Annotated in this window: 44 protein-coding genes and 1 other RNA gene (1 of these 45 cut by a window edge); 31 read left to right on the plus strand and 14 right to left on the minus strand. The window is 54.9% G+C overall.

Features of this window, described 5'->3' with window-relative positions; all coding sequences use genetic code 11:
* The 3 genes from K6123_RS20400 to smpB all read right to left on the minus strand — a co-directional run.
* Positions 1-1,286, minus strand: the 5' portion of a protein-coding gene (locus K6123_RS20400) for a cation-transporting P-type ATPase (RefSeq protein WP_221801126.1). It extends 1,435 nt beyond the left edge of the window; 1,286 of the gene's 2,721 nt are visible here — the first part of the coding sequence; the start codon lies at positions 1,284-1,286; the stop codon falls past the left edge of the window.
* 208 nt (positions 1,287-1,494) lie between these two features.
* Positions 1,495-1,854, minus strand: a transfer-messenger RNA (tmRNA) gene (gene ssrA, locus K6123_RS20405).
* A gap of 127 nt (positions 1,855-1,981) precedes the next feature.
* On the minus strand, positions 1,982-2,464 hold the full coding sequence (gene smpB, locus K6123_RS20410) for an SsrA-binding protein SmpB (RefSeq protein ID WP_221801128.1): 483 nt from the start codon (positions 2,462-2,464) through the stop codon (positions 1,982-1,984).
* A gap of 157 nt (positions 2,465-2,621) precedes the next feature.
* On the opposite strand from smpB, the gene K6123_RS20415 reads away from it, so the two are divergent.
* The 3 genes from K6123_RS20415 to K6123_RS20425 all read left to right on the plus strand — a co-directional run bounded on the left by K6123_RS20415 (position 2,622) and on the right by K6123_RS20425 (position 4,756).
* On the plus strand, positions 2,622-3,977 hold the full coding sequence (locus tag K6123_RS20415; RefSeq protein WP_221801130.1) for a sodium-dependent transporter: 1,356 nt from the start codon (positions 2,622-2,624) through the stop codon (positions 3,975-3,977).
* A gap of 67 nt (positions 3,978-4,044) precedes the next feature.
* Positions 4,045-4,476: a type II toxin-antitoxin system RatA family toxin gene (locus K6123_RS20420; protein ID WP_221801132.1), complete on the plus strand. Its 432-nt coding sequence runs from the start codon at positions 4,045-4,047 to the stop codon at positions 4,474-4,476.
* A complete protein-coding gene (locus tag K6123_RS20425) occupies positions 4,469-4,756 on the plus strand; it encodes an RnfH family protein (protein WP_221801134.1) in 288 nt (95 codons plus the stop codon). Before K6123_RS20420 ends, K6123_RS20425 begins: the two co-directional genes overlap by 8 nt.
* A 78-nt stretch (positions 4,757-4,834) precedes the next feature.
* Here K6123_RS20425 and K6123_RS20430 read toward each other — a convergent pair whose 3' ends face one another.
* Positions 4,835-5,245, minus strand: a complete 411-nt coding sequence (locus K6123_RS20430; RefSeq protein WP_246624928.1) for an outer membrane protein assembly factor BamE — start codon at positions 5,243-5,245, stop codon at positions 4,835-4,837.
* A gap of 95 nt (positions 5,246-5,340) precedes the next feature.
* Between K6123_RS20430 and fur the strand changes: the two genes are divergently transcribed.
* On the plus strand, positions 5,341-5,748 hold the full coding sequence (gene fur, locus K6123_RS20435) for a ferric iron uptake transcriptional regulator (protein ID WP_221801136.1): 408 nt from the start codon (positions 5,341-5,343) through the stop codon (positions 5,746-5,748).
* A 77-nt stretch (positions 5,749-5,825) separates the two neighbouring features.
* Here fur and recN read toward each other — a convergent pair whose 3' ends face one another.
* Positions 5,826-7,511 (minus strand): DNA repair protein RecN, encoded by a 1,686-nt coding sequence (recN, locus tag K6123_RS20440; protein WP_221801138.1) that lies wholly within the window; start codon positions 7,509-7,511, stop codon positions 5,826-5,828.
* 167 nt (positions 7,512-7,678) lie between these two features.
* Here recN and grpE point away from each other — a divergent pair, with 167 nt between their 5' ends.
* The 4 genes from grpE to dapB all read left to right on the plus strand — a co-directional run bounded on the left by grpE (position 7,679) and on the right by dapB (position 12,533).
* Positions 7,679-8,263 (plus strand): nucleotide exchange factor GrpE, encoded by a 585-nt coding sequence (gene grpE / locus K6123_RS20445; RefSeq protein WP_221801140.1) that lies wholly within the window; start codon positions 7,679-7,681, stop codon positions 8,261-8,263.
* A 172-nt stretch (positions 8,264-8,435) separates the two neighbouring features.
* A complete protein-coding gene (gene dnaK / locus K6123_RS20450; protein WP_221801142.1) occupies positions 8,436-10,355 on the plus strand; it encodes a molecular chaperone DnaK in 1,920 nt (639 codons plus the stop codon).
* A 141-nt stretch (positions 10,356-10,496) separates the two neighbouring features.
* Complete coding sequence (gene dnaJ / locus K6123_RS20455; protein ID WP_221801144.1) at positions 10,497-11,618, plus strand: molecular chaperone DnaJ; 1,122 nt, start codon at positions 10,497-10,499, stop codon at positions 11,616-11,618.
* A 111-nt stretch (positions 11,619-11,729) separates the two neighbouring features.
* The gene (dapB, locus tag K6123_RS20460) at positions 11,730-12,533 is read left to right on the plus strand and encodes a 4-hydroxy-tetrahydrodipicolinate reductase (RefSeq protein ID WP_221801146.1); all 804 of its coding nucleotides are present in this window, start codon (positions 11,730-11,732) and stop codon (positions 12,531-12,533) included.
* 69 nt (positions 12,534-12,602) lie between these two features.
* On the opposite strand, the gene K6123_RS20465 is transcribed toward dapB, so the two are convergent.
* A complete protein-coding gene (locus tag K6123_RS20465) occupies positions 12,603-13,208 on the minus strand; it encodes a TetR/AcrR family transcriptional regulator (RefSeq protein ID WP_221801148.1) in 606 nt (201 codons plus the stop codon).
* Positions 13,209-13,733: 525 nt separating this feature from the next.
* On the opposite strand from K6123_RS20465, the gene carA reads away from it, so the two are divergent.
* The 7 genes from carA to K6123_RS20500 all read left to right on the plus strand — a co-directional run bounded on the left by carA (position 13,734) and on the right by K6123_RS20500 (position 23,878).
* A complete protein-coding gene (gene carA, locus K6123_RS20470) occupies positions 13,734-14,876 on the plus strand; it encodes a glutamine-hydrolyzing carbamoyl-phosphate synthase small subunit (RefSeq protein WP_221801150.1) in 1,143 nt (380 codons plus the stop codon).
* A 17-nt stretch (positions 14,877-14,893) separates the two neighbouring features.
* Entirely contained in the window at positions 14,894-18,109 is a 3,216-nt protein-coding gene (gene carB / locus K6123_RS20475; protein WP_221801152.1) for a carbamoyl-phosphate synthase large subunit, read from the plus strand.
* 41 nt (positions 18,110-18,150) lie between these two features.
* Positions 18,151-18,627: a transcription elongation factor GreA gene (gene greA / locus K6123_RS20480; RefSeq protein WP_221801155.1), complete on the plus strand. Its 477-nt coding sequence runs from the start codon at positions 18,151-18,153 to the stop codon at positions 18,625-18,627.
* A 126-nt stretch (positions 18,628-18,753) separates the two neighbouring features.
* Positions 18,754-19,221 (plus strand): DUF4124 domain-containing protein, encoded by a 468-nt coding sequence (locus tag K6123_RS20485; RefSeq protein WP_221801157.1) that lies wholly within the window; start codon positions 18,754-18,756, stop codon positions 19,219-19,221.
* A 79-nt stretch (positions 19,222-19,300) separates the two neighbouring features.
* Positions 19,301-20,797 carry a glycerol kinase GlpK gene (glpK, locus tag K6123_RS20490; protein ID WP_221801158.1) on the plus strand — a complete coding sequence of 499 codons (1,497 nt, stop codon included), beginning with the start codon at positions 19,301-19,303 and terminating at the stop codon, positions 20,795-20,797.
* A 39-nt stretch (positions 20,798-20,836) separates the two neighbouring features.
* On the plus strand, positions 20,837-22,498 hold the full coding sequence (locus K6123_RS20495; RefSeq protein ID WP_221801159.1) for a glycerol-3-phosphate dehydrogenase/oxidase: 1,662 nt from the start codon (positions 20,837-20,839) through the stop codon (positions 22,496-22,498).
* 150 nt (positions 22,499-22,648) lie between these two features.
* Positions 22,649-23,878, plus strand: a complete 1,230-nt coding sequence (locus K6123_RS20500; RefSeq protein WP_221801160.1) for a glycosyltransferase — start codon at positions 22,649-22,651, stop codon at positions 23,876-23,878.
* Here K6123_RS20500 and K6123_RS20505 read toward each other — a convergent pair.
* From K6123_RS20505 to K6123_RS20525, 5 genes are all read right to left on the minus strand, one after another.
* Positions 23,846-25,618 carry an SLC13 family permease gene (locus K6123_RS20505; RefSeq protein WP_221801161.1) on the minus strand — a complete coding sequence of 591 codons (1,773 nt, stop codon included), beginning with the start codon at positions 25,616-25,618 and terminating at the stop codon, positions 23,846-23,848. The two genes, K6123_RS20500 and K6123_RS20505, sit on opposite strands and share 33 nt — an antisense overlap.
* A 106-nt stretch (positions 25,619-25,724) precedes the next feature.
* Positions 25,725-26,924, minus strand: coding sequence for a cation:proton antiporter (locus K6123_RS20510; protein ID WP_221801162.1), 1,200 nt, complete (start codon positions 26,922-26,924; stop codon positions 25,725-25,727).
* A 31-nt stretch (positions 26,925-26,955) separates the two neighbouring features.
* The gene (locus K6123_RS20515; RefSeq protein WP_221801163.1) at positions 26,956-27,288 is read right to left on the minus strand and encodes a hypothetical protein; all 333 of its coding nucleotides are present in this window, start codon (positions 27,286-27,288) and stop codon (positions 26,956-26,958) included.
* A 119-nt stretch (positions 27,289-27,407) separates the two neighbouring features.
* Complete coding sequence (locus K6123_RS20520; protein WP_221801164.1) at positions 27,408-28,427, minus strand: patatin-like phospholipase family protein; 1,020 nt, start codon at positions 28,425-28,427, stop codon at positions 27,408-27,410.
* 44 nt (positions 28,428-28,471) lie between these two features.
* Positions 28,472-29,329 (minus strand): TatD family hydrolase, encoded by an 858-nt coding sequence (locus K6123_RS20525; protein WP_221801165.1) that lies wholly within the window; start codon positions 29,327-29,329, stop codon positions 28,472-28,474.
* 291 nt (positions 29,330-29,620) lie between these two features.
* On the opposite strand from K6123_RS20525, the gene K6123_RS20530 reads away from it, so the two are divergent.
* The 3 genes from K6123_RS20530 to K6123_RS20540 all read left to right on the plus strand — a co-directional run bounded on the left by K6123_RS20530 (position 29,621) and on the right by K6123_RS20540 (position 32,440).
* Positions 29,621-30,343 carry a P-loop NTPase family protein gene (locus K6123_RS20530; RefSeq protein WP_221801166.1) on the plus strand — a complete coding sequence of 241 codons (723 nt, stop codon included), beginning with the start codon at positions 29,621-29,623 and terminating at the stop codon, positions 30,341-30,343.
* A gap of 109 nt (positions 30,344-30,452) precedes the next feature.
* The gene (locus tag K6123_RS20535; protein ID WP_221801168.1) at positions 30,453-31,085 is read left to right on the plus strand and encodes a YigZ family protein; all 633 of its coding nucleotides are present in this window, start codon (positions 30,453-30,455) and stop codon (positions 31,083-31,085) included.
* A 74-nt stretch (positions 31,086-31,159) separates the two neighbouring features.
* Complete coding sequence (locus K6123_RS20540; protein ID WP_221801170.1) at positions 31,160-32,440, plus strand: MgtC/SapB family protein; 1,281 nt, start codon at positions 31,160-31,162, stop codon at positions 32,438-32,440.
* Positions 32,441-32,504: 64 nt separating this feature from the next.
* Here K6123_RS20540 and K6123_RS20545 read toward each other — a convergent pair whose 3' ends face one another.
* A complete protein-coding gene (locus K6123_RS20545) occupies positions 32,505-34,634 on the minus strand; it encodes a methyl-accepting chemotaxis protein (protein ID WP_221801171.1) in 2,130 nt (709 codons plus the stop codon).
* Positions 34,635-35,395: 761 nt separating this feature from the next.
* Here K6123_RS20545 and K6123_RS20550 point away from each other — a divergent pair.
* The 7 genes from K6123_RS20550 (at position 35,396) to K6123_RS20580 (ending at position 40,110) form a co-directional block, all read left to right on the plus strand.
* Positions 35,396-35,920, plus strand: a complete 525-nt coding sequence (locus K6123_RS20550; protein WP_221801172.1) for a hypothetical protein — start codon at positions 35,396-35,398, stop codon at positions 35,918-35,920.
* Positions 35,921-35,924: 4 nt separating this feature from the next.
* On the plus strand, positions 35,925-36,452 hold the full coding sequence (locus K6123_RS20555; protein WP_221801173.1) for a GTP-binding protein: 528 nt from the start codon (positions 35,925-35,927) through the stop codon (positions 36,450-36,452).
* Positions 36,452-37,780 carry a phosphatase domain-containing putative toxin gene (locus K6123_RS20560; RefSeq protein WP_221801174.1) on the plus strand — a complete coding sequence of 443 codons (1,329 nt, stop codon included), beginning with the start codon at positions 36,452-36,454 and terminating at the stop codon, positions 37,778-37,780. The genes K6123_RS20555 and K6123_RS20560 overlap by 1 nt, the downstream gene beginning before the upstream one ends.
* A complete protein-coding gene (locus K6123_RS20565; RefSeq protein WP_221801175.1) occupies positions 37,770-38,471 on the plus strand; it encodes a hypothetical protein in 702 nt (233 codons plus the stop codon). Before K6123_RS20560 ends, K6123_RS20565 begins: the two co-directional genes overlap by 11 nt.
* 123 nt (positions 38,472-38,594) lie before the next feature.
* Positions 38,595-38,975 carry a roadblock/LC7 domain-containing protein gene (locus K6123_RS20570; protein ID WP_221801176.1) on the plus strand — a complete coding sequence of 127 codons (381 nt, stop codon included), beginning with the start codon at positions 38,595-38,597 and terminating at the stop codon, positions 38,973-38,975.
* Positions 38,976-39,004: 29 nt separating this feature from the next.
* On the plus strand, positions 39,005-39,361 hold the full coding sequence (locus K6123_RS20575; protein WP_221801177.1) for a roadblock/LC7 domain-containing protein: 357 nt from the start codon (positions 39,005-39,007) through the stop codon (positions 39,359-39,361).
* Positions 39,362-39,483: 122 nt separating this feature from the next.
* Complete coding sequence (locus K6123_RS20580; RefSeq protein ID WP_221801178.1) at positions 39,484-40,110, plus strand: LysE family translocator; 627 nt, start codon at positions 39,484-39,486, stop codon at positions 40,108-40,110.
* Positions 40,111-40,175: 65 nt separating this feature from the next.
* On the opposite strand, the gene K6123_RS20585 is transcribed toward K6123_RS20580, so the two are convergent.
* Complete coding sequence (locus tag K6123_RS20585) at positions 40,176-41,369, minus strand: 5-methyltetrahydropteroyltriglutamate--homocysteine S-methyltransferase (protein ID WP_221801179.1); 1,194 nt, start codon at positions 41,367-41,369, stop codon at positions 40,176-40,178.
* 534 nt (positions 41,370-41,903) lie between these two features.
* Here K6123_RS20585 and K6123_RS20590 point away from each other — a divergent pair.
* Both K6123_RS20590 and K6123_RS20595 read left to right on the plus strand, forming a co-directional pair.
* A complete protein-coding gene (locus tag K6123_RS20590) occupies positions 41,904-43,223 on the plus strand; it encodes an ammonium transporter (protein ID WP_246624929.1) in 1,320 nt (439 codons plus the stop codon).
* Between the two features lie 15 nt (positions 43,224-43,238).
* Entirely contained in the window at positions 43,239-43,895 is a 657-nt protein-coding gene (locus tag K6123_RS20595; RefSeq protein ID WP_221801181.1) for a hypothetical protein, read from the plus strand.
* 65 nt (positions 43,896-43,960) lie between these two features.
* Here K6123_RS20595 and K6123_RS20600 read toward each other — a convergent pair whose 3' ends face one another.
* Positions 43,961-44,980, minus strand: coding sequence for an AraC family transcriptional regulator (locus K6123_RS20600; protein ID WP_221801183.1), 1,020 nt, complete (start codon positions 44,978-44,980; stop codon positions 43,961-43,963).
* 193 nt (positions 44,981-45,173) lie between these two features.
* Between K6123_RS20600 and bktB the strand changes: the two genes are divergently transcribed.
* From bktB to K6123_RS23295, 4 genes are all read left to right on the plus strand, one after another.
* Positions 45,174-46,352 carry a beta-ketothiolase BktB gene (bktB, locus tag K6123_RS20605; RefSeq protein WP_221801184.1) on the plus strand — a complete coding sequence of 393 codons (1,179 nt, stop codon included), beginning with the start codon at positions 45,174-45,176 and terminating at the stop codon, positions 46,350-46,352.
* Positions 46,353-46,605: 253 nt separating this feature from the next.
* On the plus strand, positions 46,606-48,744 hold the full coding sequence (fadB, locus tag K6123_RS20610; RefSeq protein ID WP_221801186.1) for a fatty acid oxidation complex subunit alpha FadB: 2,139 nt from the start codon (positions 46,606-46,608) through the stop codon (positions 48,742-48,744).
* A 24-nt stretch (positions 48,745-48,768) separates the two neighbouring features.
* Positions 48,769-50,541: an acyl-CoA dehydrogenase family protein gene (locus K6123_RS20615; RefSeq protein ID WP_221801188.1), complete on the plus strand. Its 1,773-nt coding sequence runs from the start codon at positions 48,769-48,771 to the stop codon at positions 50,539-50,541.
* Between the two features lie 337 nt (positions 50,542-50,878).
* A partial coding sequence (locus K6123_RS23295) for an FAD/NAD(P)-binding protein (RefSeq protein ID WP_246624936.1) occupies positions 50,879-51,012 on the plus strand: 134 nt, incomplete at its 3' end.

Here is a 51,012-nt window from a genome sequence, read left to right on the forward strand (position 1 = left end):
GCCAGCTGGCTTTTATGGGCCAGAGTCACCAGCGCAATTTCGGTCGGGTCGCCCTGGCTGATCCAGTGATCATCCTGCGGATGCAAACTGGCGTCGTTACACAACAGTCCGGCGCGTAGCAAAGAAGACAGCTCTGCTTGCTGGGTTTGATCCGGTGGCAAGCCAGCAAAGGTAATCTGGCCATCCGGTTGATAACCGACACCAGACACCGCATAGCGACCATCGACAGTGGCAATGGTGGTGGCCGTCATTTCGTTACGAGTGAGGGTGCCGGTTTTGTCGGAGCAAATCACGGTGACTGAACCGAGGGTTTCGACTGCAGGCAAACGACGGACGATCGCGTGTTGTTGCACCATACGCTGGACTCCCAAGGCCAGCGTGATGGTCATGATGGCAGGCAGACCTTCCGGAATCGCGGCGACGGCCAGACCAACGGCAGCCAGAAACATATCGGCCAGCGAATAGTCCCGTACCAGCGCACCAAACAACATGGTTACCAACGCCATCACCACAATGCCGAAAGTCAGTTGTTGGCCAAACCGATCCATTTGCCGCAGTAGTGGGGTAGTGAGCGTTTCGACCTGACCCAGAATAGCGCTGATACGGCCAATTTCGGTGTTATCTCCGGTTTCAACCACCACGCCAGTGCCGGTTCCACTGGTGATCAGCGAACCTGAGTAGAGCAGGCAGCGGCGGTCACCCAGCACCGCTTCATTGGCGACGGCCTCGACGCTTTTGGACGCAGGCACGGCTTCACCAGTCAGCAAGGCTTCATCGGCTCGCAGGGCAGTAACCTGCAGCAAGCGAATATCCGCCGGTACCCGATCGCCCGGGTTGAGGTGGACAATATCACCCGGAACCAGCTGGTCAGCAGCGAGGTTTTGTTTGTGGCCATCACGGCTGACCAGTGCCTGTGGCGACAGCATCTGGCTAATTGCTTCGAGGGCGCGTTCGGCTTTGCCTTCCTGCAGAAACCCGATCACGGCATTCAGAATGACGACCACAGCAATCACTGCGGCATCGGTGTAATGCTGCAGCGCGACGGTCAGCGCAGCGGCGGCCAGCAACACATAAATCAGCACATTGTGAAACTGCAACAACAATCGCATCAGAGCACTGCGCTGCTTCGCCGGGGTTAGTCGGTTGGCACCATATTGTTGCTGGCGCTGGCTGGCTTGTTCGCTGCTCAGGCCGGTTGCCGTGGCTGAAAGCCGGGTGAGCGCTTCCGCTGGAGCCATGGCATGCCAGGCTGTTGGCTGGGCAGGAATGGGTTTCGGTTTGCTCATGATTGCGGCTCCCTGCAAGTGTCTCTGCATCCCAGCTTAACGCTGGCATCGTTGCCTGATAGCGAAGTTGGTCAATTTTTGGACGATAAACGTATTGTCGAGGGTGCCGCAGGGCTATGACAGCAATAAGACCAGCAGGAAAATGGTGGCGTGGGTGTATGGACCAGAAACAAAAAAGCCCCGTCCGACTGGACGAGGCTTTGTTGTTTGGTGGAGATGGCGGGAGTTGAACCCGCGTCCGCCAATCCTCCACTAGAAGATCTACATGTTTAGTCTTCTCTATTGATTTAGCCAGGCACGGCCCGAGAGACAGGGCATGACCAGCGAGCTCGATCAGGTTTTAGCCGTTCAGTTCCGAGCGAAACATCCAGGCGATCCTATGGGGCTCAGCCCTCGTCCCCCAGTCATAGGCACCTGAGTTCGGAGGTAGGCAGGGTTATTAAGCTGCCAGTGCGTAGTTTTCGTCGTTTGCGACTATAACTTTGTAAGACGTTTATTAACGAGATCACCTTACCCTCTCGACATGCACCGCTAGCTTTGTAATCAACGTCGAATCCGGATCATCCCCAGAAACTTGTCTACTGGCTGCTAACTCTGGCCAGTTTGGTTTGTGACCGCCATTTGCATAGCGAGTTCCAAACCAGAAGCGGAATGTTAAAGAACCCACCGGCGTTTGCCAAGTGGATTTGTAACATTCAGCGCACCGAGTGCTTCATGATGCGCTCTTTTTGCTTGGCCCAGTCGCGGTCTTTGCTGCTGTTACGCTTGTCGTGCAGCTGTTTACCCTTGGCCAGGGCGACTTCGCCCTTGATCATGTGACCTTTCCAGTAAATGGCGGTGCAGACGCAGGTGTAACCCTTGGCTTGTACCTTTTGCTGGAGGTTTTCGATCTGGCGACGATGCATCAGCAACTTGCGCTCACGGCGAGGTTCGCAGACCACGTGAGTTGATGCCTGGTTTAACGGGGTGATGAGGGCACCGTGCAACCAGGCTTCGCCTTTGTGAAATTCGACAAAGGAATCAACCAGCTGGCATTTGCCTTCACGCATGGCTTTTACTTCCCAGCCTTGTAGTTCAAGACCAACTTCCAGTTTGTCTTCGAGGAAGAAGTCGTGTCGCGCCTTTTTGTTGAGGGCGATGGTGGGGCTGGAGTTTTGGGTTTTTTTCTTGGCACTCATAAGGTCAGAAACAAGGTCCGAAAACGCTGACATGACATCGGATAGTGAATTTGCCCAGATAGTCTTGAAAATTGGGCCAAACCTGAACCGACATTGGCTTGAGGCGAAATGACAAATCTTTGACAATACAGCCACTAGTTAAGCGGGGAAGAATAACATGAATTCAGACAAAACCGGTATGCACGGTGTATGGGCCAATCGTTGGACATTTATCCTGGCTGCCACCGGTTCTGCCGTTGGATTGGGTAACATCTGGAAGTTCCCGTATATCACCGGGGAAAATGGTGGCGGTGCCTTTGTACTGGTGTATCTGGCGTGCATTTTGGCGGCCGGTATCCCGGTCATGATGGCTGAGGTGTTGCTGGGACGTCGTGGTCGGATGAGTCCGATTCACACCATGCAGACCTTGGCAAAACAGGAAAATGCCCCAGGTTTCTTTCGGGTCATTGGCTGGATGGGAGCTTTGTGCGGCTTTTTTATCCTGTCGTTCTATAGCGTGATTGCTGGCTGGACCTTGTCGTACATCGTCAAGATGGCAACCGGTGTGTTCAGTGGGGCAGGCAGCGATGTAGCCGGTGCCGAGTTTGGTGGGCTGCTGTCCGACCCGCTGCAGCTGACCATTCTGCATACCATCTTCATGGTGCTGGTGGGTGTTGTTATCTCTCGTGGTATTAACAAGGGCCTGGAAGATAGCCTGCGAGTATTGATGCCTTTGCTGTTTATCATGCTGGTGATGCTGTTTGGCTACGCCCTGACAACGCCTGGTTTTGGTGATGCGCTGGCCTTCCTGTTCAGTGTTGATTTCAGCAAGTTGAGCGGTGAAAGCGTGGTGGTGGCACTGGGTCATTCCTTCTTTACCCTGAGTCTGGGCATGGGCGCGATTATGGCTTATGGCTCTTACATGCCGGTGCAGGCGTCACTGGGCAAGACCGTTCTGGCGGTCGGGGTTCTTGATACCCTGGTGGCTCTGGTTGCCGGTATCGTGGTGTTCTCGGTGGTATTTTCCAATGGTCTGGAGCCGGGGGCGGGTCCGGGGCTGTTGTTCCAGACGCTGCCAATCGCCTTTGCCAATTTGCCGGCGGGTGATCTGATTGGTGCAGTATTCTTTATTCTGGTTGCCATTGCGGCCTGGAGCTCGGCCATTTCCATTGCTGAACCGGCAGTTGCCTGGGCCGTTGAAAAGGGCTTCTCGCGGGTTAAGGCGACAGTGTTTGTGTGTGCCTTTTCCTGGTTTCTGGGTATTGGCACTGTGCTGTCATTCAATGAATGGAGCAGCTACACACTGTTCGGCAAAACCTTCTTCGACACGCTGGATTTCCTGACCTCTAACATCATGCTGCCACTCGGTGGTATTCTCATCGCCGTTTTCGCAGGCTGGTTTGTCAGTCAGGAGACCATCAAGCACGAAGCCCGCATTCATTCACCGCTGCTCTATAAGCTGTGGATGTTTATGCTGAAGTTCGTCTCGCCGGTCGCTATCGGCTTTATCTTCCTGCATGGTCTGCCAATCTAATTGAGTATCAGGGCTCGCCTCCACAGCTTGCTGGGGGCGAGCTGCGTCAGCAAACCACAGAGGTATCATGACTTCCATTACCCGCAGTGCTCTGGTGATGTATAGCGCTGAACAGATGTTTGATCTGGTCAATGACGTACGTCGTTATCCCGAATTTCTGGATGGTTGTAAAAAGACCGAAGTAATTGATGAAGGTGATGATTTTATTGAAGCGCGCCTGACGATTTCCAAAGCGGGGATTGATCAGAGTTTCAGTACTCATAACCGTCTGGTCTGGCCGGAAAAAATGGAGATGCAATTGCTGGATGGCCCATTTACCCGTTTTCACGGCATCTGGCATTTCCACAAGCTGGCAGATGACGCCTGCAAGGTGTCGCTGGATATGGAGTTTGAAGTTGCCAACAAGATTACCGGTATGGCCTTGAGTGCGGTCTTCAAACAGGTCGCCAATATGATGGTGGATGCCTTTGTGAAACGAGCGAAGGAAATTTATGGCTGAGCAAATATCGGTAGAAGTGGCTTACGCGCTGCCGGAAAAACAGAAAGTAATGGCGGTCTCCGTGCCTGAAGGTTGCAGCGTGCTGGAAGCCGCAAGGCTGTCAGGCATTGTTGCGGAATTTCCCGGACTGGAGCTGGAAACGGCGAAAATGGGGATTTTTGGCAAGGCCGTTCGGAATCTGGACGAAGTTGTGCGTGATGGCGATCGGATTGAAATTTACCGGCCGTTGTTGATTGACCCCAAGCAGGCGCGGGCAAACCGGGCCGCCAAAGGCAAGTAAACGGGCCGCTTAAAAGGCAAGTCAAAAAGCAGATTGGCCTGATAGAAAAAGCCCTGCCAACCAGCAGGGCTTTTTGTTTTATTCTGCTATCTGAGCTGGCACTGTGCTGCCATTGGACTCTTCTTCCGGCAAGGCATCAGCCTGATTCTTTTCCGTGAAGTTGGCATCGGCAGGAACACTGCCGCTGTAGTGGTCGAAACGACGGTTGGCATCAAAGTACACCTGTATCAGGTACTGTTTGGTGATAACGTCTCTTTCTTCCAGAGTATAAAGATAATCCCAGCGTTGTTCGGCAAACGGGTTTTTCAGTACAGGCGTTCCCATGACAAACTCGACCTGGCTCTCGGTCATTCCGGGTTTAAGCTGGTCCAGCATGTCCTGGGTAACGATATTTCCTTGCTGGATGTTCAGTTTGTGAACGCCGGGAAAAACGCAGCCTGAAAGGGTTGCAATACCTAGTAAAAAAGTCAGAATTGTCGGTCGAATCATTCAGTTGTTGTCCCGTGTTCGATTTGCATGCAAATAGCGGTGGAGGTGGATGATACTGATGAATTTACCTGCTGTGAAATATTCGAGGGTTGTTAATGTCCGATCAAAACATCGAGCTGCGTAAAGCTGGCCTCAAGGTTACTTTGCCACGCATCAAGATTCTCAGCATCCTGGAGAGTAACCCTGAAGCTCACTTGAGTGCAGAAGACGTATATCGTTCCCTGATCGACGCCGGTGAAGATGTGGGTCTTGCAACGGTTTATCGTGTGCTGACCCAGTTTGAAAGTGCTGGCCTGGTGACCCGTCATAACTTTGATGGTGGCCATTCAGTATTTGAACTGGATCGTGGTGATCACCATGACCACATGGTGGATGTGGATGACGGTACCGTCATCGAATTCACCAATCAGGAAATTGAAAAGCTGCAACACCAGATCGCTGCAGACCATGGCTATGATCTGGTTGATCACTCGCTGGTTTTGTATATCCGCAAGAAAAAGTGAGCTTGGTTCATTAACAGCTTTAAACAAAAACAGCGCCTTGGGCGCTGTTTTTGTTTCTGTCGGGAATTGGCAACAAGCTAGATCGCCAGCTGTTTCGCCAGTGACAGCATTTCCTCGGCATGAGACAGGGTACTATTGGTGATATCAACACCACCCAGCATGCGTGCAACTTCCCGCACCCGCTGCTTGCCGGACAACTCCTGAATCCTGGTGTGGGTATAGTCATCACCGGCAATCTTGCTGACCATAAAATGCTGATGGGCCTGAGCGGCAACCTGCGGCTGGTGGGTCACACACATGACCTGGCCGCGTTCGCCCAGTGAGCGCATCAAGCGACCGACTCGCTCGGCAGTACCGCCGCCAATACCAACATCCACTTCGTCAAAGATCATGCAGGAAATATCACTGGTCGCTGCAGTAACAACCTGAATGGCCAGGCTGATGCGTGACAGTTCGCCGCCCGATGCCACCTTGCCCAGTGGGCCGGATGGCATGCCAGGGTTGGTTTGCACCATAAACTGGATATGATCGATACCGTGCTTGTTATGTTCGTGTTCTGCCAGAGGGTCAATACGGGTTTCAAAACGGGCGCGGCCGAGTGACATGGCTTCGAAATGGCTGCAGATATCTTCGTCCATGCGCTGTGCCGCGGCATGACGTTGCTGGCTTAACTGTTCAGCTTGCTGGCGATAGCTGAGTTGCAGTTCGCCAACTTCAAGCACCAGCTGCTCAATATCTTCGTCTGACATGCTCAGTTCGGCCAGTGCGGCCTCCTGCTGCTGCCAGTGTTCATACAGCAGATGCGGTTGAATCTGATGCTTGCGAGCCATACTGAAGATATCACTGAGGCGCTGCTCGACCTGCTGTAACCGATGCGGATTTATATCCACCTGTTCCAGATAACGGTTCAGTGAACTGCCTGCTTCTTCCAGCATGATGTTGGCCTGTTGCAGCAGCTCGCGGGCTTCCTGCAACACTGGATGGTCATCGTCAATACGATCCAGCTGTTGCAGTGCCGCATAGGCCAGCTGGGCAGCGCCATTGTCACTGTGATCACCACCGTTGGTGGCAGAGAGGGCATGTTGGCCGTCAAGCAACATGGATTCGGCGTTGGCCAGCCGTTTGTGCTCCAGCTCCAGTTCGTCGAGTTCGGTTTCAGCCAGTGCCAGCTCACGCAACTCTTCTACCTGATAGCTCAGTAATTGCCGCTGGGCCTGGATTTCACCGCTTTCCTCCTGCAACCGTTGCAGCCGTTTGCTGGCTTGCTGCCAGTTCTGGAACAGGCCAGCGGTAGTTTTGGCCAATGGCTGCAAACCGGCATAGCTGTCGAGAACCTGTCTTGGCGTATCTTTTTCCAGCAAGTGCTGATGGGCGTGCTGGGAATGCACTTCGATCAGGTGGCGGGAAATTTCCTTCAGGTCGTTGGCTGATGCCGGACGGCCGTTGATATAGCCACGGGAGCGGCCTTCGGATGACACCACCCGCCGCAGCAGAATCTGGTCTTCCTCGTCCGGCAGGTCGCGGCTGCGCAGCCAGTGGCGGGCATTCGGCGTCGGATAGAAGCTGGCACAAACCTCGGCCTTGTCAGCACCACGGCGCACCATGGCAGCGTCGGCACGCTGGCCCAGCGTCAGCCCAAGGGCGTCCAGCAGGATGGATTTACCAGCACCAGTTTCGCCAGTGATGACGGCCATGCCTTTGTTGAACTCAAGTTCCAGTTGCTCGACCAGAGCAAACTGATGAATAGACAGATGGGCGAGCATAGCGGCTCCGTTATCTGAATGGATATACAGTGTTTTTATATACAGTAGTTTGTCCTGTCAACCGGAATTCGAATAAATATGAAAAAACCTGTTCCAGATTCCCTTGAATCCCTCAGGGGCAGCCCCATATAGGGAGCAACGCCGATTTTCGACAAGAGGAGCCATTCATGTCTGACGAGCAAAAAGTTCAGGAAGAAGTGATTCAGAACGCTGAAGAGCAGCAAGCTGAAACCGTTGAGCAAGCGGCGGAATCTGAAGCCGTTGCCGATGTTGTGGAGCAGCAACTGGCGGATGCCCAGGCTGAAATTGCCGAATTGAAAGAACAGATGCTGCGTGTGCAGGCAGAAATGCAGAACGTGCGTCGTCGTGCCGAGCTGGATGTGGAAAAAGCCCACAAGTTTGGCCTGGAAAAGTTTGCCAATGAAATGCTCAACGTGGCTGACAACCTGGAACGCGGCCTGGCTGCAGCACCAGTAGAAGAGGCCACCAAAGCGATTCGTGAAGGCATTGAAATGACCCTTAGTGGTTTCCAGTCTGGCCTGGCCAAATTCAATGTTGAAACCGTCGATCCGGTTGGTCAGCCATTCAACCCGGAACTGCATCAGGCAATGACCATGATCGAGAGCCCGGACGCTGAGCCAAACTCCGTGGTTGCCGTGATGCAGAAAGGCTACACCCTGCATGGTCGCTTGTTGCGCCCTGCCATGGTGGTGGTTTGCAAGGGTGCTCCGTCGATTGACGAGAACGCCTGAAACAGCCTTCGAAAAGCTGAAAAAATATTCGATTGAAAGCCTTGAAACCGACAAATTCGGACATAGATAAAAGGCATGAGTTAACAACAGCAACGTCAATCAACAACGGGCTGTTAAAGAATTAAAGACAAGTCGGCAGTGAGTAACTGCCCAAGTTTTTGGAGAGATTATCATGGGTAAGATTATTGGTATCGACCTGGGCACCACCAACTCCTGTGTGGCGATTCTGGACGGTGAAAAAACCAAGGTTATTGAAAACTCCGAAGGCGATCGTACTACGCCTTCCATCATCGCCTACACCGATGATGAAACCCTGGTAGGCCAGTCAGCCAAGCGTCAGGCGGTTACCAACCCAACCAACACCTTGTTCGCTGTGAAGCGTCTGATCGGCCGTCGTTTCAAGGATGACGTGGTTCAGAAAGACATCTCCATGGTGCCTTACAAAATCGTTCAGGCTGACAACGGTGATGCCTGGGTTGAAGTAAAGGGCAGCAAGATGGCGCCTCCTCAGGTGTCTGCAGAAGTTCTCAAGAAAATGAAGAAAACTGCAGAAGACTATCTGGGTGAGAAGATCACTGAAGCGGTTATTACCGTTCCGGCCTACTTCAACGATGCCCAGCGTCAGGCCACCAAAGACGCCGGTAAAATTGCCGGTCTGGAAGTAAAACGTATCATCAACGAACCAACAGCCGCTGCACTGGCTTATGGTATCGACAAGGAAGGCGGCGACCGTACGGTTGCTGTATACGACCTGGGTGGCGGTACTTTCGATATTTCCATCATTGAAGTCGCTGACGTCGATGGTGAGAAGCAGTTTGAAGTACTGGCCACCAATGGTGACACCTTTCTGGGTGGTGAAGACTTCGACATGCGTCTGATCGAGTACCTGGCAGCTGAATTCAAGAAAGAATCCGGTATCGATCTGCACAACGACCCACTGGCTCTGCAGCGTCTGAAAGAAGGTGCTGAAAAAGCCAAGGTTGAGCTGTCCTCCAGCCAGCAGACTGACGTGAACCTGCCGTACATCACTGCCGATGCGACTGGTCCAAAGCACCTGAACGTAAAAGTTACCCGTGCCAAGCTGGAAAGCCTGGTGGAAGAACTGGTCAAGCGTTCCTTGGAACCTTGCAAAATGGCTCTGAAAGACGCTGGCCTGTCTGCTTCCGAAATCGACGAAGTGATTCTGGTTGGCGGTCAGACCCGTATGCCAATGGTGCAGAAGAGCGTTGCAGACTTCTTCGGCAAGGAACCACGTAAAGACGTGAACCCGGACGAAGCGGTCGCCGTAGGTGCTGCGATTCAGGGCGCGGTTCTGTCTGGTGATGTGAAAGACGTGCTGCTGCTGGACGTAACTCCGCTGACTCTGGGTATCGAAACCATGGGTGGTGTAGCGACTCCGCTGATCGACAAGAACACCACCATTCCGACCAAGAAGTCTCAGGTGTTCTCTACTGCGGACGACAACCAGACTGCGGTAACCATTCACGTGGTTCAGGGCGAGCGTAAGCAGGCGGCACAGAACAAGTCTCTGGGTCGTTTCGACCTGGCTGATATTCCGCCAGCACCACGTGGTGTGCCACAGGTTGAAGTAACCTTCGACATCGACGCTAACGGTATTCTGAACGTTAGCGCGAAAGACAAGGCGACTGGCAAGGAACAGTCCATCGTCATCAAGGCTTCTTCTGGTCTGAGCGATGAAGAAATCGAACAAATGGTACGTGATGCTGAAGCCAACGCCGAAGCCGACAAGAAGTTCGAAGAACTGATCCAGGCTCGTAACACTGCCGATGGCATGATCCACGCGACCAAGAAGACTCTGGAAGAAGCGGGTGACAAGGCTACTGCCGAAGAGAAAGAAGCGATTGAAAAAGCCATCGCTGATCTGGAAGCAGTACTGAAGGGTGACGACAAGGCTGAAATCGAAGCCAAAACCAACGCTCTGACCGAAGCATCCGGCACTCTGGCCCAGAAACTGTATGCTGAACAGGCTCAGGCCCAGCAGGCAGGTGGTGCAGACGCAGGAGCTTCTTCCGGCAAGAACAACGACGATGACGTTGTTGATGCCGAATTTGAAGAAGTGAAAGACAAGTAAGCTGTTACTGGCTGCGTCAATATCCGGCTGCTTCGGCAGCTGGAGCTACACAGCGCTGACACCGTTGGCGTTACGAATATTCAACGCGGCATCCTGAATCGGGATAGCCGCGTTTTTTGCTCATAACTCAGGGCACAGACAATGTCTAAACGAGATTATTACGAGATTCTCGGCGTCTCGAAAGGCGTGGATGCCAAGGAACTGAAAAAGGCCTATCGCAAGCTGGCGATGAAATATCACCCGGACCGCAACCCGGATGACAAGGAAGCCGAGGCCAAGTTTAAAGAGGCGACTGAAGCCTACGAAATTCTCGGCGATGCGCAAAAGCGTGCTGCCTACGACCAGTATGGCCATGCCGGTGTTGATCCCAATGCTGCCGGTGGCTTTGGTGGCGGCGGAGCCGGTGGTTTCAGCGATATTTTCGGCGATGTTTTTGGCGACATCTTTGGTGGCGGTGGCGGTGGTTCCCGTGGTGGCCCGCAGCGTGGTTCCGACTTGCGCTACACGCTGGAGCTGTCACTGGAAGAAGCCGTTCGTGGTGTCGAGAAGAAAATTCGCATCCCGACACTGGTGAGTTGCGAAGTTTGTGACGGTAGTGGTGCCAAGCCGGGTACCAAGCCAAAAACCTGTACGACCTGTAATGGTATGGGACAGGTGCGAATGCAGCAGGGCTTCTTCTCGGTACAGCAGACCTGTCCGACCTGTCGTGGTCAGGGCACCATTGTTGAAGATCCATGCAACAGCTGTCATGGCCGTGGCGTAAAGGAAGAAACCAAAACCCTGTCGGTGAAAATTCCAGCTGGTGTTGATACCGGTGACCGTATTCGCCTGGCGGGCGAAGGTGAAGCTGGCTCCATGGGGGGCCCGGCTGGTGACCTCTATGTACAGGTGTCTGTACGTGAGCACTCGCTGTTCCATCGGGATGGCCGCAATCTGTATTGCGATGTGCCGATCAGCATTGTTGATGCGGCGCTTGGTGGTGAGCTGGAAGTGCCAACACTGGATGGTCGGGTGAAGCTGAAGATCCCGGCAGAGACCCAGTCTGGCAAGTTGTTCCGTTTACGTGGCAAGGGTGTCACACCGGTTCGCGGTGGTGCGCCTGGTGATTTGCTCTGCCGTGTGCAGGTCGAAACACCGGTTAACCTCACCGAAGACCAGAAGGAACTGCTGCGCAAGTTCCAGGAATCGCTCACCGGTGAAAAACATTCGCCACAAAAGAAAAGCTGGTTTGACGGCGTGAAAAAGTTCTTTGAAGAGATCTGATTCAGGCCGGTAACTGGAATAAAGGCACCATCGGCTTGCCTGATGGTTGCTCTCGCAAGCCCGTGTCTGGTTTCATTGCCACACGGGCTTTTTATTGTTGGGAAATAGCAAATGACACGTATTGCGGTAACCGGCGCCGCCGGCCGAATGGGACGGGTACTGATTCAGGCAGTGGACGCTGCCGAAGGTGCCGAACTGGGCGCGGCGATTGTACTGCCGGGTGATCCAATGCTGGGCGTTGATGCCGGTGCGATTGCTGGTCTGGGCAAGGAACTGGGCGTCAAGTCCGTCGCGAGCCTGGAAGCTGTGGTGAATGACTTCGACGTGCTGATTGACTTCACCTCACCAGCGGCAACGCTGGAAAACCTAAAGCTGTGTGTTGCCCATGGCAAGCGGCATGTGATTGGTACGACTGGTCTGAGTGATGCCCAGAAAGCCGAACTGCAGGCAGGTGCGGAGCAAACCGGTGTGGTGTTTGCGCCGAACTATTCTGTTGGTGTGAACCTGTGTCTGAATTTGCTGCGTATGGCTGCCTCCGTAATGGGCGACGACAGTGATATCGAAGTTATCGAAATGCACCACCGCCACAAAGTCGATGCACCATCTGGTACCGCGCTACGGATGGGGGAAGTGGTGGCTGAAACCATGGGCTGGGATTTGAACGAAGTGGCCTGTTATGGCCGTGAGGGTCAGACCGGAGCTCGCCCACACAAGCAGATTGGTTTTGAAACCATTCGTGGTGGTGACGTTGTTGGTGATCACACGGTAATGTTCGCCACTGAAGGCGAGCGGGTGGAGATCACCCACAAGGCCCAGAGCCGTATGACCTTTGCCAAGGGGGCCGTGCGCTCTGCACTGTGGGTGATGAAGAAAGACCAGGGTCTGTACGATATGCAAGACGTTCTGGGTTTCTGATAGCTGTTGTCTAGCCATAAAAAAACCGGCGTTAGCCGGTTTTTTTATGCGCGTTACGCGGTTGTCAGCTCAGGCGGCCTGCAACAGGTGATTGAGCGCGCGATCAAGCATCTCGTCCATGTCTTCCGGTTTGCCCATTGGGTCAAACATCATGCCGCTCAGCATCTGGCAGTTACCCAGTGCCCAGCGGGCGCGTTCACTGGCTGGCAGGCCGGGCTTCAGTTCGCCTGCCTTGATGCTGGCTTCAATTCGCTCAGTCAGCAGTTCCAGTAATTCCACTTGCAGGCTCAGGTACTGTGGCCAGACTTCCTCACGTGGCGATGAACTCCACTCCAGCCAGACCTTGATGTAATCCGGTTGTTCTTCGCAGCTGCGCAGAAATTGCTGGAAATAATTGCGAATGCCTTGTAGCGGCGATGCCTGATCCGCAAAAGCCTGGTCGGCGGTGTTGATCATAAACTCGGCAATTTCAGCCAGGACATCGTTCACCAGCGCTTCGCGGGTTTTGAAATAGTTAAAAACCGTGGCAACAGATACGCCACCAATTTCCGCAATATCGGTATGACCACCACGGCCAATACCGCGGCGAGAAAATACTTCAACGGCGTACATCAATAACAAACGCTTGCGCTCTTCAGGGGCCAGGCGTCTGCGGCCGTCTACAGCAACAGGCATGGTAATACCTCTCCAATTGATAGCTTTGCCTGGAGCCAGAAGCCGATTCCGATTCAGGAGTGACCCATAATCGACAACATGATCAGTGCTGGCTGGTTCTGTCTACAATGAAAAGAGTCAGCAGACTTTTTGTGAAGTTGTTTCGGGTTTAATTTTGTATGTAACTAAATGTAACTGGTTGTTTATATTTGCAAATGCGAACTATTTTTATAAAAACCGCCAGCATGTGGCTGAAACATCAACAAGGGAAAAGTACTTTAACGAGGCAGCGGAAAAGGGCTTTTTCCTCTGTTCAGGGTTTGAGCTGGCGTGGACACTATTGCCCACTTTGCGTATAATTCGCGGTTAATCTAAATGCGGACTTTCAACGCTACTTTCGACGTAGCCTGAAACGTTCTCTCATTACAGAATTCATAAAAAATAGCGGGATGCCGATTGTCTGATCAGCATTCCGCTTTTTTACGCATGGGGTACATGCTTCCGGTGCCCCTCGCCACCTGATTTTCTTAGCTCGGGGATACAGTTTTGTCTACGCCAGCCATTCTTGCTCTTGAAGACGGCAGCCTGTTCAAAGGCACCAGCATTGGTGCTGAAGGGGTGTCCGTTGGTGAAGTCGTGTTCAACACATCAATGACAGGTTATCAGGAAATCCTCACGGATCCTTCCTACACCAATCAGATTGTTACACTGACTTACCCTCACATCGGTAACTACGGCATCAGCCCGGAAGATGTGGAATCCAATAGCATTGCGGCCAAGGGCCTGGTGATTCGTGATTTGCCACTTATCGCTTCCAACTTCCGTAGTGAGCAGGCTCTCGATGAGTACCTGCGCAGCCAGAATATTCTTGGCATTGCCGATATTGATACGCGCCGCCTGACTCGCATTCTGCGTGAAAAGGGCTCTTTGAATGGCTGTCTGCTGGCTGGTGCCGACGCCTGGTCTGAAGAGTCCCAACAGAAGGCACTGGCAGAAGCTCGCGCTTTCCCTGGTCTGAAAGGCATGGATCTGGCCAAGGAAGTTACGGTCAAGGAAGCCTACAAGTGGACTGAAACTGACTGGAAACTGGGTCAGGGTTACGGTCAGCTGGAAGCGCCGAAATACAAGGTTGTTGCCTACGATTACGGTGTTAAATTCAATATCCTGCGCTTGTTAGCCGAGCGTGGTTGTGACCTGACTGTGGTTCCAGCCCAGACACCGGCTGCTGAAGTGTTGGCGATGAATCCGGACGGTGTATTTCTGTCCAATGGCCCCGGCGACCCGGAGCCATGTGACTACGCCATCAAGGCGATTCAGGAAATCCTCGAAACCGACATTCCTGTGTTCGGTATCTGTCTGGGTCACCAGCTGCTGGCGCTGGCCTCGGGTGCCAAGACTGTGAAAATGGGTCATGGCCACCACGGTGCCAACCACCCGGTGCAGGATCTTGAGACTGGCAAGGTCATGATCACTTCCCAGAACCACGGTTTTGCGGTTGACGAAAGCTCATTGCCAGCCAATATCAAGGCCACTCACAAATCCCTGTTCGACGGTACGCTGCAGGGCATCGCCCGCACCGACAAGCCTGCGTTCAGCTTCCAGGGTCACCCTGAAGCCAGCCCGGGCCCACGCGATGTGCAGCCACTGTTTGACCATTTCATTGAACTGATTGAAAAAGCCAAGGCGTAAGAGAACGGGACCGAGTCATGCCAAAACGTACCGACATTAAAAGCATTCTGATTATCGGCGCCGGCCCAATTGTTATTGGCCAGGCGTGTGAATTTGACTACTCCGGCGCCCAGGCTTGTAAAGCCCTGCGTGAGGAAGGTTTCCGCGTCATTCTGGTGAACTCCAACCCGGCCACCATCATGACCGACCCGGCCATGGCAGATGCCACCTACATTGAGCCAATCACGGTAGAAGCGGTTGCCAAGATCATCGAAAAAGAGCGTCCTGACGCACTGCTGCCAACCATGGGTGGCCAGACTGCACTGAACTGTGCTCTGGGCCTGGAAGCCGCTGGCGTGCTGAAGGAATTCGGTGTTGAGATGATCGGTGCCAACGCCGACACCATCGACAAGGCCGAAGACCGTGACCGCTTCGACAAGGCCATGAAGTCCATCGGTCTGGAATGTCCACGCGCCGGTATCGCCCACAGCATGGAAGAAGCCCGTGAAGTTCAGAAAGGTCTGGGCTTCCCGTGCATTATCCGTCCATCCTTCACCATGGGGGGTTCCGGTGGCGGTATCGCTTACAACAAGGAAGAGTTCGAAGAAATCTGTCAGCGTGGTCTGGACCTGTCTCCAACCAACGAGCTGCTGATCGACGAATCCCTGATCGGTTGGAAAGAGTACGAGATGGAAGTTGTTCGCGACAAGAACGACAACTGCATCATCATCTGCTCCATCGAAAACTTCGACCCAATGGGTGTTCACACTGGTGACTCCATCACGGTTGCGCCTGCCCAGACGCTGACCGACAAGGAATACCAGATCATGCGTGACGCCTCTTTGGCGGTACTGCGTGAAATCGGTGTTGAGACCGGTGGTTCCAACGTTCAGTTCGGTATTTGCCCGAACACCGGCCGTATGGTCGTGATCGAAATGAACCCACGGGTTTCCCGTTCTTCTGCGCTGGCGTCCAAGGCAACCGGTTTCCCGATCGCCAAGGTTGCTGCCAAGCTGGCAGTGGGTTACACCCTCGATGAACTGCAGAACGACATCACTGGCGGTGCGACCCCAGCGTCTTTCGAGCCGTCCATCGACTACGTGGTTACCAAGATTCCGCGTTTCACCTTCGAAAAATTCCCGCAGGCTGACGGCCGTCTGACTACCCAGATGAAATCCGTTGGTGAGGTTATGGCGATTGGCCGTACCCAGCAGGAATCCATGCAGAAAGCCCTGCGTGGTCTGGAAGTGGGCGCTACCGGTTTTGATCCAAAAGTGGATCCAGCTGCTGAAGACGCACGCGACATCGTGATTGCCCAGCTGGTGACTCCACAAGCCGAGCGTATCTGGTACGTGGCTGACGCGTTCCGTCTGGGTATGAGCGTGGATGAAGTATTCAGCTTCACCAAGATCGACCCGTGGTTCCTGGTACAGATCGAAGATCTGGTGAAGGAAGAGCAGAAAGTTGCAGCGACCGCACTGACGGCGCTGGATTACGACGCTGTCTTCCGTCTCAAGCGCAAAGGCTTCTCTGACGCCCGTCTGGCCAAGCTGATGGGCATTACCGAGAAAGCTTTCCGCAAGCACCGTCAGAAGCTGAACGTGCGTCCGGTTTACAAGCGCGTTGACACCTGTGCGGCAGAATTTGCCACCGACACCGCTTACATGTACTCCACTTACGAGGAAGAGTGTGAAGCGAACCCGACTGATCGCGACAAGATCATTGTGCTGGGTGGTGGTCCAAACCGTATTGGTCAGGGCATTGAGTTCGACTACTGCTGTGTACACGCCGCACTGGCCGTCAAGGAACTGGGCTTCGAAGCCATCATGGTTAACTGTAACCCTGAAACGGTTTCGACTGACTACGACACCTCCGATCGTCTGTACTTCGAACCAGTAACCCTGGAAGACGTGCTGGAAATCGTTGAGAAAGAAAAGCCAAAAGGCGTGATCGTACAGTACGGCGGTCAGACTCCGCTGAAACTGGCCAACGAACTGGAAGCCAACGGTGTGCCTATCATTGGTACTTCCCCGGAAGCGATCGACCGTGCTGAAGACCGTGAGCGTTTCCAGCAGATGATTCAGCGTCTGGGTCTGAAGCAGCCAGTGAACGCGACCGTGACTTCAGTTGAAGAAGCGGTGGCCAAAGCCGTTGACATCGGTTACCCGCTGGTGGTTCGTCCATCCTACGTTCTGGGTGGCCGGGCGATGGAAATCGTTAACAGCGAAGAATCCCTGCGTCGTTACATGAACGAAGCGGTTTCTGTTTCCAACGACTCGCCGGTACTGCTGGATCACTTCCTCGATCGTGCGATCGAAGTGGACATTGATGCCGTATGTGATGGCGAGCGCGTCGTCATTGGTGCCATCATGCAGCACATTGAACAGGCAGGTATTCACTCCGGTGACTCCGCTTGTTCATTGCCACCGTATAGCCTGCCGGCTGACCTGCAGGACAAGATGCGTGAGCAGGTTGCTGCCATGGCGCTGGAACTGGGCGTTGTTGGTCTGATGAACACCCAGCTGGCGTGGCAAGACGGTGAAATTTACGTGATTGAGGTAAACCCTCGTGCATCCCGTACTGTGCCGTTCGTATCCAAGTGTATTGGCACTTCCCTGGCGGCGATTGCAGCCAAGGTAATGGCAGGCAAGACACTGGAAGAACTGGGCTTTACGGCTGAAATCGTACCGCCTTACTTCTCTGTGAAAGAAGCGGTCTTCCCGTTCAACAAGTTCCCGGGTGTTGACCCTATCCTTGGCCCTGAGATGAAGTCGACTGGCGAAGTGATGGGTGCTGGCAAAACCTTTGGCGAAGCCTTCTTCAAGGCCCAGCTGGGTGCCGGTGCCAACCTGCCTGAAAGCGGTACTGCTTTCCTGTCAGTGCGTGATGCTGACAAGGAAAATCTGGCGGCACTGGGCAAGGGGCTGGTTGAGTGTGGCTTTAAACTGGTTTGTACTGACGGCACCCATCGGGTACTGCAGGCGGCTGGTGTTGAAGCAACCCGGGTTAACAAGGTAACCCAGGGTCGTCCACACATCGTCGACATGATCAAGAACGATGAAATCGAACTGATCATCAACACCACCGATGGTGTACAGGCTATCAAGGATTCTGCAGACATCCGCCGTAGCGCGCTGCAACACAAGGTTTACTACACCACCACGATGGCGGGTGCAGAAGCGGTTGTTGAAGCACTGCGCTCTGATGGCTTGAGTGAAGTACACCGTCTGCAAGAACTGCACGCGAGCATTTAATTGCTCGCAGGCACACTGGAAACATCAACAGGAGTCAATGCATGCAAAAATTTCCCATGACTGTTGAAGGGGAAAAGGCACTGCGCGACGAGTTGCAACGCTTGAAGACTGTCGATCGCCCGACCGTTATCGCCGCGATCGCAGAAGCCCGTGAACATGGTGACCTGAAGGAAAACGCTGAATACCACGCTGCCCGAGAGCAGCAGGGTTTCATCGAGGGTCGTATTCAGGATATTGAAGGCAAGCTGTCCAACTGCCAGGTGATCGATATTTCGACGATTCCTCACACTGGCAAGGTGCTGTTTGGTACCACAGTTTCCATCATCAATGTCGACACCGATGAAGCGGTGGAATACAAGATTGTTGGTGAAGACGAAGCGGATATCAAAAACAACCGTATCTCCATTTCTTCTCCTATCGCCCGTGCCCTGATTGGCAAGGAAGAAGGCGACGTGGTGGTTGTCAAGGTTCCCAGTGGTACCGTTGAATACGAGATCGACGAAGTCAAACACGTCTGATCTGTCGTATTGCTGTTAAAAACGCCTCCTTCGGGAGGCGTTTTTGTTATTAGCGAAAAAACTCGTCAGTCAGGCTGACATGCTTTACCCTTGTTGACTGATTTTTAACCTACATGGATTGTAGTCATGATCAGATCCTCACTGGTTGGCCTGCTGGCCAGCTTGATCATTGCCGCGCCGGTCAGTGCCGGTATCTACAAATGGACCGATGCCAATGGCAAGGTTCACTACGGCGACCGGCCTCCGCAGGCCGTTCAGGCCACCGGTATGAACATCGCCAATAACCCGTCGCCAGTGTCTGCTGGTAATCAGGATGCCGCCCGCCAGCAAGCCCAGAAAGCCTTCCTCGAGCAGCGCCAGCAGGAACGTCAGCAACAAGCGGAAGCCAAGGCCCAACAGCAGCAGGCCGATGCCAAAGCCCAGGCCCAAAAAGACTATTGCACCAGTATGCGAGGTCGTACGCAGGAAATTGAAGCGGGTGGCAGGCCGATGTACCGCTATAACGAAAAGGGTGAGCGGGAATACCTGCAGGAAAGCGAACTGGCTTCGGCTCGTGAAGAATTCGTTAGCTATTATAAAAAGGTCTGTGGCTGATTGTGGGATTGGCCATCGGTAGCTGTCTGCCGGGCAATGAAGCAGCTTGCCGGGCACTTCCCAACCGCAAGGAGCAGTAATGAAGTCTGCAGCAGTAAAACCGGCCGTACTGGCAATCGATCAGGGTACTACCAGTACCCGGGCGATTGTCTTTGATGGCGACTGTCAGATCGTCTGTTCGGCGCAGCAGGAATTCCAGCAGTATTATCCGGCCGATGGCTGGGTTGAGCACGACCCGGAAGACCTCTGGCAATCTACTCTGAAGACCGTTAGATCGGCGTTGAGCCAGGCCACTGAGCTGGGCTATCGGGTGTTATCCGCTGGTATTACCAATCAGCGTGAAACCACCCTGGTGTGGCAGCGATCATCTGGTCGGGCAATTTACAATGCCATTGTCTGGCAAGATCGTCGCACCGCAGCCGAATGCCAGCGGTTGCAGCAAAATATCGATGCCGAATGGCTGCAACAGCGCTCGGGCTTGCTGCTGGATCCCTATTTCTCCGCCACCAAAATCAGCTGGATACTCGATCACGTCGACGCTGCCCGCCAGCAAGCCGACGCCGGTGAACTGGCGTTTGGCACCGTTGACAGCTGGTTGATAGCCCGTTTCTCGGAGGGCGCTTTACATCTCACCGACGCCACCAATGCCAGCCGTACCAACCTATACAATCTTGCCAGCGGCGATTGGGACGACGAACTGCTGCAACTGTTTCGGGTGCCTCGCTCACTGCTGCCTGAAGTTCGTGACTGCGTTAGCGATTTTGGCGTCATTCCGGCGACTCTGACTGGTCATTACGATATTCCTCTGACGGCCGTTGCCGGTGATCAACAGGCTGCCAGTATTGGCCAATGTTGTTTTGAGGCCGGTGAAATCAAAAGCACCTATGGCACCGGCTGTTTTGTGCTGCTGAATACCGGCGAGCAGATTGTCGCTTCCAATAATCGCTTGTTGTCGACCGTGGCCTGGCAGCTGGATGGCAAGCGCAGTTATGCACTGGAAGGATCGATTTTTATTGCCGGTGCCGCAGTGCAGTGGCTGCGCGACGAGCTGGGGGTGATTCAGTCTGCGGCAGAAACGGAAACACTGGCAGCCAGTCTGAATTCCAATCAGGGTGTTTATCTGGTGCCTGCCTTTACGGGTCTTGGTGTGCCCTGGTGGCAAGCGGACGCTCGTGGTGCCATCGTCGGTCTGACCCGTGGCGCCGGTAAGGCGGCACTGGCGCGAGCCGCGCTGGAAGCGGTGTGTTATCAGACCGCAGACCTGTTCGACGCCATGGCCAAAGATGGCTTGCGGCCCACCTCGTTGCGGGTTGATGGCGGTATGGCGGCGAATAACTGGATGCTGCAGTTTCTCGCCGATGTGCTGGATGTTCCGGTACAACGACCTAGCGTACTGGAAACCACAGCGCTTGGGGTTGCCTGGTTGGCCAGTCGTTACACCGGTTTATTGGGTGATCAGCAACGTTTTCGTCAGTTGTGGCAATGCTCGGCGGAGCGTCATCCCCAGATGATTGCCGGGCAACGACAAGAATTGCTGGCCGGCTGGCACAAGGCTATTGAACGGGTGATGTGCTAGTTCAGGTGCGGCTTGTTATCGGCCAGAGAGGGTAGCGGATTGCAACGGGATTCCTGTCTTAAACAGCTCGACGGTGGTCAGTTTGATGTACTGATCATTGGTGGTGGCATCAATGGTGCCGTGGCGGCGGCAGCCTTGTCGGCTCGTGGCGCCAAAGTCGCGTTGGTAGAACGTCACGACATAGCGTCAGCAACCAGTGCCAACAGCTCGAGTCTGGTGTGGGGGGGCATCAAATATCTGGAACAGGGCGAAGTGCAACTGGTGCGAGAGTTGTGCCGCAGCCGTAACCAGTTACTGAAAAGTTTTCCCAATCGTATCCGTGAAATCCGTTTTCTGGCATCGGTGGCGAAGGGTTTCCGCAAGCCAGCCTGGATGATCTGGGCTGGCGCCTGGCTTTATTGGTTCCTGGGGCGCGGCCAAACCCGTATACCGGCCTTGCTGGGAGCCGGTTCCTTGCGGCAGCGGGCGACGACGGTAGACAGCCGTGAGCTGCAGGGCGCGGTGGAATACTCAGATGCCTGGCTGGTGGACGGTGATGCCCGCTTTACCTTTGATCTGGTCAAGACGGCACTGAAACGTGGTGCTGTGATTGCCAGTTACACCCGGGCAACTCATTTTGAGCAGCACGACTTTGGCTGGCAGGTTCAGCTACAGGATCAGCTCTCCGGTGAGATCCGTCAGCTGCGCAGCCGACTGGTGATCAATGCGGCAGGCCCCTGGGTGGATCAACTCAATCAGTTAGCCAGGCGGTCGACGCAGCAACAGCACCGCTTCTCCAGCGGGCTGCATTTGATCGTGCCGAGAATTGGCGACGGCAAACAGGTACTGGCATTTTTTGCCAGCGATGGCCGACTGTTTTTCGTGATGCCGCTGGGCTGCCGCAGCTGTATTGGTACGACCGACACAGTGGTATCAGACCCTGCCTCAAGCGCCAGCGACGACGAACGCCAGTTTTTGCTCGACAACGCCAATCGTTGTTTACAACTTCCCCAGCCACTGACCCGGGACGACATTATTGCCGAGCGTTTTGGTGTGCGGCCGCTGGCCGTGACAGCTGGTTCAGCGGAAGCCAGCAGTGCTGACTGGCAAAACCTGTCGCGTCGCCATGTGATTGAAGCAGACCCGGAATTGCCCTGGCTGAGTGTGTTTGGTGGCAAGCTGACCGACTGCCTGAACGTTGGTGAAGAGCTGTGTGAGTTGGTGGAACAGCAGGGGATTGCACTGAGCCGCTCGACGTTTGGCTGGTACGGTGAACCTGTGATTGAACGCCGCGATGATTTTATCGCCGCCTGCCGGACTCAGGGGCTGAATCATTATTGGTGTGAACACCTGCAAGAACCGCTGCCCGAACGCTGGTGGCGGCGTTATGGTGATGATGCCTTGCTGATACTGGCCAGGGTAATTGAGCATCCGGAAGAATTGGCGCCGATACTTGATGGTGATGACCTGCGAGTAGCCGAAGTCTGGTACGCAGCCGAACACGAATACGTCACCACACTGGAAGATTTTTTACGCCGTCGCACGCTGCTGGAACAAACCCTTGGCAAGGCGGCCATTCTGCAGGACGCCGGTTTGACCGAGCTGGCCAGCATCCTGTTTGGCAGCCAAGCCAACGCCCAGCTGGAAGCTTATCGACAGGGGCAAAAGCTAACCACTGCCGCTGGAGCAGCAGGGCAGGAATCTTCTGGCAGCCTGCTATAATCCGCCGCCTTGTCAAAGCGGGTAACAACTGTGAGTGAAACAAAAACCGGGCTGTCAAAAACAGCCTCGCGCCAAACAGCCCTGCCAAAAACAGCCCTGGTAATCGGTTATGTCTGGCCGGAGCCAGCGTCATCAGCGGCGGGTAGCCGTATGTTGCAATTAATTGAACAGCTGCAGCTGGCCGGTTATCAGGTCACCTTTGGATCACCAGCCGACTGGAGCCCGCACGCGGTTGAACTGGCCAGGATCGATGTTGAAGCGGTCCGCATACAGCTCAACGACAGCCGTTTTGACGATTACCTGCAGCAACTACAACCAGCGCTGGTGATGTTCGACCGCTTTATGATGGAAGAACAATTCGGCTGGCGGGTTGAAGCCGTGTGCCCGCAGGCACTGCGGATTCTGGATATGGAAGACGTCCACTCGTTGCGTCATGCGCGCCAGCAGGCGTTAAAAGCCGCTACGGAATTGCAGCTGCAGCACATTCACTCGGAACTGGCGCTGCGTGAAATCGCCGCCGTACTGCGCTGCGATCTGACGCTGGTGATCTCGGAATTTGAAATGCAGTGGCTGCAACAGCAGTTCCAGATACCGGCGGCACAGCTCTGTTACAGCCCTTTTATGCTGGCAGCTGCTGCTCTGCCAGCGTCTGGCAAGACCTTCGAACAGCGCCAGCATTTTGTCTGCATCGGCAACTTCCGTCATGAGCCCAACTGGGATGCGGTACGCTGGCTGCGCGAAGCCATCTGGCCCCAGATTCGCCAGCAATTGCCGCAGGCCGAACTGCATATCTACGGCGCTTATCCACCGAAAAAAGCCACCCAGCTGCATAACGAAAAACTCGGATTTCTGGTCAAGGGCTGGGCTGATGACGCCCTGCAAGTGGTCGCAGACGCCCGGGTGATGCTGGCGCCGTTACGTTTTGGTGCCGGTCTGAAAGGCAAGCTGATTGATGCTGCGCTGACTGCCACACCAGTGGTGACGACACCGATTGGTGCCGAAGGCATGTACGACGAGTCGACCGCCGCCGCGGCACTGGTTGCACAACAGCCTGACGAACTGGCCGCTGCGGCGGTAACCCTCTATCAACAAGCCGGGCCCTGGCAGCAGGCGTCAGCTGCCGCCGCACAGCTGATCGAACGGCGTTTTAACGTGCAGCAGCATGGCGACTATTTGCGTCAGCGGCTGCAACAGCTGCAAGACAACCTTGAACAGCATCGGCTGAGTGGCTTTTACGGCGCCATGCTGCGCCACCACAGCATGAAAAGCACCCGCTATATGGCGCAGTGGATTGAAGCCAAGAACCGGCTCGCCGAGTTACAGCAGAGCCAGTTGGCGTCGTCCGGCTCAGGCGCGGTGCAAGGGCCAGCCGATCAGTAACACTGCCAGCGTCACGGCGCCGATAAACAGGTTCATTGGCAGGCCAACGCGCAGAAAATCACTGAAACGATAGCCGCCAGGGCCATACACCATCAGATTGGTCTGATAGCCAAGCGGGGTAGCGAAGCTGGCTGAGGCGGCCATCATGATGGCAAAAATAAACGGCTCATTATTGAGTTGGGCTTGTTCGGTGATCTGCAGCACGATTGGCAGCATCAGTACCGCCGCCGCGTTGTTGGTAACGGTTTCAGTTAGCAGCGAAACCGTCACGTAAGTCAGTAACAGCATCAGCCAGGCCTGGCCCATGCTGAGATCAACGATGGATTCGGCGACCAGGGTTGCCACGCCGGTTTTTTGCAAGGCTGCGCCCAGTGCAAATGAGGCCGCGATGGTAATCAGCACGGTCAGATCGATGCTCTTTTCGGCCTGGCTGGCAGAACAGCAACCGCTCAGAATCATTGCTGCAGCACCAACCAGGGCAGCGTTCAGCATGCTGGTGAGGCCAAGGGCCGCTGAGCCAACCGCCAGCAACAGAATTCCCCAGGACAGTAATGCCCGTTCATGACGTGGTGGTTCTTCATCCAGCTCATTGATCAGCAGAAAATCCTTGTTGTACCGCTGGCGGCTGACAAATGCCGGTCGCGCTTCCAGCAGCAGGGTATCGCCAGCCTGCAAGCGGATGGTGCCAAGGTGCCCCTTGACCCGCTCACCACCTCGGGCAACCGCCAGCACAACAGCGCCGTAGCGGTCTCGGAAACGTGCTTCCCGAATGGCCAGACCCACTGCACTGCAGTGCGGTGACAGCACGGCTTCAACCAGACGCCTGCCAGCCCGGTCACGTTCCAGCGTATGACTTTCATCCGGTGATGGCAGGATGCCACGAGTACGCAGCAAGTCCGGGATAGCACGGGTATCACCCGCAAAGATCAGGCGGTCATTGGCTTGCAGGATTTCATCGGAAGATACCGCTCCAAGCAGGCTTTGCTGGCGTTCAATTTCCACCAGATAAATACGCTCAAGGTTTCTCAGCCCGGCTGCTGCAATGGTTTTACCGACCAGTGGCCCGGCAGGATCGACCATCACTTCGAGGGTAAATTCACGCAGATTGGCGAATGGTTCCTGACTGTCGCGTTGTGGTAACCAGCGGGGGAAAAACAGCCAGATAAATATCAGTCCGGCGATGGCAACCGGCAATCCCACGGCAGTAATGGCAAACAGCGAGAAACCGGCTTCTCCGGTCAGATTCTGATATTGGCCATTCACCACCAGGTTGGTACTGGTGCCGACCAACGTCAGGGTTCCTCCCAGAATGGCTGCGTAACTGAGTGGAATCATCAGCTTTGAAGCCGGGATACGGATCTTGCGGGACCAGGCGTTAATCGCCGGAATCAGGGTTGCCACCACCGGCGTATTGTTGAGGAAGCCGCTAAAAACTACCACCGGCAGAAAAATACGGCTGATTGCGGCTCGTACTGATTTGGGCTGCCCGAGGATGCGATGAACCAACAGGTCAACACCGCCGGAGTGATGAACACCTGCGGCAACGACAAACATGGCGGCAACGGTTAGCATGCCGCTGTTACTGAATCCCGCCAGCGCTTCCTTGCTGGTCAGAATACCGGTGGCACTCAGGATGGTCAGGCTTGCCATCATGATCAGATGTGGGCCAAGGCGGGATAGCGCCAATAGCAGCAAGGAAGTCAGGGTCAGGAAGACGGTCAGCCAGCTTTGCCAATCCATTTGGCAGCTCCTCTAGATTTGGGTGGAGCATATTAGGAGGCTTTCTTTAATTTCGTAAAAGAATAAAAAATAATTTAAATAGATCTTATTTGAATATTTAACGCAGTCACTTTGGCCAGCGCTGCCAGACATGGGTCGACAGGCCATGCAGCAGAATACTCAGCAGTACCGTCAGTACCGTGGTTCCGAAGACGGTGTCGTAGGCTGGAATCCGGTCGGCGTGGCCCATTGCCTGAATCGCCATTAACAGATACAAAATACTGGCGATGCCGCGCGGGCCGAACCAGGCGAGGAATATCTTTGAGCCAAACGGCAGGCCGCTGCCAAGCAGGCTGATCAGCACTGGCAGCATGCGAATCAGGGTCAGGCTTAACAGGGCGTAACCCAGTTGTGGCCAGCTGAATAGTGGCCAGGCTTCATGGACGAACACCAGTCCAAACAGAAAAAACACCAGCAGGCTCAGCAGTGCTCCTTCGGCTTCGCCGAATTCCCGTAACCGTTGAATTACGATTTTGCGTTGTGCTTCGAGAAACAGTCCGGCCATGAAGGCGGCAATAAAGCCGTTGCCACCAATCATCTCTGCAGCGGAGTAGGCCAGCATCGCCAGCGACCAGGACGACAAACGCTGGTACAGGGGTTCGGTTTGTTTGTGGTCGGTGGCCCACTGCACCAGTTCGCCGCCCCAGCGACCGCAGCCAATTCCCACCAGAGTGCCAAAGGCAAACTGCTGCAGCATAAACAGCGGCCATTGTTTGTGGTCGAGCCAGGCGTAGTCGCCAGCGCTCATCAGTGCCAGCACAAACAGCAAGACCGGCAGTGCCAGGCCATCGTTAAGACCACTTTCGACGGTAATCGAATGCCGCAGCTTGAGGTTAATGCGCTGGTCCGAGAAGATCGACTGCGCCAGCGCGGCGTCGGTCGGTGCCAGCATAATCGCCAGCCAGGCGGCGGCCAGCCACGACAGCCCCAGCAATGGCACGGCAAGCAGCCAGCCCAGCAGCATGGTCAGCGGCAGGCCTATGGCGAGCAGGCGAATCGGTAGAATGCCGAAGCGTAACAGCTGGTGGCGGTTTACCTGACTGGCATCGGTGAACAGAATCAGTGCCAGCGTCAGCTCCGCCAGCAGTTTGAGGCCTTCAGCCTGAATATTGGCATCAACCAGATTCAGTCCCAGTGGACTTACCAGAATACCGGCCAATGTCATCAGCATCGGCGCGCTGACGCCGGCGGCATCAATACGCCGGGCCAGCAGGCCATAAAACAGCAGCGCCAGTGAAAGGGCAAAAATCAGGCTGGAATCCGGCATGGTGGGGCGGCGTCCTTAGTCAGTAAGCGGATCAGTCTTCCCAGATGACCCGTAGCGGTTCGCCAAAATCGTCGTAGATAATTTTCTTGCGTGGGCGTCGGCGTTTGCTGGTGGCCGGGTCGGGAGCTGTCCGTTTGGGTTTGCGCTGTTCCTGCCGACGCTGATCAATCGCCTGTAACACCTCGTTGACCGGGGTGCGTTCTTCCTTGGGTTTTTCAAACGCCAGACTGCGTTCATCGTAACGTCCGTCCTGCAGGCCGGATGCGCCACGGGCAACCTGCTTGACCTCACCGCCATGCTGCAGATATTGCGACACCTCGTTATTCAGCTGCTGGCGGATTTCTGCTTTGGTGGGACGTTTCATATTCCTGGCGACCAGAAAGTCGAAATAAAGCAGTCAGCTTGCCAGAGCCGCGAGAGTGGTTCAATAACGGCGCTCAAGAGTGGGGTGTTTATTCAGAAAAAGCACTGGTTGGCAGCGATTTAAATAAAAACTTCCGCCAGATTAATACTGCAACGCCGGCCCACCGATGAGCCATGTTGCTGCAGCCAGAGTTCGGCCTGCTGACGGCCGGTATCGCGCAACAGGTGCAGCAGTTTCTGGTCAGGAATCATCCGGGTGGCAGAGGGTAGGTTATCGAGCGCGCCGTCCGGATCGATCATATGAAAACGCAGCCGCTGAATGCGCTTTTCCAGCTTGCTGTAGGGCCGCCAGAAGCTGCGGCTCATTTGCCGTTCTTGTGCCAGGACCCGCATTTCCCGCAGAAATCCGGCGTTGAAGGCAATATCCATGGCGCGGGTTTTGATCTCGGCAGCGGTGGTGGGGGTTTTTCCATGCACCATGGGCGCCAGCAAGATCATTAACACGTCGGCACACTGATGATGGTGATACAGCGGAAAGATTGCCGGATTGGCGGAAAAGCCGCCGTCCCAATAGGGCTCGCCATCGACTTCCACCGTGTGGTGCACGGTTGGCAAACAGGCTGACGCCAGCACCGCTTCGACCGACAACTCGTGATTGCGGAACAGCCGCAAGCGGCCTGTATTGGCGTGGGTTGCTGCAATAAACAGCTCAACCGGACAGGACTGCCGCAGCTGCTCAAAGTCGAAATATTTTTCGACCAGCTGGCGCAGTGGATTGATGTCGAGCGGGTTGAGCTGATAGGGCGAAAAGTGCTGGGTCAGGCTCATCATAAAGCCGACCGCAGGCGACATGCTGACGTCACCGTTGCTGGCGAACGAGGTCAGCCTGAAAGGCGCACTGGCAGCGACGGTTTCCCAGAAATCGGTTAACAACTGACGGGCATGCTCCGGGCCGCCGCTCATCAAGCCCTGCGCCACCGCCAGGGCATTCATCGAACCGGCACTGGTGCCGCTGATGGCCTTGATGCGCAAGCCGGGTTGTTGCAGCAGACGGTCCAGCACGCCCCAGGTGAACGCACCGTGGGCGCCTCCACCTTGCAGGGCCAGACTGATGTCGTTGTGACGTTTGGGCAGGGCCATAGATGCTCCTGTATTACGACAGAGGCCGTCCTGCCAACGGGTTGTCAGGCGCTGGTGTCTGTCAGTGGGTCTGCTTGCTGCTGTTTGGCAAAAAAAGTCCGCAACGAGTTTTGCCAGGTTTGCTGTAAGACCTGCTCTACGCTGATTTCCTTCACCTCAGCGATTCGCTCGGCAATAAATGGCAAATACTGCGGCGCGTTCTCAATACCACGATACGGAATTGGAGTGAGGTATGGCGAATCAGTTTCCAGCAACAGGCTTTCCAGTGGGGTTGCGGCGACAATTTCCCGCACATTGTCCGCCTTGTTAAAGGTAACAATGCCGTTAATACCCAAAGTGAAACCCAGTTCAACGCCAAGCTTCGCCAGCTCCATTCCGGAAGTGAAGCTGTGGATCACGCCCTTGTGGTTCATCCTTGGCGCGTATTCGCGGAGGATGGCGGCGGTATCTTCATCGGCCTCACGGGTGTGAATCACCACGGGCAGGTCGAATTCAATCGCCAGTTCCAGCTGACGGCGGAATACCTGCTTTTGCACCTCGCGGTCACAGTGGTCGTAATAATAATCGAGGCCGATTTCACCGACTGCAACCACCTTGCCCTGGTTGGTTTGCAAGCTGGCGTGCTCACGCATATAGGCTTCGGTGGCGTCGTCGAAACTGGCGGCTTCGTGGGGGTGTACACCGAGGGTGCAATAAACGTCATCGAACTGCTGACTGAAGCCCAGGGCAGTGGGCATGTTGGCCGGTTCGACACTGATGGTGATAAAACGCTCGACGCCAATCGCCCGGCCTGCGGCCAGTACGCCAGCAGAATCCCCTTCCTTGAGGTAATCGAGGTGGAAGTGGGTTTCCAGAATCGGCAAACCATAGTGAGGGATGTCGCGGCGTTTCTTCTTGCTCATGAAAGTATCCGGCTGGTGAATCTGTTTTTTGCAGTTGCTGTGTTACATCTGCAGCGCAGATTTTCGGCTGCTTTTTCACAAGCACCGTAAAACCACTGCAAAATTGTACCGGCATTATAAAAATCCCGGTGCCCCTGTGGCCAGCCCAATACTTGTATTCAACTCTGTGTTACAAAGGCGCCCGAAAATCCGGTTGCGTCAACCCGGGGGATGCGGAACCAGACAGCTTGTCTGGCATCGCATAACGGATTGGCCCACACTGGAGCCCACCACAAAAGGAAGCGGTAGATTATGAGCATGATTCATTTCGTCGGCGGTGAAAAAGGCGGCGTTGGTAAATCGGTAATGGCACGACTGCTGTCGCAATACTGTCTCGACAAGGGCATGCAGTACACAGGTCTGGACGCTGACCAGTCGCACTCGACGACGACCCGCTACTACAAGGATTTCACCCAGGCGCTGCAGCTTGATCGCTTTGAAAGTTCCGATGCGATTATGGAACTGGCGCTGGAGCAGGATCAGCAAGTGGTGGTGGATTTACCGGCCCAGAGCCAGAAGTTCCTTGATCGCTGGATCGACGACAACGGCGTACTGGACATGTGTGAGGAAATGAACGTACCACTGGTGTATTGGTATCTGGTCGATGACAGCCCGGATTCCCAGCTGTTGCTGGAGCGCTTCTTCGCCAAATACAAATATTTCCTCAACTGCGTGGTGGTCAAAAACGAAGGTCGTGGCTCGGTGTTCAGTGACATTGAAGCGCTGACCACGGCTAACCAGCAAGATGAGCTGACCCGTATTCAGTCGATTACGCTGCCAGCCCTGCATGCTTCCACCATGTTCAAGATCAACAAGAACGAGCTGTCGTTCTGGGCAGCCACCAACAGCAGTGAAGGTGGCCTGAGCCTGATGGAACGCCAGCGTACCAAGGTCTGGATGCGCAAGGCCTACGCCGAGTTCGACAAGGTGTTCGGCAGTGTCACCAGTTCCAACAGCGACGCCCTGATGGACTGATACGTCTTGCCAGGTCATTGGGGGATGGGATGGAGGGAGCTGTCTGGTCGACAGCCTGCAACAGAGCCGTCAGAATGACGGCTCTGTTGTTTCCGGCCGCCGAGTTTTCATGAGTTCTGTTTATCCCGTTCCCGCCGTCAGCGAACCCCATTTGCACCAGTTTGAAATCAAACGCAGCCAGTTCATCAGTTTTGTTGGCCGTGCGGGTAATCGTGATGAGGCCGAAGCCTTTATTCGTTCGGTACGGGAAATCCACCCGCAGGCCCGCCATGTGTGCTGGGCCTACATCGCCGGAGCACCCAATACCACCGTAATGTCGATGAGCGATGATGGCGAACCCAGCGGCACAGCCGGGCGGCCGATGTTAAAAGTGCTGGAGCACAGTGGTCTTGGCGAAGTGGTGGTGGCGGTGGTGCGCTATTTTGGTGGCATCAAGCTGGGTACAGGTGGTTTGCAACGAGCCTATTCTGATGCCGTCTCGCTGGCGCTGGAAGATCTGCCGACTGAAGAACGGGTGCCACAGACCTGTCTGACGCTGTCTTACGATTATCCCCACGAATCCGTGGTGCGGCACTTGCTGGAGCAATACCCAACCCAGCAGCAAAGCTGTGAGTTTGGTAGCCAGGTGGTGTTGACCGTGCTGGTGGCCGCTTCCGAGCAGGTCGAATTCGAACGCGAGTTAGTCAACAAGAGTGCTGGTGGTGTGGTTATCTCATATCCTGATCAGGACTCTGCAAACTAGCGCACTGCTGAGCTGCAAAAACGCCCCAAATCATCCATGATGAAATGATCCTGTGGTAACGGAGTTGGCCTTGCATGGATCTTTCGCTGTTTGTTAATGGCACCTCGGAAACGGCTTTCCAGCTGCTGATTGCGCTCTTGCTGGGGGCCATGGTCGGCGTGCAGCGCGGCTGGGTTTCCCGTGAACAGGAAGCCGGTGCCCGCGTTGCCGGTATTCGTACCTATTCCCTCACGGCGCTGACTGGTGGCATTGCAGCATTGTTGTCGCAACAGCTGACCTTCTGGTTTATGCCCGCCATGCTGCTGGTAGTGGCAGCGTTAGCCCTGACCGGTTATCGGCTGCAGGCGGAAGCGACTCGTAATTACAGTATTACCGGCATTGTTGGTTTGCTGCTGACCTTCTGTTTTGGTGCCATGGCGGTCAGCGGTGAAGCCGTGATTGCAGCCATGGCGGCGGTGATCACCACCATGATTCTGGACAACAAGGTCGGCATTCACGGTGCGCTGCGCAAGCTGCAACAGAACGAGCTGGATGCGGCGCTGAAGTTATTGCTGATTTCGGTGGTGATGCTGCCGCTGTTGCCGCAAACCGGTATGGGGCCGGGAGGGGTGATTAATTTGTACGCCATCTGGTGGATGGTGGTGCTGATCGCCTCGATTTCCTTTATCGGCTATTTTTCGGTGCGTATTGCCGGTGCTCGCAAGGGCTTGCTGTTCACCAGCCTGTTTGCCGGACTCAGTTCTTCAACGGCGCTGACGCTGCACTTTTCCCGCCTGGCGCGTTCTTCACCGGCTGATTCAGCACTGCTGTCCGCTGGTATTCTGCTGGCTTGCGGCACCATGTTTCCGCGCATTCTGCTGTATTGCCTGTTGATCAATCATGAGCTGGTGAGTGTGCTGTTGGTGCCTGTGGTGCTGATGACCCTGATGCTGTATCTGCCTGCGATTGTGATCAGCCTGAAACAGGGCAAAACCGAGGTAACGCATCCCGAGCTGGCCAAGAACCCGCTGGAGCTACAGTCGGCGTTGATTCTCGGCGGTATGTTGGTGGTGATTCTGGTGCTGGCGGAATGGTTGCGGCAGGAACTGGGGGATACCGGTGTGTATTTGCTGGCAGCGGTGTCCGGCATCACGGATGTTGATGCCATCAGCTTGTCACTGTCCCGTATGTCGGTGGCTGAAACCCTCAGCCTGCCAGCTGCAGCGACCGGGATTCTGATTGCAGTGACGGTTAATAACGTCTTCAAGTCGATACTGGCGCTGGTGATTGGCCGCATGGCGCTGGGGATTCGTGTCGCCGGTGCCATGGCCGGTTCGTTGCTGGTGGGGTTTGCCAGCTTGTGGCTGGTGATGTAGAAAAACGCTGGTGTTATGCGGGTGCTGGTTGCAGCACCCATGGCATAACCCACTCGGCCAGCTATCAGGTGTTCAGCTGTTGCAGTTGTGAATCCAGTTTATCCAGCTCGGCGGCGACTTTGTCACTCGACAGGCTGGCTTCCTGCGCCAGTTGTGCCAGCGTCTGGGTGGCGTCACCAATCACGGTCAGGTTACGGGTAATTTCATTACTGGTGGCACTTTGCTCTTCTGCCGCGGTTGCCACCTGATTGATGTGATCGGCAATATCACCAATCGCGGTCACAACGGTATGCAGCGCCTCGTTGGCATTACGGGTGGACTCCATGGCGCCGCCAGCGCGCACGCTGCCTTGCTCGATAATTTCTACCGTGGTTCGTACTTCCTCTTGCAGGCTGCTGATCAGTGAGTCGATTTCTTCGGTGGAGGCGCGGGTCTTCGACGCCAGCGTACGCACTTCATCGGCCACGACGGCAAAACCGCGGCCTTGTTCACCAGCGCGGGCGGCTTCAATGGCGGCATTGAGAGCCAGCAGGTTGGTCTGTTCGGCGACGGCCCGAATCACTTCCAGAATCTTGTTGATGTCATCGGAGCGGCTTTCGACGCGGGAAATGGACTCGCTGGCCGTGTGCATGCTGCTGGTCAGCTGCTCAACGCTGGTGGAAGCGCTGGACAGAATCCGCTGGGAGTCATTGATGGTGGTATGAATATCGCGGGCGCGGCCAGCCGCGTCAGCGGCAATGCGGGAAACTTCGTGGGCGGTGGCCGACATTTCCTGGGTGGCAGTGACCACGTTGTGCATTTCTTCCTGCTGCTGATCCGTGTTAGCGCGGGTTTGCTGGCTGATATGACGGTTCTCGGTCGACATTTCCCGTACGTTGCTGCTGACACCCTTGAGGGTGTTGATCATGTCACGCAGCTTTTCTAGGAAGCGGTTGAAGCCGCCACTCAGTTCGATCAGCTCGGCGTGGGTGTCGAGGTTGATGGTCTGGGTCAGGTCGCCATGGCTGCCGGACAGCTGTTCGACCTGGCCGTTGAGACGGGACAGTGGCTGGGAGATCGAACGAACCAGCAACATCATCAGGCCCAGCGCAATAATAATCAGCACAATGGCTATCATCAGTTGCTCGCCGATAACGTCTTTCCTGGTGCTATCAATCAGCTGTTGTTGGCGGTAGAGATCGGCAAGGGCGATTTCCTGCGGCAATTCAATCAGCAAGGACCACTGGTTATCGGCGGCCTTGATTGGCAGGGTACGGGAAACAAACATACGGCCGTCGGTTTCCAGTACGCCGTTGCCGTCATTCAGCTTGATTAACTGATCTCCCAGTTCGGGCATGGCTTCGGTTAATGGCCGGCCAATTTTTGCCTTGTAATGGCTCGACGCCACGATCAGGCCAAGGCGGGTGATCAGGGTTACCCTGGCATTGCCGTCATAAAGGTCAGCACTGAGTTTGTCGGTCAGCTTCTGGAAGGTCGGCAGGTTGATATCAACGCCAACGATGCCGCGGAAGGTGTTGTCGATCACCACGGGCACGGTCAGGCTGGTCATCATTTCACTGTTGCCCGGTGAAATTTCATAGCTGTAGGGTTCCATAATGCAAGGCTTGAGGGTATCGCGGCCGCACAAGTACCACTCGGCTTCGCGTTGGCCAAATTCGTTGTAGGCTGCGGCGTATTTTTCCTGCGGGTCATCGACTTTGATTTGCTCGATGCTGCCGTCGGCATTGCGTACCCAGTAGATTTCCAGGCTACCGGTTTTACCAAAGGTATGGATGCTGTCTTCGCCAACATAGAGGTTGTCGAGCGCATCAAAGCCATTCGGCTCGAATTGGGAATAAATAGAACTGACATCCGGGTTGGCTGCCAGCATATTACCGTCCAGTTCGCTCAACATCTCCCTCGAAATCGGATACTCACTGTGGCTGATGATGTTTTCGCGAATCATCCGCGCCAGTGTGAGTGGCACCCGGTAGGCGGCGTTGATATACCCGGTCATCTGTTCGCCATAGGCCTGGGCGCTGATTTGCAATCGGTTCACGGCCGCTTCATGAATAAAGCTTTCTGACTGCTGGCTGACTTCCGTGCTGAGTTTGTTGATTCCCTGGTAGGTGCTCCATGTGAACAGGGCCGACATGACGATGACCATCAGGACGGTGAATGAGAACAGCTTGAATCTCAGTGGCAGGGATTGCATTAAAAGGCTCCGACAGATACGACAAATTTTTACAAAGTGTAGGAAATATTCAGGGTTCTGCCGGGAAACTTTGGGGGTGGTCAAAGGAAGGAGGACAATCCGGTCTTTCTGTAAGACAACCGTCAGGTTTAATCGTGGTGATTATCGGTTTTCAATATGTGTAAAACCACAATGTACCTGGATGGAGAATTGAACCGGATTAAATAACGATATGAAGTGTAGACACGGCTGTCTTCCACGGTGGTTGTTTAAATTCTCCATAGCCAGGACGTTGAATGAATTCCGATGGAGTACCATTCTTCTGATGATTGAATTTCTATATTAATAAACAGTGTGTTGCTGGTATCTAATTAATATTCGCATTTATGGTGCTATCTGATAGCATTGTTACTAGCAGCATTGATTTTTGTCGGTTTTTCATACAAATAATTATTTTAAATTTGTAACTTCTATCACAAAAATTACCTAAACTTTTTTCAAGGATTGTTTACGTCGACATGCTTTGATTAACATTCCTGGTTGGTTATGGGGTGTTCTAACCATATCTGCCAAGATGAATAACGTGATTAGTTTTAATAGGCTTTTGGTGTTGAATTGCAGATTTTATTAGGCAATTTACCTGTAAAGGTCTGTCGCTCGTAATTGGATATGCCTTGGCTGTTTTCAGTATTGATAATTTTGAGGCTATTCAAATGGATCGTGAAATTCAGGCGTCCTTTTTGCTATTGATTCGTAAGGCAATACAGGAACACAGGAATTTATTGATTCGCTTCAGATCCGGTAAGCAGATGGTAATTCTGGGCAAAGAGCAGTTATTTCTGCAATCCGGTTGCTCGCTGGAGGAACTGGTTGCTGCCACTCCCGCTTCAACTCTGGTGAGAAAACTGTCCGACAGCAGTGAGGCTGTAACGCTAACCCGCCAAAAAGGGCGTGAGCTCAGTGAATTACAGTGGATGCTGGCGTATGAAATATCTGCTGGTCGTATGCTGTTTGATGCCCGGGATACCGATATATTCACGCTCAATCGCTGGCCCAACTTTACTCGCTTACCGCATTCCGACAATTGCTTGCGTATGGCAGCCCTGCTCGGGCGACGAGCCACTTCGGTTGCTCTGGTTGCCAAAATGCTCAAGGTGCCATTGAGTCAGGTACGGCAGTTTTATGTCGCCGCACGGGAAGCTGGCTATACCGAAGCGCTCCGCAGCGCCGAAGTCATCGACTTGCAGCCTGCGATTCAACAGCGATCGCTGATCAGCTCATTGTTAATGAAGCTGAAGAGAGCCTGATTTCATGCATCACAAAATTATTTTTACCGGCCCTGTTGGAGCGGGTAAGAGCACGGCGATTGCTGCGATCAGTGACAAGCCAGTGGTGACGACCGAAGCCCGTGCCAGTGACGAAGTGAGTCTGCGGAAGCAAACAACGACTGTTGCAATGGACTATGGCGTATTGCAGCTGGCTGATGGCCAGAGTGTGCACCTCTATGGCACGCCGGGACAACAGCGCTTTGATTACATGTGGGAAATTCTCAGCCGCGGTGGTCTGGCGCTGGTGATTCTGCTCGACAACAGTCGTGAGGACCCTGTCGCGGACATGGTGTTTTATCTCGACAAGTTTCGTGCCCTGTTGCAGCGGCGGCCGGTTTGTATCGGCGTTACCCGAATGGATCTGGCTCGCTCTCCCCGTTTACACAGTTATCAGCAGAAGCTGGCAGAAATGGGCATCAAGGCACCGGTTTTTGAAGTGGACGCCAGAAAACCGAATGATGTCAAAACCCTGGTTCGCAGTATCTTGCATATTCTTGCGATCGGCTCCTGATGGACAAAGTGTTGTCGCTGGCAGGTTTTGGTGTCGGCATCGGTGAACGTACGATTCTGGGTTCCATTGATATGGACATAGGTGCCAGGGGAGTGACCTGCCTGTTTGGCCCCAGCGGCTCTGGTAAATCAACCCTGTTGCGCACTCTCGCTGGCCTCAACGACGGCAACCCCAATTTGCGTACATGGGGCTCTGCGCTCTATTTGGGGCGGCCATTGGGAAGTGCGGAGCGCCCCGGTATGGTGGTGCAGAGTGCGCGCTTGTTGGCTGCCAATGTTTTGCAAAATGTCCTTTATGAAGTACCAGAACGTCACAGCCTGGGGCTGGCCCAGCAACGAGATCTGGCAACTCGGCTGCTACAGGAATGGCAACTGCCCGAACTGGTCGACAAACTCAATGAAGCCGTCATCAATCTTGATCTGGCTACCAGCCGGTGCCTGGCGATTTTGCGTATTTGCGCGGCTTCTTCGCCCCTGATTTGCCTTGATGAACCCACAGCCAGGCTGAATCAGCAGGATGCCCGCAAGGTGCTGGACGTGATTCGTTTGCAGGCTGAAAAACGGAGTGTGTTACTGACGTTGCACAATCAGGAGCATGCCGAATATCTCGATGGTCAGTCGGTGTTGATGGCTGGCGGTTTTGTTCGTGAAACCGCTGCTTCACGGGCCTTGTTCAAGGCTCCGCAAACCGAGCTGGCAGCGACCTTCGCCAGAACCGGATCTTGCTGTGTGCCATCGCCGGATTCTCGTCCCGAAGAACTCGAGCCGGGCAGTCTCAAGCCGCTGCCGTTACCCGCCGCAGCAGGTAACTACGTCAGCGACAGTTTTGGTCCGCGTGGCTTCCAGTGGATTATCAAAGGTGTATTGGCTGGAACCCCAAGACCCGGGGTCTTCCATGATGAAGAGTACGACATCAAATCACTCAAACAGGTTGAAATCAGCCATCTGATTACCCTGACGGAGCCGCCACCAAAAGAAGCTTCAGTCAATCAGCAGTTGCTGGCTCGTTACGGCATCGGTAACAGCTGCTTTCCGATTCCGGACATGCGCGCGCCAACCTGCCAACAAGCCGTGGCTATCTGTCAAACAGTGGATCAATTGCTGGCCGCTAATGAGCGGGTTGCGGTGCATTGCAAAGCGGGTATGGGCCGCACCGGAACCATTCTGTGTACCTACCTGATCTGGCAGGGACATGATGCCATCAGTGCTCTGGAGCAGGCTCGTAATATCGAACCCAGATGGGTGCAGTCAGAGGCTCAGGTGGCATTTCTGGAAGCTTTTGCGAGTGATCTCAAATCGTTACGGAAGGAATTGATGAATGAGCGATAACCGTTGGGATCTCGATCAGGATGGCGATGACGAATTTATCGATGACGGCTTTGTAGCAAACAGTCAGGTCGATAATAGCGACGGTTTTGAGCTGTCGTCGGACAGTAGCCAGGTCCTTTTTCAGGAACACTTTGATGGTGATGATCTGATGGTTGCTATCGATGTTGTGGATGTATCACCAGGACCTGAAAGCAGTATCAAACAAGTAGTCGAGCCTGTTGCCGTGATACCGGCAGCGGTTACGGCCTTATCACAATCGTGTAATAGCAAAGAGAGAAACCCAATGTCTGAGTTTGATGACGTGATTGCCAAGGCAGTCGCCAGTATTCCTGAGTGTTTGGCTGCCGGGGTAGTGGATCTGGGCAGTGGTATGTTGCTTGGCGTCAAAACCGTGGATTCTCATCCACAGGAAGTACTGGATCTGTTGTCTGCCGCAACTCATGACCTGTTTCAGGGGCCCAATGTGGTGACCATTGAAAATATCTTCAAGAAGGCTCGTGGTCTGGAACTGGATAACTTCCACTATTTCAAGGAAGTGATTGTTAACTCGGAAAACCTCATCCACGTTTTTATTCGGGGCAAACAGAACCCGGACTACGTCTCTACGTTTGTCTGCCGACTGTCCGCCAACCTGGGTATGGTGTTGACCAAGGCTCGTGCTCAGGTGCCATTGATAGAAGCAGCAATCTGATATGCCATTTTCGGGCGTCGATCTCCGATTCTTGCACTTCGGGGCATGCCGTCCTGGCTATAACAATCTTGCAGCTGGACTGGCTCCAGCTGTTTTCGGCTTTTAATTGAGGAATTGTCTGTGATGGCAACAGTAAATCAGTCGGCTATTCGGTCGCTGCTGCGTCGGCTCAAGACGACTACTCATGGCGATATTCTGGGCTCTGCCCTGGTATCTACAGATGGTTATCTGATGGCCTCGGATATTCGTGAATTTATTGATGATGACCGTTTCTCGTCGATGTGTGCCTCGTTGTTGGCTCTGGCTGACCACCTGCTGAATGAAGTGGATATTGGTGTGATGCAACAGGTCATGATCATGGGAAGTGACGGCTTTTCCGTACTGACCTACGCGGGTCCGGATGCGGTGTTGGCCTTGTCCGCCAGCCCCAAAGCCATGCAGGGACGAGTATTGATGGAGTCCAAACGCACTGCTGGTGAAATCGCGGCTTTGTTGGCCGGTTAACGGCGGTCAAATCAATGGGAGAGATTTAATTGTTAGCTGCAATACAGGAACAACTCGAACAGTTAGCGAATCGGTCAGACGACTTGCTGGTCTGCATGGTAGTTTCAACCGACGGCTTGGTCATTGCTCATCATGGTAATGTCAAGGACCCAGATTTGTTTGGTGCCTACTTTTTTGAGCTGAAAGTCGTATGTGAAAAAATCATCACCGAGCTTGATTGTGATGAAATCACCGAGATCTATATTCGATCGAAGACCGGAGCCGTCACGCTGTTACCCATCTTCGACAAGGGGTATCTGGCCTGTTTGTCCAGCGTCAAGATGAACGCTGGCAAGGTACAGATTCTGGCCTGGAAGCACGCTCAAAAAATCTACCAGTTGCTATAACTCCCAGTAGCTCTGAATGCTCTGGTATCGCACAGGGAAAGCTGACTATTCCTCTCGGCTGGTTGGCAAAGTGGACAATTTGAACGACAATTCCGGCTTGTTGATTTTAAATTGAAAGTTCAATGATCTCCCTCGATACCGCCATGATCTTTTTCCCGATTGCTATCCTGATGGCGATGGCTCCGGGTCCCGATAATATTTTTGTGTTAACCCAGTCTGCCGTGCACGGTCGTCGCACCGGTTTGCTGGTCTTGCTGGGTTTGTGTACGGGTCTGATGGGCCACACTGCGGCGGTGGCTATGGGGGTTGCGGCTATTTTCCAGACCTCTGAAATGGCTTTTACCGTACTGAAGCTGGTGGGGGCTGTGTATCTGGCCTGGCTGGCCTGGCAGGCGTTTCGCTCAAAGGCCGGTAGTCTGGATGCGGATACTGAGGGCAATAAAAGTGCTTGTTCGCTGTATCTGCGTGGCATCGTAATGAACCTGACCAATCCCAAGGTCGCGATCTTTTTCCTCGCCTTTCTGCCACAGTTTGTTGATCCGGCCCAAAGCTCAATTGCCGGTCAGATCATCATGCTGGGAGTGTTGGCGATTATTGCCACACTGCTGGTATTCACGGCAATTGCCTTCGGCGCCAGCATGATTGGCGAAAAGCTCAAGCGTTCAGCCGCAGCCCAGCTGTTGCTGAATCGGGTTGCCGGTACCGTATTCGGTGCGCTGGCGCTTAAACTGGCTCTGGCTGACCGTTAAGTCGGTCTCGCCAGTCCTGTCTGATGCGGGCCAGCCGCCCGCATCAGACCCGCATTCTGGTGGTGTCAGCCCCATACCTTACGCGCGACTCGCTGTACCAGCGCAATCTTGTCCCACTGCTGTTGTTCCGTTAGCTCGTTGCCTTCCTCTGTCGAAGCAAAACCACACTGGGTGCTGAGATAGAGATTTTCCAGTGGTACGTAGCGAGCTGCTTCCGCTATCCGGGCTTCAATATCGGCAGCAGATTCCAGCGCCGCTGTTTTCGACGATACCAGCCCAAGAACGACTTTCTTGCCTGGCGCCAGATGACGCAGCGGCTCAAAGTTGCCAGCCCGTTCAGTATCAAACTCCAGATAAAAGGCACTGACGTCTTCGTGTCCCAGCAGGACTTCTGCAACCGGTTCATAACCACCGGCGGCACTCCAGGTTGAACGATAGTTGCCCCGACAGACGTGGGTGGTCAGCTGCAAATCAGTGGGGGCAAGACTGATGGCAAGATTATTCACTGTCAGCAAGGTTTGCTGCAGGGGCAGGGTTGCGGTCAGATGATCGAAGGCGGCTACCGGGTTGCAACAGGCGCAGCCTGGTTCCGGGTTAGCGGCCTTTCGGGCAACTGCTGGGTCGGTCAGCATGCCCCAGGTACAATCGTCGAGTTGCAGATTACGGCAGCCAGCCCAATAGAGTTCGCGGATAAAGCTCTGATAAGCCTTGGCGATATCGGCAAGCAGGTCGTTCTGATCCGGGTAAATCGCGCGGGTTGATTCGATATTGCAGGGACGTTGTAACTCTTTCAGAAATTGCGCCGGAGCCGGAATAGTCAGCCGTGGCAAGCACTGGTCATCGGCCAGACTGGCGAGAAAACGGAAATGGTCAATGAACGGATGATTGTCACCGCTGATTCGGCCGTTTAAACGGGCGCTTTCAGCGCGGGTGTTCATTCCGGCAAACTGATAGCCCTTTTCAATCGCTACCTTCTCAACGCCCTGCAGCCCCCACATAAAATCCAGATGCCACCAGCTGCGGCGAAATTCGCCGTCCGTAATTACCCGTAGACCAGCGGCTCGCTGCTGCACGACCAGCTCTCGAATGGCACGATCTTCAACTTCGCCCAGTTGTTCGGCCGAAATTTCGCCACGTTCAAAACGACTGCGGGCCAGCTTGAGGTAGTGAGGGCGCAGGTAGCTTCCCACCACGTCCGCCCGAAACGGTGCGCTGATTGGCGTGTGATCAAGAGGGCTGGCGGTGCTGGTTTGGGTCATGGCTGGAATCCTGAGGCAGCTCTATGGAAAGGCGTCCAGCATAAAAACCTCAACCTGAAAAACCAGTGATGTTTTTTCAGAAAAAGTTGAGGCTAATTCATGATGGCTATTAGCCGGGCAGTTGCCAAATTGGACGTTCGGGTGCGAAACGACATTTTATGGATTAACGGGCAGGTATTAATCGGTATATCACAGACGTTTGACTGAGTGGTCAGCTCGGTTTTTGTGCAGGCCAGATACTTTACTGATCGTTTAGTGAGCAGGTTGTTGGCCGCTAATAACAAGATTGTTATTAAAGCCCTTGCTGGCAAGGGTGAGGAACAACCGGAGGTTCCGATGACAAGCGCCAGTGTCCGCATTGTTGGTCGAAAAATGCACCAGCCCGGTGCCCCTAAGCCATGGCATACAGATTGCGACAGCCATCGCGCATTTTCTCTGCTCGTCAGAGCCAGCCGATTTCGTGCCGGGGAGGAGGTACGGAATCGCCAGTGCTGGCCGCCAATTACTACAACTATTCAAGAAAGAGGAATCTGTATGCGTCGTTATGCAATGTCGATTGCAGGCTGTTGGCTGGCTGCTCCACTGTGGGCCGCAGAAGAAACAACGGCTACTGTCCCCGCAGAAAATCTCGCTACCGCACTGGCCGCTGACACCGTTTGGGTGGTGGCGGCAGCGGCGCTGGTGTTTTTCATGCAGGCCGGATTTGCCTTGCTGGAAAGCGGTATGTCGCGGGCCAAGAACTCGGTCAACGTGATGATGAAAAACTACATGGACGTATGTCTGGGCACACTGGTGTTCTGGCTGGTCGGCTACGGCATCATGTTTGGCGACAACCCTTCAGGTCTGTTTGGCACCAGTCATTTTATGTTGGCGGACGCCGAGCCCTGGGACTACACCGTGCTGTTGTTCCAGACCATGTTTGCCGCCACCGCAGTAACGATATGCAGCGGCGCGATGGCCGAACGCACCCGCTATGACGCCTATCTGGTGGCGTCGGCGGTGATTGCCGCGGTGATCTATCCGGTGTTCGGCAGCTGGGTGTGGGGCGGACTGTATGGTGGCAGCGGTTGGCTGGCGGAACTGGGATTTATCGACTTTGCCGGTTCAACCGTGGTGCATTCGATTGGTGCCTGGTGTGCGTTGGCCGGAGTGATTGTGCTGGGGCCGCGTACTGGTCGGTTTGAGGCCGATACAGGCAAGGTGCGGGATATTCCCGGCCATAACCTGTCCCTGGTCGCGTTGGGTGGTTTTATCCTCTGGCTCGGCTGGTTTGGTTTCAATGGTGGCAGCACCCTGGCAGCAGGCGCGGATATTGGCCTGATCTGTTTGAACACCCAGCTGGCGGCCGCGGCCGGTGCGCTGGGGGCATTGTTGTTCAGTCGGGCGACCCGCACGCCGATTCTGCTGACGGTAACCGTCAACGGCAGCATCGCCGGACTGGTGGGCATCACCGCGGGCTGTGCTTCGATGGAGCCACAATGGGCAATCCTGACCGGGCTGGTGGCTGGTATTGTTGCCATGGCCGGAGGCCAGCTGCTGCTGAAGCTGGGTATCGACGACGTCGTTGGTGCGGTGTCGGTACATGGCTTTGCCGGTGCCTGGGGCACCCTTGCAGCAGGTATGTTCGTGACCGGCAAGCTGTTTGATATCCAGCAAATCGCAGTGCAGCTGACCGGCATTTTTGCTGCCTTTGGCTGGGCCTTCCCGCTGGCCTTGCTGACCTTCCTGCTGGTGAAAGTGCTGATGGGCTTACGAGTCACCACCGCTGAAGAACAGCAGGGGCTGGACGTATCTGAACACTATGAGGTGGCATATCCTGAGTTCCACAAGGATATGACCTACTTCCGTCAATAAGCCGGAGGTGCCCTCATGAACGAAATTACCAAACGTCGGGCGGTGTATACCGTACTGAGCGAAGTGATTGATGGTGACCAATTATGGGAAGTGATGTGGCGCTGGCAGCGAGGCTATGCCGCCAAATCCCAGTATGAGCTGCATGGCTTTTTTAATGACTGTCGCCATATTGCCGAGATTTCGGCTAACCGCTCCAAACTATACAAGGACCTGATTGGCCTGCTGATGGGCAGTGGTGATGGCCTGCGGGAAGATCCCTATGGCCTGATGGAGGAATTCAGCGACCGTGCCAGCAGTGTAGAAGACGTTGGCGCAGACGACCTGCTGGCCTGGCAACAGGCGTTGGTCTGTGTGCTGGCGTCGCTGTTACGACAGATTCCGCCTGAGCAACTGCAAACCTGGCGCGGACGTGTTGAGGAACGGGCGCAGCAACAAGGCGTGGCAGCCGATCTGGTGTATGCCTTTTCGCGCATCATGCTGGGCAAGCCCCATAACGTCGACATGGTGTTCTCGCCGCTACAGCTGAAACATTTGTTGAATCAGGTGTATGTAGTGATGTGCGAAATGTTTGGGCCGGTGCAGGCGGACAAACAGCTGGCACAGGCGGTCGAGCGGGCTAACCGGATGCAGCCGGGTGGGCTGGATGCCCGCAAGCTGTTGCAACAGAAGTAGCTGGGAACTGGGAGAGTGGCCGCCTCGGTCACAGGTGCAGGCGGGACGCCTGCGCTCAGGCTCGCTTAGCCATTGCGATAATCCTTCGGCGATTTGCCCATCCATTGCTTGAACGCCCGTGAGAAAGCGGCGGGGTCGGAGAACCCCAACTGCAGAGAGATCTGGCTGATGGTGAGTTCCCTGTGGTTCAGCAGCTTGACCGCCTGTTTCTGGCGCAGGTCGTCTTTCAGCGCCTGAAACGAGGTGCGTTCGGCGGTCAGTTTGCGGCGCAGGGTGCGGGTGGTGACGCACAGGGCTTCGGCAGCGGCATCCATACTGGAGTCAGAAAGGCTGCCCTGCTGCTGTAAGCGGGTTTCCAGAAAATTGCTGACCCGGCGGGCGTAGTGGGAGGTAAAGCTCGGCCGGGTCACCCACACCAGCGGGGCGTTATGCAAATGCTGTTTGAGGGTCTCGTTGGTCTGCACTAACGGCTGATCGAGCAGTGCCCGTTCAAACACCAGCGCACACACCGGCTGGTCGAAGATGGCTTCGCAAGGGAACATCAGCCGGTATTCCTTTTCATGGGGCGGTGCCGGATAGTCGAACTCGGCTCTGATCAGTGGCGTAAATCCGCCTACCAGCCAACCCGGAAAACGATGCCAGATCAGCAACAGGTATTCACTCAGAAAGCGGGCAACGTCGAGTTCTGGGCGGGCCAGTTTAAGCTCAAAACGTGCCTGCTCTCCTTCCTCTATCAAATGAAATTCCAGATCGTCGGTAAACAGATCGTAGAAACGGCTGATATGACGATAAACCCCTCGTAGATTACGGTTGTTGACGGCTTGTCGTGCCATCAGCGCAAAGGTGCCGTTTTTACATGGGTGTGTTGTGCGGCCAAGGAATTCGTCGCTGGAAAGCTGGCGGTAGCTCTGTAGCAAGTCTGCAAATTGCAGTGGCGTCATGCGCTGGTCGTCACTGTGCTCAACCAGCTCAGGGTCCAGTCCGGCCATCCGCAACAGCTGATGGTCGTCGAGGGCTTTCTGGCGTGCGGTCTGGGCCAGTTCGCGGGCGTAGTGCATCGAGATGGAAGAACGTTCGAATGTCATGCCGGTGTCACTGATTTGGGTTCAATATGCTTTTTGCGGCCAAATTATAACGCTCATGTCCGAATATGTTAAGAAAACGGCTGCGCTGGTAATGGGCGACGAGGGCTCTGGTGGGGGTTAATAGTCGCACTCCAAAAACGCTGGCGTTGCTACCGGCGTGGAACACAAAAATAATCGAATCCGGAGGTTTTCAATGAAAGACGTTGTTGTCGTAAGTGGTGTGCGCTCGGCGATTGGCAGTTACGGCCAGAGCCTGAAAGATACGCCAATCTGTGACATGGCTGCTGCCATGGTGGCAGAAGCCGTCAAGCGTGCCGGTCTGACCGGTGACGATATTGATCACACTGTGATCGGCAATGTCATTCACTCTGAACCTCGCGATATGTACATTTCCCGCGTGGCTGCTGTGAATGGCGGTGTGCGTGAAGGCGCGCCGGCACTGACGGTTAACCGTCTGTGTGGCAGTGGCCTGCAAGCCATTATTACCGCAGCACAGCAGGTTCAGCTGGGCTTGGCGTCGGCTGTGGTTGCCGGTGGTGCTGAATCCATGAGCCGTGCGCCTTATCACTTGCCGACTGCCCGTTTTGGCCAGCGCATGGGTGATGGTGCCATGGTTGATCCTATGGTGGCGGCGTTGACCTGTCCGTTCAATCACTACCACATGGGCGTGACCGCCGAGAACGTTGCCGAGAAATACGGCGTCAGCCGTGAAGACCAGGACGCCTACGCCGCCCAGGGTCACCAGCGTGCCCAGTCCGCCATTGAAAATGGTTATTTCGAAAGTCAGATCCTGCCGATTGAACTGAAAAGCCGTAAAGGCGTTGTCGAGTTCAAACAAGACGAGCACGTGCGTTTCAACTGCAGCGTTGCCGATATGGAGAAGCTGCGTCCGGTATTCAAGAAAGACGGCACCGTGACCGCCGGTAACGCGTCTGGCCTTAACGATGGCGCCGCAGCCATTGTGATGATGGAACGTGAAGCTGCTGAGCAGCGTGGCCTCAACGTGATGGCCCGGCTGGTCGACTATTCCGTGCAGGGTGTTGATCCAAAAATCATGGGCATCGGCCCGGTACCGGCGATTCGTGACATCCTCGACCGTCAGGGTCTGGGTGTGAACGACATCGACGTTTACGAAGTTAACGAGGCCTTTGCGGCCCAGGCGCTGGCTGTAGCTCGTGAGTTGAAACTGCCACAGGAACGTCTCAATCCTAACGGTAGTGGCATTGCGCTCGGACACCCGGTCGGTGCTACTGGTGCCATCATCACCGTGAAGGCCTTGTATGAGCTGCAACGCATTGGTGGTCGTTACGCCATGGTGAGCCTCTGCATCGGCGGTGGCCAGGGTATCGCAGCGCTGTTCGAACGGGTGTAAACACCTCATCTCCAGACCTGGCAAACAACGATCAACGTCAGGTCTGGTGCGGTTTTCAGTGACAGTTTGGCAACTGATCAAAATGTCCAATCATTTGTGAACATTGCGTGAAATTTGGTCAAAAACCGGCTTCTCTCAAGACAGAGCCGGGGTCTGAAGGGCATGATTCCGGTTTCCCTTCCGTAGTGGACGAATGCTCGTCCGGAAGCACCAGGAACCTCGCCGTCGTTCAGACAATCCAGGGAGCTTTTCTATGTATGCAGGTCAATCCGTATCACTTTCTCTGACTAAATCCGGTATCGCCGAACTGGTGCTGGACACTCAGGATGCGTCGGTTAACGTTCTTAACAGCCACTTACAGGACGAGTTGGGTCAGGCGCTGGCAGCGCTGGGCACCAGCAAGGACGTGAAAGGGCTGCTGATCTACAGTGCCAAGCCAGCGTTTGTGCTGGGTGCTGATATCACTGAATTTACCCAGCTGTTCGACCTCAAGGCCGACGAAATTGCCCGCTGGGCTGGCAAGGGTCACGGTCTTTTCAACAGCATCGAAAAGCTGCCATATCCAACCCTGACTGCCATCAATGGCATGGCGCTGGGTGGTGGTCTGGAGCTGTCGCTGTCTACTGACTACCGCATCGCCGACAGCAAGGCCAAACTCGGTTTGCCGGAAGTCACTCTGGGCATCTGTCCGGGCTGGGGCGGCACCGTACGACTGAGCCGTTTGATCGGCGCTGAATGTGCACTCGGCTGGATGCTGACCGGCAAACCGGTTGCCGCCAGCAAGGCGCTCGAACAGGGTGCCATCGACGCCATGGTTGAGCCGGATGATCTGCTCGACGACGCCCGTAACCTGCTGCTGGAAATCATCGGCAAGGGCGACGAATACATGCTCAAGCGACTGAGCAAGCAGAAGAGCCTCGACGAAAACGAAATTAACGCCGCTGCCATGCAGGCCGTGCGTGACCAACAAGGCAAGGGACTGGACAGCCGTTACCCGGCCGCTCCTGCGATTCTGGCAACCGTTACCGCTGCCATGACCCGTGACTTCTACGAAGCCCAGGGCATGGAAGCGAAAACCTTTGGTGAGCTGGCCAGTGGCACCGTCGCCAAAAACCTCGTTGGTCTGTTCCTCAACGACCAGTTCCTCAAGCGCGAAACCCGCCGCTGGAGCAAGCAGGCACAGCCGGTCAAGACCGCTGCGGTACTGGGGGCTGGCATCATGGGCGGTGGTATCGCTTATCAGGCGGCACTGAACGGCACGCCGATGTTGATGAAAGACCTGCGTCAGGAAGCGCTGGATCTCGGTGTTGCCACTGCCAGCAGCATTCTCGACCGCTCCATCAGCAAGGGTCGAATGACCGAAGCGGGCAAGGGCGCGGTGCTGGAACATATCCACCCAACCCTGACCTACGAAGGTTTCCACGACGTTCAGTACGTGGTTGAAGCCGTGGTTGAGCGTGAAGACGTCAAAAAGTCGGTACTGGCTGAGGTTGAACACAAGGTCGCCGACAACGCCATTGTCGCCTCCAACACCTCCACCATCTCCATCGACGTACTGGCCGAAGCACTGCAGCGGCCGGAACAGTTCTGTGGTATGCACTTCTTTAACCCGGTACACGCGATGCAGCTGGTGGAAGTGATTCGTGGCAGCAAGACCAGCGACGCAACCATTGCGACCACCGTCGCTTTTGCGGCGGCACTGGGCAAAACCCCGATTGTGGTGAACAACTGCCCGGGCTTCCTGGTGAACCGGGTGCTGTTCCCGTATTTCAACGGCTTCAACCGGCTGTTGATGGACGGTGTGGATTTCGAGCGTATCGATCAGGTGATGGAGCAGTTTGGTTGGCCAATGGGCCCGGCTTACCTGGCCGACGTGATTGGTCTCGACACCATGGTGCATGCCGACAAGGTGATGGAAGAAGGTTTCCCAGAGCGTATGGCCCACGACGACCGGCCAATCATCGAAACCCTGCTGGAGCAAGGTGCGCTGGGTCAGAAAAACGGCGTTGGGTTCTATGAATACGGCAAGGACGAACACGGCAAGCGCTTCAAACGTCGTTCCGAAAAGGTCGCCGCCATTCTGGAGCAGCGCGTCAGCCGTAACGAAACCGTCAGCGATGCTGAAATCATCGAACGCATGATGATTCCTATGTGTATGGAAGTGGTGCGCTGTCTGGAAGAAAACATTGTTGCCAGCGCTACCGAAGCCGATATGGGCCTGATTCTGGGGCTGGGCTTCCCGCGTTTCCGTGGTGGCGCCCTGCGCTACATCGACAATCTGGGCGCCAGCACCTTTGCTGCCCAGGTTGAAGCCCACGCTGAGTGCGGCCCGCTGTACCAGTTAACTGAAGATATGAAAGCACGCGCCGCCAGCGGCAAGACGTTCTACTAGGAATAAAGGATCAGGAGCAAACTCATGAGTGATTACAAACATCCATACCGTGATGCCGAATTCGTGCTGGATCAGCTGGTCGGCTTCGACGCACTCTGTGAAGCCGCCAATCTGGAAGGTATCAACATGGAGCTGGCTGCTACCGTCGTCGAAGAAGCTGGCAAGCTGGGCGCTGGTGTACTGGCACCGCTGAACCGTGTGGGTGATGAAAAAGGTGCTCACCTTGATGAGCAGGGCGTACAGCAGACTCCGGGCTTCAAGGAAGCCTACGACCAGCTGGTTGAAGGTGGCTGGCTGTCACTCAACGCCGCTGAAGAATTTGGTGGCCAGGGCCTGCCGAAGGTGCTGGGTACCGCCGTTAACGAAATCTGGCACTCCGCCAACATGGCCTTTGCACTGTGTCCACTGCTGAGCCAGGGCGCGATTGAGGCTCTGACTCATCATGGCAGCGACGCGCTGAAAAGGACCTACCTGCCGAAAATGGTTTCTGGCGAATGGGCTGGCACCATGAACCTGACTGAACCGGATGCCGGTTCCGATCTGGCGGCGGTGAAGTCGAAGGCGATCCCGGACGGTGATGTTTACCGCATCAGCGGCACCAAGATCTTTATCACCTGGGGTGACCATCAGATGACCGAGAACATCGTTCACCTGGTGCTGGCACGTCTGCCAGATGCGCCTGCTGGTGTGAAAGGTATCTCGCTGTTTATCGTGCCGAAGTTCCTGCTTGACGCTAACGGTGAAACCACTGATCAGCGTAACGGTGCCGTTGCCCTGTCACTGGAGCACAAGCTGGGTATCCACGGCTCACCAACCTGTGTGATGGAATTTGAAAACGCCGAAGGCTATCTGGTGGGTGAAGCCAACCAGGGTCTGAAGTACATGTTCACCATGATGAACGATGCCCGTCAGGGTGTCGGTGTACAGGGCCTGTCAATCTCCGAGCGTGCTTACCAGCTGGCGCTGCAGTATTCCAAGGATCGTCTGCAGGGCACACTGAAAGACGGCAGCCGTGTTGCCATTATCGAACACCCGGACGTCCGTCGCATGCTGATGGTAATGAAGAGCACCACTGAAGCCATGCGGGCGCTGTGTCTGACGGCTTCCGCCGAACTCGACAAGGCGCGTCTGGTTGGCGGCGACAATGCCGCTGAACACATGGCGCGGGCCGAACTGCTGACGCCAATCGTTAAAGGCTGGTGTACCGAAATGTCGGTAGAACTGACCTCCGTTGGTGTTCAGGTACACGGTGGCATGGGCTTTATTGAAGAAACCGGCGCTGCCCAATACTTCCGTGATGCCCGTATTCTGCCGATCTACGAAGGCACTAACGCTATTCAGGCACTCGACCTGATCGGTCGTAAGATGCTGGTGAACGGCGGAACCGTACTCACAAGTCTGTTGAAAGAAATGGATTCCACCCTTGAGGCTGCCAAATCCGCTCAGGTTCTGCCAGAATCCGCCCTCACTCAATTTGAGGCAGCCCTGAAGAGCGCTCTGAGCAGCCGTGATTTCATTCTGGCAGGCGCAAAGGAAGACCATAATCTGGCCGGTTCTGTGGCCATGAGCTTCCTGATGCAGATGGGCTACACCACGGGTGGCTGGCTGATGCTGGCCAGTGCGATCAAGGCCAAGGCCAAGCTCGACGCCGGTGAAGGGGACCCTGAGTTCTACGGTGCCAAACTGGCAACCGCACAATTCTTCTGTGAACACCTGCTGCCACGTCAGGCCAGCCACGCCCTTACCCTGATGGCTGGCAGTGGCAGTGTGATGGCACTCAGCAACGAGCAGTTCTAACGACTGTTTGTTGAAGTCTCCGCCGGGCAGCCCTCACCCTGTGCTGCCCGGTGGGTCAGTGAAGCAAGCCTCTGCGGCACTGACTTGCCCTACGGAGCCAGCATAGCTGTCTGCCGGGGGCTTTTTAATAACCAGGGCTGGCGGCCAGACCGCACGGCTCGGCAAAACATAAAGAAAGACACCAAGAACGACATACAGAAAAACATAAAGACAACCAGACGCCGGTAATACGAACCGGGAATTTGTCGTCTATGCCGCCGCAGAGCAGGCAATGACTAACAGTCGTCCGGCATCATCCTGGTTGTCACTAACAGATGCAGCAAGCTGAGAGGTAAATATGTCCGAACGCGAATCCATGGCCTATGACGTCGTCATTGTTGGTGCAGGCCCATCCGGCCTGAGCGCTTCCATTCGTCTGGCCCAACTGGCCCAGGAAGCCGGTCAGGAACTCAGCATCTGTCTGGTTGAAAA

Source organism: Oceanobacter mangrovi, from assembly GCF_019740315.1.
In the GTDB taxonomy this organism is placed as follows: domain Bacteria; phylum Pseudomonadota; class Gammaproteobacteria; order Pseudomonadales; family Oceanobacteraceae; genus Oceanobacter; species Oceanobacter mangrovi.

Excerpts from the sequence above, each read along its gene's own strand:
- K6123_RS20525 (WP_221801165.1), bottom strand. The coding sequence starts at position 29,329 with ATGAGCAAGAAGAAACGCCGCGACATCCCTCACTATGGTTTGCCGATT.
- dnaK (WP_221801142.1), top strand. The coding sequence starts at position 8,436 with ATGGGTAAGATTATTGGTATCGACCTGGGCACCACCAACTCCTGTGTG.
- greA (WP_221801155.1), top strand. The coding sequence starts at position 18,151 with ATGCAAAAATTTCCCATGACTGTTGAAGGGGAAAAGGCACTGCGCGAC.
- K6123_RS20520 (WP_221801164.1), bottom strand. The coding sequence starts at position 28,427 with ATGGCCCTGCCCAAACGTCACAACGACATCAGTCTGGCCCTGCAAGGT.
- K6123_RS20565 (WP_221801175.1), top strand. The coding sequence starts at position 37,770 with ATGAGCGATAACCGTTGGGATCTCGATCAGGATGGCGATGACGAATTT.
- K6123_RS20535 (WP_221801168.1), top strand. The coding sequence starts at position 30,453 with ATGAGTTCTGTTTATCCCGTTCCCGCCGTCAGCGAACCCCATTTGCAC.
- K6123_RS20555 (WP_221801173.1), top strand. The coding sequence starts at position 35,925 with ATGCATCACAAAATTATTTTTACCGGCCCTGTTGGAGCGGGTAAGAGC.
- K6123_RS20465 (WP_221801148.1), bottom strand. The coding sequence starts at position 13,208 with ATGCCTGTTGCTGTAGACGGCCGCAGACGCCTGGCCCCTGAAGAGCGC.
- K6123_RS20545 (WP_221801171.1), bottom strand. The coding sequence starts at position 34,634 with ATGCAATCCCTGCCACTGAGATTCAAGCTGTTCTCATTCACCGTCCTG.
- bktB (WP_221801184.1), top strand. The coding sequence starts at position 45,174 with ATGAAAGACGTTGTTGTCGTAAGTGGTGTGCGCTCGGCGATTGGCAGT.
- K6123_RS20585 (WP_221801179.1), bottom strand. The coding sequence starts at position 41,369 with ATGACCCAAACCAGCACCGCCAGCCCTCTTGATCACACGCCAATCAGC.
- K6123_RS20425 (WP_221801134.1), top strand. The coding sequence starts at position 4,469 with ATGGCTGAGCAAATATCGGTAGAAGTGGCTTACGCGCTGCCGGAAAAA.
- dnaJ (WP_221801144.1), top strand. The coding sequence starts at position 10,497 with ATGTCTAAACGAGATTATTACGAGATTCTCGGCGTCTCGAAAGGCGTG.
- glpK (WP_221801158.1), top strand. The coding sequence starts at position 19,301 with ATGAAGTCTGCAGCAGTAAAACCGGCCGTACTGGCAATCGATCAGGGT.
- K6123_RS20600 (WP_221801183.1), bottom strand. The coding sequence starts at position 44,980 with ATGACATTCGAACGTTCTTCCATCTCGATGCACTACGCCCGCGAACTG.
- K6123_RS20580 (WP_221801178.1), top strand. The coding sequence starts at position 39,484 with ATGATCTCCCTCGATACCGCCATGATCTTTTTCCCGATTGCTATCCTG.
- K6123_RS20510 (WP_221801162.1), bottom strand. The coding sequence starts at position 26,924 with ATGCCGGATTCCAGCCTGATTTTTGCCCTTTCACTGGCGCTGCTGTTT.
- K6123_RS20415 (WP_221801130.1), top strand. The coding sequence starts at position 2,622 with ATGAATTCAGACAAAACCGGTATGCACGGTGTATGGGCCAATCGTTGG.
- dapB (WP_221801146.1), top strand. The coding sequence starts at position 11,730 with ATGACACGTATTGCGGTAACCGGCGCCGCCGGCCGAATGGGACGGGTA.
- K6123_RS20515 (WP_221801163.1), bottom strand. The coding sequence starts at position 27,288 with ATGAAACGTCCCACCAAAGCAGAAATCCGCCAGCAGCTGAATAACGAG.
- smpB (WP_221801128.1), bottom strand. The coding sequence starts at position 2,464 with ATGAGTGCCAAGAAAAAAACCCAAAACTCCAGCCCCACCATCGCCCTC.
- carB (WP_221801152.1), top strand. The coding sequence starts at position 14,894 with ATGCCAAAACGTACCGACATTAAAAGCATTCTGATTATCGGCGCCGGC.
- fadB (WP_221801186.1), top strand. The coding sequence starts at position 46,606 with ATGTATGCAGGTCAATCCGTATCACTTTCTCTGACTAAATCCGGTATC.
- K6123_RS20540 (WP_221801170.1), top strand. The coding sequence starts at position 31,160 with ATGGATCTTTCGCTGTTTGTTAATGGCACCTCGGAAACGGCTTTCCAG.
- K6123_RS20530 (WP_221801166.1), top strand. The coding sequence starts at position 29,621 with ATGAGCATGATTCATTTCGTCGGCGGTGAAAAAGGCGGCGTTGGTAAA.
- K6123_RS20590 (WP_246624929.1), top strand. The coding sequence starts at position 41,904 with ATGCGTCGTTATGCAATGTCGATTGCAGGCTGTTGGCTGGCTGCTCCA.
- K6123_RS20485 (WP_221801157.1), top strand. The coding sequence starts at position 18,754 with ATGATCAGATCCTCACTGGTTGGCCTGCTGGCCAGCTTGATCATTGCC.
- recN (WP_221801138.1), bottom strand. The coding sequence starts at position 7,511 with ATGCTCGCCCATCTGTCTATTCATCAGTTTGCTCTGGTCGAGCAACTG.
- K6123_RS20615 (WP_221801188.1), top strand. The coding sequence starts at position 48,769 with ATGAGTGATTACAAACATCCATACCGTGATGCCGAATTCGTGCTGGAT.
- fur (WP_221801136.1), top strand. The coding sequence starts at position 5,341 with ATGTCCGATCAAAACATCGAGCTGCGTAAAGCTGGCCTCAAGGTTACT.
- K6123_RS20505 (WP_221801161.1), bottom strand. The coding sequence starts at position 25,618 with ATGGATTGGCAAAGCTGGCTGACCGTCTTCCTGACCCTGACTTCCTTG.
- K6123_RS20430 (WP_246624928.1), bottom strand. The coding sequence starts at position 5,245 with ATGATTCGACCGACAATTCTGACTTTTTTACTAGGTATTGCAACCCTT.
- K6123_RS20420 (WP_221801132.1), top strand. The coding sequence starts at position 4,045 with ATGACTTCCATTACCCGCAGTGCTCTGGTGATGTATAGCGCTGAACAG.
- K6123_RS20500 (WP_221801160.1), top strand. The coding sequence starts at position 22,649 with ATGTTGCAATTAATTGAACAGCTGCAGCTGGCCGGTTATCAGGTCACC.
- K6123_RS20595 (WP_221801181.1), top strand. The coding sequence starts at position 43,239 with ATGAACGAAATTACCAAACGTCGGGCGGTGTATACCGTACTGAGCGAA.
- K6123_RS20570 (WP_221801176.1), top strand. The coding sequence starts at position 38,595 with ATGGCAACAGTAAATCAGTCGGCTATTCGGTCGCTGCTGCGTCGGCTC.
- grpE (WP_221801140.1), top strand. The coding sequence starts at position 7,679 with ATGTCTGACGAGCAAAAAGTTCAGGAAGAAGTGATTCAGAACGCTGAA.
- K6123_RS20560 (WP_221801174.1), top strand. The coding sequence starts at position 36,452 with ATGGACAAAGTGTTGTCGCTGGCAGGTTTTGGTGTCGGCATCGGTGAA.